At 64.0% G+C, this 57671-nt stretch carries 47 protein-coding genes and 1 tRNA gene (1 of these 48 running past the window's edge); 33 read left to right on the top strand and 15 right to left on the bottom strand.

The genetic code is table 11. The annotated features are described in order from the left end of the window. Positions 1-981: the 5' portion of a lysylphosphatidylglycerol synthase domain-containing protein gene (locus tag CFR71_RS09835; RefSeq protein ID WP_239019495.1), read on the bottom strand. The gene continues 90 nt to the left of window position 1, outside the view; the window shows 981 of its 1071 coding nt (coding positions 1-981); its start codon is at positions 979-981; its stop codon lies off the left edge, out of view. Positions 982-1169: 188 nt separating this feature from the next. Between CFR71_RS09835 and hpnA the strand changes: the two genes are divergently transcribed. The 9 genes from hpnA to CFR71_RS09785 all read left to right on the top strand — a co-directional run bounded on the left by hpnA (position 1170) and on the right by CFR71_RS09785 (position 13417). Beyond that, complete coding sequence (gene hpnA, locus CFR71_RS09830; protein WP_110530613.1) at positions 1170-2165, top strand: hopanoid-associated sugar epimerase; 996 nt, start codon at positions 1170-1172, stop codon at positions 2163-2165. A 9-nt stretch (positions 2166-2174) separates the two neighbouring features. Next, entirely contained in the window at positions 2175-3410 is a 1236-nt protein-coding gene (locus CFR71_RS09825; protein WP_110530610.1) for a glycosyltransferase, read from the top strand. Then, positions 3407-4273: a squalene synthase HpnC gene (gene hpnC, locus CFR71_RS09820; RefSeq protein ID WP_110530608.1), complete on the top strand. Its 867-nt coding sequence runs from the start codon at positions 3407-3409 to the stop codon at positions 4271-4273. The genes CFR71_RS09825 and hpnC overlap by 4 nt, the downstream gene beginning before the upstream one ends. Positions 4274-4369: 96 nt before the next feature. After that, positions 4370-5251, top strand: coding sequence for a presqualene diphosphate synthase HpnD (gene hpnD, locus CFR71_RS09815; RefSeq protein ID WP_110530606.1), 882 nt, complete (start codon positions 4370-4372; stop codon positions 5249-5251). Between the two features lie 20 nt (positions 5252-5271). Then, positions 5272-6573 carry a hydroxysqualene dehydroxylase HpnE gene (hpnE, locus tag CFR71_RS09810; protein ID WP_110530668.1) on the top strand — a complete coding sequence of 434 codons (1302 nt, stop codon included), beginning with the start codon at positions 5272-5274 and terminating at the stop codon, positions 6571-6573. A 75-nt stretch (positions 6574-6648) separates the two neighbouring features. Further along, positions 6649-8676: a squalene--hopene cyclase gene (gene shc, locus CFR71_RS09805; protein ID WP_110530603.1), complete on the top strand. Its 2028-nt coding sequence runs from the start codon at positions 6649-6651 to the stop codon at positions 8674-8676. 20 nt (positions 8677-8696) lie between these two features. After that, positions 8697-9377, top strand: coding sequence for a phosphorylase family protein (locus CFR71_RS09800; protein WP_110530666.1), 681 nt, complete (start codon positions 8697-8699; stop codon positions 9375-9377). Between the two features lie 430 nt (positions 9378-9807). Further along, positions 9808-11013: an acetate/propionate family kinase gene (locus CFR71_RS09790; RefSeq protein ID WP_110530599.1), complete on the top strand. Its 1206-nt coding sequence runs from the start codon at positions 9808-9810 to the stop codon at positions 11011-11013. A 34-nt stretch (positions 11014-11047) separates the two neighbouring features. Next, positions 11048-13417: a phosphoketolase family protein gene (locus tag CFR71_RS09785; RefSeq protein ID WP_110530597.1), complete on the top strand. Its 2370-nt coding sequence runs from the start codon at positions 11048-11050 to the stop codon at positions 13415-13417. A 351-nt stretch (positions 13418-13768) separates the two neighbouring features. On the opposite strand, the gene CFR71_RS09780 is transcribed toward CFR71_RS09785, so the two are convergent. From CFR71_RS09780 to CFR71_RS09750, 7 genes are all read right to left on the bottom strand, one after another. Beyond that, positions 13769-15286 carry an efflux transporter outer membrane subunit gene (locus tag CFR71_RS09780; RefSeq protein ID WP_110530595.1) on the bottom strand — a complete coding sequence of 506 codons (1518 nt, stop codon included), beginning with the start codon at positions 15284-15286 and terminating at the stop codon, positions 13769-13771. A gap of 16 nt (positions 15287-15302) precedes the next feature. Then, positions 15303-16214, bottom strand: a complete 912-nt coding sequence (locus tag CFR71_RS09775; RefSeq protein ID WP_110530592.1) for a biotin/lipoyl-binding protein — start codon at positions 16212-16214, stop codon at positions 15303-15305. A gap of 29 nt (positions 16215-16243) precedes the next feature. After that, positions 16244-16438 (bottom strand): DUF1656 domain-containing protein, encoded by a 195-nt coding sequence (locus tag CFR71_RS09770; protein ID WP_075624918.1) that lies wholly within the window; start codon positions 16436-16438, stop codon positions 16244-16246. Then, on the bottom strand, positions 16438-18663 hold the full coding sequence (locus tag CFR71_RS09765) for an FUSC family protein (protein ID WP_110530589.1): 2226 nt from the start codon (positions 18661-18663) through the stop codon (positions 16438-16440). Before CFR71_RS09765 ends, CFR71_RS09770 begins: the two co-directional genes overlap by 1 nt. Then, positions 18660-19136, bottom strand: a complete 477-nt coding sequence (locus CFR71_RS09760; RefSeq protein WP_110530587.1) for a MarR family winged helix-turn-helix transcriptional regulator — start codon at positions 19134-19136, stop codon at positions 18660-18662. The genes CFR71_RS09765 and CFR71_RS09760 overlap by 4 nt, the downstream gene beginning before the upstream one ends. 198 nt (positions 19137-19334) lie before the next feature. After that, on the bottom strand, positions 19335-19775 hold the full coding sequence (locus CFR71_RS09755; protein ID WP_110530585.1) for a hypothetical protein: 441 nt from the start codon (positions 19773-19775) through the stop codon (positions 19335-19337). 40 nt (positions 19776-19815) lie between these two features. Further along, positions 19816-20064, bottom strand: a complete 249-nt coding sequence (locus tag CFR71_RS09750) for a hypothetical protein (RefSeq protein ID WP_110530583.1) — start codon at positions 20062-20064, stop codon at positions 19816-19818. 99 nt (positions 20065-20163) lie between these two features. On the opposite strand from CFR71_RS09750, the gene CFR71_RS09745 reads away from it, so the two are divergent. The 6 genes from CFR71_RS09745 to CFR71_RS09720 all read left to right on the top strand — a co-directional run bounded on the left by CFR71_RS09745 (position 20164) and on the right by CFR71_RS09720 (position 24391). After that, a complete protein-coding gene (locus tag CFR71_RS09745) occupies positions 20164-21285 on the top strand; it encodes an ABC transporter ATP-binding protein (RefSeq protein ID WP_110530581.1) in 1122 nt (373 codons plus the stop codon). 58 nt (positions 21286-21343) lie between these two features. Beyond that, the gene (locus CFR71_RS09740; protein WP_239020348.1) at positions 21344-22453 is read left to right on the top strand and encodes an extracellular solute-binding protein; all 1110 of its coding nucleotides are present in this window, start codon (positions 21344-21346) and stop codon (positions 22451-22453) included. Next, a complete protein-coding gene (locus CFR71_RS09735; protein WP_110530579.1) occupies positions 22450-22941 on the top strand; it encodes a hypothetical protein in 492 nt (163 codons plus the stop codon). Before CFR71_RS09740 ends, CFR71_RS09735 begins: the two co-directional genes overlap by 4 nt. A 29-nt stretch (positions 22942-22970) precedes the next feature. Further along, positions 22971-23492: a YcgN family cysteine cluster protein gene (locus CFR71_RS09730; RefSeq protein ID WP_408891825.1), complete on the top strand. Its 522-nt coding sequence runs from the start codon at positions 22971-22973 to the stop codon at positions 23490-23492. Beyond that, the gene (locus CFR71_RS09725) at positions 23489-24202 is read left to right on the top strand and encodes a M48 family metallopeptidase (RefSeq protein WP_110530578.1); all 714 of its coding nucleotides are present in this window, start codon (positions 23489-23491) and stop codon (positions 24200-24202) included. Before CFR71_RS09730 ends, CFR71_RS09725 begins: the two co-directional genes overlap by 4 nt. A gap of 100 nt (positions 24203-24302) precedes the next feature. Beyond that, a tRNA-Leu gene (locus tag CFR71_RS09720) sits at positions 24303-24391 on the top strand. Positions 24392-24720: 329 nt separating this feature from the next. Here the strand turns inward: CFR71_RS09720 and CFR71_RS09715 are convergent. After that, positions 24721-27024 (bottom strand): GH92 family glycosyl hydrolase, encoded by a 2304-nt coding sequence (locus CFR71_RS09715; RefSeq protein ID WP_165832086.1) that lies wholly within the window; start codon positions 27022-27024, stop codon positions 24721-24723. A gap of 264 nt (positions 27025-27288) precedes the next feature. Next, positions 27289-28647 (bottom strand): L-serine ammonia-lyase, encoded by a 1359-nt coding sequence (locus CFR71_RS09710; protein WP_110530576.1) that lies wholly within the window; start codon positions 28645-28647, stop codon positions 27289-27291. A 420-nt stretch (positions 28648-29067) separates the two neighbouring features. Between CFR71_RS09710 and CFR71_RS09700 the strand changes: the two genes are divergently transcribed. Together CFR71_RS09700 and CFR71_RS09695 are read left to right on the top strand one after the other, a co-directional pair. Continuing rightward, positions 29068-30306: a hypothetical protein gene (locus tag CFR71_RS09700; RefSeq protein ID WP_133251129.1), complete on the top strand. Its 1239-nt coding sequence runs from the start codon at positions 29068-29070 to the stop codon at positions 30304-30306. Further along, positions 30303-30947 carry an ABC transporter ATP-binding protein gene (locus CFR71_RS09695; protein WP_110530660.1) on the top strand — a complete coding sequence of 215 codons (645 nt, stop codon included), beginning with the start codon at positions 30303-30305 and terminating at the stop codon, positions 30945-30947. The genes CFR71_RS09700 and CFR71_RS09695 overlap by 4 nt, the downstream gene beginning before the upstream one ends. Positions 30948-31134: 187 nt before the next feature. Here CFR71_RS09695 and CFR71_RS16190 read toward each other — a convergent pair whose 3' ends face one another. Further along, positions 31135-31464 carry a hypothetical protein gene (locus tag CFR71_RS16190; protein ID WP_133251128.1) on the bottom strand — a complete coding sequence of 110 codons (330 nt, stop codon included), beginning with the start codon at positions 31462-31464 and terminating at the stop codon, positions 31135-31137. A 122-nt stretch (positions 31465-31586) separates the two neighbouring features. Between CFR71_RS16190 and CFR71_RS09685 the strand changes: the two genes are divergently transcribed. The 7 genes from CFR71_RS09685 (at position 31587) to CFR71_RS09650 (ending at position 42438) form a co-directional block, all read left to right on the top strand. After that, positions 31587-32999 carry an APC family permease gene (locus CFR71_RS09685; RefSeq protein WP_110530572.1) on the top strand — a complete coding sequence of 471 codons (1413 nt, stop codon included), beginning with the start codon at positions 31587-31589 and terminating at the stop codon, positions 32997-32999. A 230-nt stretch (positions 33000-33229) separates the two neighbouring features. After that, positions 33230-35659 (top strand): TonB-dependent receptor, encoded by a 2430-nt coding sequence (locus CFR71_RS09680; RefSeq protein WP_110530571.1) that lies wholly within the window; start codon positions 33230-33232, stop codon positions 35657-35659. A gap of 247 nt (positions 35660-35906) precedes the next feature. Further along, entirely contained in the window at positions 35907-37208 is a 1302-nt protein-coding gene (locus tag CFR71_RS09670) for an aspartate aminotransferase family protein (RefSeq protein ID WP_165832085.1), read from the top strand. A gap of 237 nt (positions 37209-37445) precedes the next feature. After that, positions 37446-38093: a hypothetical protein gene (locus tag CFR71_RS09665; protein ID WP_165832084.1), complete on the top strand. Its 648-nt coding sequence runs from the start codon at positions 37446-37448 to the stop codon at positions 38091-38093. 625 nt (positions 38094-38718) lie between these two features. Further along, entirely contained in the window at positions 38719-40098 is a 1380-nt protein-coding gene (locus CFR71_RS09660; protein ID WP_110530567.1) for a purine-cytosine permease family protein, read from the top strand. Positions 40099-40271: 173 nt separating this feature from the next. Next, a complete protein-coding gene (hisC, locus tag CFR71_RS09655) occupies positions 40272-41405 on the top strand; it encodes a histidinol-phosphate transaminase (RefSeq protein ID WP_110530565.1) in 1134 nt (377 codons plus the stop codon). A gap of 229 nt (positions 41406-41634) precedes the next feature. Further along, a complete protein-coding gene (locus CFR71_RS09650) occupies positions 41635-42438 on the top strand; it encodes an NAD kinase (RefSeq protein ID WP_110530563.1) in 804 nt (267 codons plus the stop codon). Positions 42439-42717: 279 nt separating this feature from the next. On the opposite strand, the gene CFR71_RS09645 is transcribed toward CFR71_RS09650, so the two are convergent. Beyond that, a complete protein-coding gene (locus tag CFR71_RS09645; RefSeq protein ID WP_165832083.1) occupies positions 42718-43629 on the bottom strand; it encodes a diacylglycerol/lipid kinase family protein in 912 nt (303 codons plus the stop codon). A 22-nt stretch (positions 43630-43651) separates the two neighbouring features. Further along, positions 43652-45118 (bottom strand): D-glycero-beta-D-manno-heptose 1-phosphate adenylyltransferase, encoded by a 1467-nt coding sequence (rfaE2, locus tag CFR71_RS09640; protein ID WP_110530559.1) that lies wholly within the window; start codon positions 45116-45118, stop codon positions 43652-43654. Between the two features lie 224 nt (positions 45119-45342). On the opposite strand from rfaE2, the gene CFR71_RS09635 reads away from it, so the two are divergent. Further along, the gene (locus tag CFR71_RS09635; RefSeq protein ID WP_110530557.1) at positions 45343-46287 is read left to right on the top strand and encodes a cation diffusion facilitator family transporter; all 945 of its coding nucleotides are present in this window, start codon (positions 45343-45345) and stop codon (positions 46285-46287) included. A 133-nt stretch (positions 46288-46420) separates the two neighbouring features. On the opposite strand, the gene serB is transcribed toward CFR71_RS09635, so the two are convergent. Further along, positions 46421-47335 carry a phosphoserine phosphatase SerB gene (serB, locus tag CFR71_RS09630; RefSeq protein ID WP_110530552.1) on the bottom strand — a complete coding sequence of 305 codons (915 nt, stop codon included), beginning with the start codon at positions 47333-47335 and terminating at the stop codon, positions 46421-46423. A gap of 30 nt (positions 47336-47365) precedes the next feature. Here serB and miaA point away from each other — a divergent pair, with 30 nt between their 5' ends. The 6 genes from miaA to CFR71_RS09600 all read left to right on the top strand — a co-directional run bounded on the left by miaA (position 47366) and on the right by CFR71_RS09600 (position 54102). Next, positions 47366-48397 (top strand): tRNA (adenosine(37)-N6)-dimethylallyltransferase MiaA, encoded by a 1032-nt coding sequence (gene miaA / locus CFR71_RS09625; protein WP_239020347.1) that lies wholly within the window; start codon positions 47366-47368, stop codon positions 48395-48397. Between the two features lie 70 nt (positions 48398-48467). Next, positions 48468-50300 carry a biosynthetic-type acetolactate synthase large subunit gene (gene ilvB, locus CFR71_RS09620; protein WP_110530550.1) on the top strand — a complete coding sequence of 611 codons (1833 nt, stop codon included), beginning with the start codon at positions 48468-48470 and terminating at the stop codon, positions 50298-50300. Positions 50301-50398: 98 nt separating this feature from the next. Then, the gene (ilvN, locus tag CFR71_RS09615) at positions 50399-50914 is read left to right on the top strand and encodes an acetolactate synthase small subunit (RefSeq protein WP_110530656.1); all 516 of its coding nucleotides are present in this window, start codon (positions 50399-50401) and stop codon (positions 50912-50914) included. A gap of 59 nt (positions 50915-50973) precedes the next feature. Beyond that, on the top strand, positions 50974-51993 hold the full coding sequence (ilvC, locus tag CFR71_RS09610; RefSeq protein WP_110530548.1) for a ketol-acid reductoisomerase: 1020 nt from the start codon (positions 50974-50976) through the stop codon (positions 51991-51993). A gap of 264 nt (positions 51994-52257) precedes the next feature. Beyond that, positions 52258-52950, top strand: a complete 693-nt coding sequence (locus CFR71_RS09605; protein ID WP_110530546.1) for a fumarylacetoacetate hydrolase family protein — start codon at positions 52258-52260, stop codon at positions 52948-52950. Between the two features lie 75 nt (positions 52951-53025). Next, complete coding sequence (locus tag CFR71_RS09600) at positions 53026-54102, top strand: aldo/keto reductase (RefSeq protein WP_110530544.1); 1077 nt, start codon at positions 53026-53028, stop codon at positions 54100-54102. A gap of 59 nt (positions 54103-54161) precedes the next feature. Here CFR71_RS09600 and CFR71_RS16185 read toward each other — a convergent pair whose 3' ends face one another. Further along, positions 54162-54446, bottom strand: a complete 285-nt coding sequence (locus tag CFR71_RS16185; protein WP_133251127.1) for a hypothetical protein — start codon at positions 54444-54446, stop codon at positions 54162-54164. A gap of 308 nt (positions 54447-54754) precedes the next feature. Between CFR71_RS16185 and clpB the strand changes: the two genes are divergently transcribed. Both clpB and CFR71_RS16180 read left to right on the top strand, forming a co-directional pair. Next, complete coding sequence (gene clpB / locus CFR71_RS09595) at positions 54755-57358, top strand: ATP-dependent chaperone ClpB (protein ID WP_110530542.1); 2604 nt, start codon at positions 54755-54757, stop codon at positions 57356-57358. Positions 57359-57365: 7 nt separating this feature from the next. Beyond that, on the top strand, positions 57366-57584 hold the full coding sequence (locus tag CFR71_RS16180) for a hypothetical protein (protein WP_133251126.1): 219 nt from the start codon (positions 57366-57368) through the stop codon (positions 57582-57584). The last annotated feature ends 87 nt before the right edge of the window (positions 57585-57671 follow it).

The following is a 57671-nucleotide window of genomic DNA, read 5'->3' as shown; positions in this document are numbered from 1 at the left end:
GCTGCGCATTTCCATCGCCTGCCAGCCCAGCAGCATCGGAATCCCGATGACCAGTTCGCGCCCACGCCGCAGCAGCGACAGCCCCAGCGACACCGAAGGCGCGATGCCGAAGGCGGAGCCCAGCGCGATATAGGCGGCTTCCTGCACGCCAAGGCCCGCAGGCACCAGGAACGAGACGGACATGATGCCGCAGGCCACCCCCTCGATCGCGATGGCGCCGCTGAAGCTGAGTTTCGCGCCAAGGAAATAATAGGCCACCCAGATCGTCCCCGCGCTGCCCAGCCAGCCGATATAATGCATGAACGCCGCCTCCGCGATGCGGCGCGGGTGCGACCAGATCGCGTCGAAACGTTCCTGCAGGCTGTCGGCGCTGCTCATCATCGCGTCCTGCCACTGGGTCGCCATGTTGTGACCCAGCATGCGCCCCGCGCGCTTGAGCAGCGAGCCGCCATGCTGCTGCGTCCAGATGAACCCCCCGATTCCCAGCGTCAGCAGCACAAGCCCGATGATGACCGGCTTGGCAAAGGGGCTGGACTGCTGGTGGGCGACCAGGCACAGCACGGCGGTCAGGATGAACAGGATCTGGCCCATCACCTCCGTCGTGATGTCGACCAGGTTCGCGCACGCCGCCTCCGGCCCGCTGATGGTGCGTCCGCGCCGCCCGGCGAAAAGGTGGCTTGAACAGGTCGCGCGGATGCCGATCACCATTCCCCCCAGCTGCGAGAAGGGCAGGCATGACGCAGCCGCATCGCGGATCATGCGCGAAACCAGCAGCTGCCAGAACGGAATGTCGCGACAAGCCGCGTGCCAGGCAAGACCCAGTATTGCATCGACTGCAAGCTGCGCCAGCACGGTCGCCATGAATCCGACGAAGCCGATCGACACGATCGCCTTCATGACCGAGCCCGCGCCAAGCCACGCCGTGCAACCGGTAAGAAGGGCCAGGCCCAGGAAGGCCAGCAGGATGGTAAGCTTTCTCAAGAAAGATCCGTAATGCGTCTGTTAAGCCGAAAAGCGGTCGCAATGCCGCCCGAAGTGACAGTGCGGGCCTGACTTACACCACGACAGGGTCTGGCGCCACTGCGAGGTGTCGGGATAAATGGTACTTCTTGCTGGTTGCGAGTCCGTATCGCAATCTTGAATTCTGTTACGGAGTGCTAGTTCAGGTCATGACTGCCCCAACGCTCGTTACCGGTGCAACCGGTTTTGTCGGCTCCGCTGTTGCCCGCAACCTGCTGGAGCGTGGCCATTCGCTCCGCCTGATGGTGCGTAAGGGCAGTGACCTTACCAACCTGCGGGATATTCCGTGCGAACTGGTGGAAGGGGACCTTTCCACCCCGTCCACCTTTGACGCGGCGGTGCGCGGATGTCGCTATGTCTTTCATGTCGCGGCGGATTACCGCCTGTGGGTGCCCGATCCGGTGCCGATGATGATCGCCAATGTCGAGGGCACGCGCGAACTCATGCTCGCGGCGCAGCGCGCCGGGGTGGAACGGATCGTCTACTGTTCCTCGGTCGCCGCGCTGGGCCTGATCGGTGACGGGACGATCTGTGACGAGGAAACGCCCGTTCATGAACATGGCGTGATCGGGATCTACAAGCGCTCCAAATACCGGGCGGAGCAGGAGGTCCTGCGCCTTGTCCATGAACGCGCGCTGCCTGCCGTCATCGTCAATCCGTCCACCCCCGTCGGCCCGCGCGACATCAAGCCCACGCCGACGGGGCAGATGATCCTCGACTGCGCGGCGGGGCGCATGCCCGCCTATGTCGATACGGGCGTGAACATCGTGCATGTCGATGACGTGGCCGAAGGGCACGCGCTGGCGCTGGAACGCGGGCGCCTGGGGGAAAAATATATCCTGGGCGGCCAGAATTACCTGCTGCGCGACCTGTTCGCCATGACGGCGGAACTGGCTGGCGTGGCGCCGCCGCGCATCCGCCTGCCGCAGGCGGTGATCTGGCCGATCGCGATCGTCAGCGAATGGCTGTCGCGCATGTTCGGCATCGCCCCGCGCGTCACGCGCGAAATGCTGGCGATGTCGCACAAGAAGATGTTCTTCTCCTCCGACAAGGCGATCCGCGAACTGGGGTATTCCCCCCGTCCCGCGCGTGAGGCCGTCAAGGACGCCATCGACTGGTTCCGCCAGCACGGCATGCTGGATTGAGGTCCGGTCATGTTCCTTATCGCCCTTTCATGTCTGGCGCTGGCCATATGGGGATGGCTGATCTTTTTTCACGGGCATTTCTGGCAGGCGGGCCCGATCCTGGGGCCCGTGGACGGCAGGAAGCTTGATCGCGCGCTATGCCCCGATGTCTGTGTGGTGGTGCCCGCGCGTGACGAGGCACCCTCGATCGGCAAATGCGTCGCCTCCCTCCTGGCGCAGGATTATCCGGGGCGGATGCATGTCATCGTGGTTGACGACGGCAGCACCGACGGGACCGGCCGTCTGGCGCGCAGGGTGCCGGACCCCCGCAAGCGCCTGACGGTCGTGACGGGCAAGCCCCGCCCCCCGGGATGGAGCGGCAAGCTGTGGGCCGTAAGCCAGGGCGAGGCCGAGGCCCGGCGCCTGTGCCCCGCCGATGACGGATTCATCCTTCTGACCGATGCCGACATCACCCACGATCCCCGCCATGTCTCCACCCTTGTGGCCAAGGCGCAGGCATCGCGGCTGGACCAGGTGTCGGAAATGGTGGAACTGAACTGCGTCAGCCCGGCCGAGCGCATGCTGGTCCCGGCCTTCGTCTTTTTCTTCGCCCTGCTGTATCCCTTCGCCAGCGTCAACAACCCGCGCAGCAGGACGGCCGGGGCGGCGGGGGGCACCATCCTGATCCGGCGCACGGCCCTGACGCGCATCGGCGGGATCGCCAGCCTGCGCGGCGCGCTGATCGACGACTGCACGCTGGCGGCGCTGGTCAAGCACAGCGGCGGCGGCATCTATCTGGGGCACAGCTGCCTTGCGCGTTCGATCCGTCCCTATCCCCATCCGCACGACATCTGGCGCATGGTGGCCCGCACGGCCTATGTGCAGCTGGGATATTCGCCGCTGATGCTGCTGGGGACGGTCGTGGGCATGGTCGTGGTGTGGATCGCGCCGATGGAACTGGCGCTGTTCACCCATGGCGCCGCGTGCCTGCTGGGGGCGGGGGCGTGGGTCATGTCCATGGCGTCCTACACCCCCACGCTGCGCCGCTTCAACCTGTCGCCCGCGTGGGCGCTGCTGCTGCCGGCCGTGGCCGGGTTCTATACGCTGGCGACCATCGGTTCGGCCATTAATCACCATCGCGGGCGCGGCGTGGTCTGGAAAAGCCGCGCCTATACCGATACCGATGGTGCGATTTCGACCTATATCCAGCAAAAGGGTAATGGTGCGGTCATGAACAGGACGATGACGGGGGATGACCTGGGGTGAATACAGCCGAACATGACGTCTGGGGCAGCGAGGACGTATCGTCGGGCAAGGGCGCGGGGGACGAGAATTTTCCCGTAGGGTCCCTGCTCATCAGCCGTCAGATGCGTCCTTACGTCCATGCCTATTACGATTTCGCGCGTGTCATCGACGATATCGTCGATACCGACAGGCTGGACCCACAGGCCAAGATCGCGCGCCTGAACGCGATGGAAGAGGTCGTGCGCGGCACAAGGACCGCGCCGCAGCGTCCCGATGCGCAGACGGCGGCAAGGGTGCGCGAGATGTTCGCGCGCACCGGCGTGCCGGTCGAAACCGCGACTGACCTGATCGTCGCGTTCCGTCAGGACGCGGTCAAGAACCGGTATGAAACCTGGGACGAACTGGTCGAATACTGCCGGTATTCCGCCAATCCCGTGGGGCGCTTCCTGCTGGACCTGCATGGGGAGGGGCCGCAGACGGCGGGGCCTTCGGATGCGCTGTGCACGGCGCTTCAGGTCATCAATCACCTGCAGGACTGCGCGGACGACCTGCGCAAGCTCGACCGCTGCTACCTCCCGCGGGAATGGATGGAGCGCGAGGGCGCGCGGCTGGAGGATCTGTATGGTCCGTTCGCCCTGCCGGCGCTGCGCCGCGTGTTCGACGCCATGCTGGACGAGGTCGATCGCCTCAATGACGAAGCCGCCCGCCTGCCCGGACTGGTGCGCGACCGGCGCATGCGCATGGAATGCGCGGTGATTGTCGGGCTGTCGAAGCGCCTTGCCGCGCGCCTGCGGCGCGAGGACCCGGTGGCGGGACGGGTCAGGCTGTCGCGTGGCGACGTGCTGGCGGCGATGGCGGGCGCGTTGCGCGTGATCGGCGGATGACCTGAACGGCGCGCGATTTTGCCGTTGCGGCGATTGCCGTTAAAGAACGTCCGGCAACAGACACTGTGAACCTTGGATTGAACGGAAAAGGCGGGGATGGTTTTTTTGCGTGCGCGGCATGATGGCGGGACGCCACTGGGATGCGATCCCGCGGACCTGGCCGAGGTCGAGGCCGTGGTCAGGGATTCGGGCACGTCCTTTGGCAAGGGCATGCAGATCCTGCCGCCCGATCGCCGTTACGGGATGTATGCCGTCTATGCCTTCTGCCGGCTGGTGGATGACGTGGCCGACGACGATGGCACGCCCCAGGACAAGTGCCAGCGGCTGGATGCGTGGCGCGAGCGTATCGGCCGCCTGTACGCGGGGGAAGCACGGGACGCGCTGGATCGCGTGCTGCTGGCGACCATCCGGACGTTCGGCCTGCGGCAGGAGGATTTCAATGCCGTGATCGACGGCATGGAAATGGATGCGCGTGGCCCCATCGTCGCCCCGGACGAAGCGACGTTCGACCTATACTGCGACCGTGTCGCCTCCGCCGTGGGGCGGCTGTCGGTGCGGGTGTTCGGCGATTCCTCCCCCGCTGCCGACACGGTGGCCTTCCACCTTGGCCGCGCGCTGCAGATCACGAACATCCTGCGTGACGTGGCGGAGGACGCGCAGCGCGGGCGGCTGTACCTCCCGGCGGAGCTTCTGGCGCGTTTCGACGTGCCGCTGACCCCGCAGGGCGCATGCCATGCGGAGGGACTGGAGTCGGTCGGGCGGATCCTGGCGGGGCGTGCGCATGACCATTTCCGCGCCGCCGCCGCCGCGATGCGCCAGTGCGACCGTCGCGCCATGCGTCCGGCCCGCGTGATGGGCGCGACCTATGCCGCGATCCTGGCGGCGCAGGAACGGCAGGGATGGCGCCATCCCGAATGCCGCGTGTCCCTGTCGCGGCCGCGCAAGCTGCTGATCGCCGCGCGCGTGCTGGTGTCGTGACGACCGTCATGGGCAATGGCATGAGCGGGCATATCCATATCGTCGGCGGTGGCCTGGCGGGCCTGTCGGCCGCGATCGAACTGGCGGGGGCGGGGGAACGTGTCTCGGTCCACGAGGCCGGGCCGGCCTGCGGCGGGCGTGCGCGTTCGTACGTGGACCGGCATCTGGGCTGCCGCATCGACAACGGCAATCACCTGCTGCTGTCGGGCAATCGCGCGGTCAACCGCTATCTCGGCCTGATCGGGGCGCAGCAGACGCTGACGGGGCCGATGCGTCCCGTTTTCCCCTTCATGGACCTTGGCGACGGCGCGCGCTGGACGCTGGACCTGTCGCGCGGGAAGCTGCCGCTGTGGGTGCTGTCGCGCCGCCGTCGCGTGCCGGGCATGCGGCTGGGCGAACTGCGCAGCCTGCTGCGCCTGATGGAGGCGGACCCTGATACCGTGGTGTCCGACTGCCTGCAGCCCGGCGCGCTGTCGTCGCGGCTGCTGGAGCCGTTCGCGATTTCCGTCCTCAACACCATGCCCGACGTGGGCAGCGCCGCGCTGCTGGGCGCGGTCGTGCGCGAAAGCCTGGCGCAGGGCGGACGCCACTGCCTGCCGCGCTTCCCCCGCGAAGGACTGTCGGAAAGTTTCGTCGACCCGGCGCTGGCCCACCTGTCGGTCATGAAGGCGCAGGTCCATACCGGCAGCCGCATCAGCGCGGTGGAGGTCGGGGACGGGCGCGTGACGATGCTGCGCGGCACCGGGCAGGACGCGATCACCATCGGGCCGGACGATGCCGTGATCATGGCGGTTCCCGCGCCCGTCGCGTCCTCCCTCCTGGCGGACCGCGTGCCCGGCTTCAACGCGCCGGATGCGTTCGAGGCCATCGTGAACGCGCATTTCGCGCTTCCCTACGCGCCCGTGGCGACGGGGGGACTGGCGCAGGCGCGCTTCATCGGGCTGGTGGGCGGCATCAGCGAATGGGTCTTCATCAAGGACCACATCCTGTCGGTCACCGTCAGCGCGGCCAACCGCTATGCCACGTATGATCCCGATGCGCTGGCCCGCCATATCTGGAACGAGGTGCGCGCCGCGCTGGACCCGGCCCTGACGGTCCCCCTGCCGGAGGAGATGCCACCCATGCGCATCGTGCGGGAGAAGCGCGCGACCTTTGCCGCGACCCCGGCGCAGGACCGCATGCGGCCGGGCACGCGCACGATGCTGCCCAACCTGATGCTGGCCGGGGACTGGACGGAAACGGGTTTGCCCGCCACAATCGAGGGCGCGATCAGGTCTGGCGCCGCCGCGGCGCGGGCCATCCGCGAACGTCGTGGCGCATAGGCCGGACATGTCGCGAACACACAACATGCATGGATTTGGAACAGGCCCCCGTCATGGGGCGGGGAACATGGAATAATGGCGAAAAAACCCGAAACGACAACCAGCACAGCCCGCAAGACCACGACGCGCAGGACCACCGCCGCCACGCGGACGGTAAAGCTGGACGCGCCCCTGCCGGCGGCGGAACTCGATACGGCCGTCACCCGCGCGCAGGCCGCGCTGGGACAGCGGCAGGACGAGGACGGGCACTGGGTTTTCGATCTGGAGGCCGATGCCACCATCCCCGCGGAATATGTCCTGCTGGAACACTTCCTCGACCGGATCAACCCGGAGCTGGAGGGGCGGATCGGCGTCTACCTGCGTCGCATCCAGGGCGCGCATGGCGGATGGCCCCTGTATGAAAACGGGAAATTCGACCTTTCGGCTTCCGTGAAGGCGTATTTCGCGCTCAAGGCCCTGGGCGATGACATCAACGCGCCGCACATGGTCCGCGCGCGCCAGGCGATCCTTGACCATGGCGGCGCGGAACGGACCAACGTCTTTACCCGCCTCCAGCTTGCGCTGTTTGGCGACGTTCCGTGGCATGCCGCGCCGGCCATGCCGGTCGAACTGATGCTGATGCCCAAAAAGGCGCTGTTTTCGGTGTGGAACATGTCGTACTGGTCGCGCACCGTCATCGCGCCGCTGCTGGTGCTGGGGGCATTGCGTCCGTGCGCGCTCAACCCGCGCGGCGTGCATGTGCCCGAACTGTTCGTCACGCCGCCGGACAAGGTGCGCGACTGGATCCGTGGCCCGTACCGTTCGCCGTGGGGCTATGTGTTCCAGTATCTCGACAAGATCCTGCATCCGGCGGAACGCTTTTTCCCGAAAAAGACGCGTCGTCGCGCGATTCGCGCGGCCGTGGACTTTGTCGAGGCGCGGCTCAACGGTGTGGACGGGCTGGGCGCGATCTATCCCGCGATGGCCAATACCGTCATGATGTTCCGTGCGCTGGGCGTGCCGGACACCGACCCGCGCGCCGTCGCCGCATGGGAAGCGGTGCAGCGCCTGCTGGTCAACCAGGGCAACGAAACCTATTGCCAGCCCTGTGTTTCGCCCATCTGGGACACCGGCCTTGCCGGACATGCCATGATCGAGGCGGCATCGGGCCCCGATGGCATCGCGACCGAGGAAACGAAGCAGAAGCTGGACAAGGCGGCCCGGTGGCTGCGTGAACGCCAGATCCTTAACGTCAAGGGCGACTGGGCGCTGAACTGCCCTGACGTGAAGCCGGGCGGATGGGCGTTCCAGTACAACAACGACTATTACCCCGACGTGGACGACACGGCGGTCGTGGGCATGCTGCTGCACCGGCAGAACGATCCCGCGAATGATGAGGCGCTGGAACGCGCGCGTCACTGGATCATCGGCATGCAGAGCAGCAATGGCGGCTGGGGCGCGTTCGATATCGACAACGACCTCGATGTCCTGAACCACATTCCCTTTGCCGACCATGGCGCGCTGCTTGACCCGCCGACCGCCGACGTGACGGCGCGCTGCATTTCCTTCCTGGCGCAGCTTGGCCATGGGGTGGACCGGCCGTGCATCGAACGCGGGATCGCCTATCTCCGCGCGGAGCAGGAGAAGGATGGATCGTGGTTCGGGCGCTGGGGTACGAACTACATCTATGGCACATGGTCGGTGCTGTGCGCGCTGAATGCCGCCGACGTGCCGCATGACGATCCGATGATCATCCGCGCCACCGACTGGCTGCGTCGCAAGCAGCGCGCCGATGGCGGCTGGGGCGAAGGGTGCGAATCCTATGAAGGCGGGCCGCATGGCGAATACCGCCAGAGCCTGCCGTCGCAGACCGCGTGGGCGGTGCTGGGGATGATGGCCGCGGGCCTGAAGAATGACGAGGCGGTGTCGCGTGGCGTGGCCTACCTTGCGCGCACGCAGGGCAAGGATGGCGAATGGGCGGAAGAGCCGTACAACGCCGTCGGCTTCCCGAAGGTCTTCTACCTGCGGTATCATGGGTACCGTCAGTTCTTCCCGCTGCTGGCGCTGTCGCGTTACCGTAACCTGCAGACCAGCAACAGCGGTCGCGTCGGATACGGGTTCTGATCGTGGGAAAGTTCCAGCCGATGCCCGCGGGCGCGCCGTTCACGCGTCTGGGCATTGTCGTGGGGATGGAGGCGGAAGCCGCGCTGATCCGCCCGTTTTTCCCCAACGCGCGTTTCGGGATCAGCGGCGCCACGCTGGACGGGGCGCGACGCGCGACCTCCACGCTGCTGGCCTGCGGGGTTGACGCGGTGCTGTCGTTCGGGCTTGCGGCGGGCCTCGACCCCGCGCTGTATGCAGGGATCATCCTGCTGCCGCGCCATGTCGTGGTCGATGGCGCGCGCATTCCCACCGATCCGGCCTTTTCCGACTGGCTGGGGCAGGGCCTGCGCAGCGTGCAGCGGGGCGACCTGCTGCAGAGCGACGTGATCGTGTCCGACGCCCCCCGGAAGGCCGAACTGTTCGCCCGGAGCGGATGCGAGGGGCTGGATATGGAAAGCGGCGTCGTGGCGCAGGTCTGTTCCGAACGCAAGGTTCCCTTTGCGGTCCTGCGGGTGGTGTGCGATCCCGCCGACCGGACATTGCCGCCCGCAGCGGTCGTGGCATTGCAGGCGGATGGGGAAATCGCGCTGGGGCCGATCCTGCGCAGCGTTCTGGCCCATCCGGGGCAGATCCCGGCCCTTATTCAGGTGGGGCGCGATGCCGGCAAGGCGCGCAAGGCGATGCGCGCCATGCTGCAACGGCGTTTCCGCGCTGATTCCTGACATCACATTGTATGTGATTGATAAGAAATAACAGAAGTTTTTGGGTGCCGCCCTTTTTCAAAAAGGCGGCGTTCTTTTGAAGCTTTTTGCAAAAAGCTTCACCAAAAACCTCTGTACGATACGAAAAATGTATCGTCGGCAGGGTTCCGAAAACAGCCTGAAACGGATTTCCCAAGGCCCATGTATCGTCCTCATGCCGCGACGCAGTGGGACGGCAGGCGCCACCTGAACATGCATGCAGCAGGTGGGTATCGGCCATGTATGGATTACCGCGCTGTTTTCCCCTTATATTTCAAAAGATGACGCTGATCCGGTGGCCGACGTCGCACGTTCGGGATGCGTAAGGACATGCGGAAATTGATTCGCGTCAATGTGTCATCGGTTCGATAGTCGATAGGATCGCATCGGTAATACGAAGGGATAGGCGGGCATGACAAAGGCTGTTCTGGCATTGAACGCGGGGTCGTCCAGTCTGAAATTCGCCCTGTTCAGGATCGACCCGACCGATACCCCCGCCAGTCCCAGCCACCGCATCGCGTCGGGCGAGGTGGAAGGCATCGACACCCACCCGCATTTCCGCGCGAAGGACGCCGGTGGCAGGGTCCTGGTTGATGAAAGCTGGGACGCCCATGCGGGTGCCGCCGATCCCCACCATGGGCCGATGGCGACCCTGATGGACTGGATTGGCGGCCATCTGGGCGGCCTCGAACTGATGGGGGTGGGGCATCGCGTGGTCCATGGCGGTCCCGATTTCATCCGGCCCGTGCGCATCACGCCCAAGGTGCTGGCGGATCTGGCGGCGCTGACCCCGTTCGCCCCCCTGCACCAGCCCGGCAGCCTGGCCCCGGCGCGCGCCCTGCTGGCGCAGCGGCCCGACCTGCCGCAGGTCGCCTGTTTCGACACGGCCTTTCACCATACGATGCCCGCCGTGGCGCAGGCGCAGGCCCTGCCCCGGTCGTACGCCGACAAGGGCGTGCGGCGCTATGGCTTTCATGGCCTGTCATACGAATATATCGCAAGCTGCCTGCGCGAACGCGCGCCCCATCTGGCGACGTCGCGCTGCATCGTGGCCCATATCGGCAGCGGCGCCAGCCTGTGCGCCATGCGCGAGGGACACAGCATCGACACCACGATGGGCTTTTCGGTGCTGGATGGCCTGATGATGGGCACGCGGTGCGGCCATCTCGACCCGGGCGTGATTCTGTACATGCTCAAGGAAGAGGGGCTGGGCGCGGCGGAGATCGAGACGATCCTGTACCACCGTTCCGGCCTGCTGGGTGTATCGGGCCTGTCCAATGACATGCGCGACCTGCATGCCCGCGCCGCCCATGACCCGGCTGTCACTGCGGCGCTGGATCTGTTTGTCTATCGCTTCGTGCAGGAGGCCGGCATGATGGCCGCCTCCCTCCAGGGGCTCGACGGACTCGTCTTTACGGCGGGCATCGGGGAAAATGACGCCATCATCCGCGCCGCGATCTGCGGGCGGCTGGCATGGCTGGGCGTCCGGCTGGATGAGGCCGCGAACGCCGCGAACAACGAAATCATCAGCACATCCGACAGCAGGGTCGAGGTGCGGGTCATTCCCACGGATGAGGAAACGACGATCCGCCGCCATGTGATGATGTGTCTGGCGTAACGGACACGAACAACTTGTTTCGAAAGGAACGCAGATGAGTGAAACAGCATCCGCCAAGCCGTTATCGGCACAGGATATCGCGCTGTTTGACAAGTGGTGGCATGCCGCCAACTACCTGTCGATCGCGCAGATTTACCTGCTGGCCAACCCGCTACTGCGCGAGCCGCTGAAGCTGGAAGATACCAAGCCACGCCTGCTGGGACATTGGGGCACGACACCGGGGCTGAATTTCCTGTATCTGCACCTCAACCGCATCATCCGCGAACAGGACCGCAGCATCCTGTTCGTCGCGGGGCCGGGACACGGGGCACCGGGCGTCGTCGCCAATACCTATCTGGAAGGGACCTATAGCGAGTATTTCCCCGAAGTGTCGCAGGACGCGGACGGGCTGGCGCGACTGGTCAAGCAGTTTTCCTTCCCCGGCGGCATTCCCAGCCACGCCGCCCCGACAACGCCGGGTTCCATCAACGAAGGCGGGGAACTGGGCTATTCCATTTCCCATGCCTATGGCGCGGTGTTCGACAATCCCGACCTGATCGCCGCATGCGTCGTCGGCGATGGCGAGGCCGAGACCGGGCCGCTGGCGACGTCGTGGCACAGCAACAAGTTCCTTGATCCCAAGACCGATGGCGCGGTCCTGCCGATCCTGCACCTCAACGGCTACAAGATCGCGAACCCCACCGTGCTGGCGCGCATCCCGACCGAGGAACTTCTGTCGCTGTTCAAGGGATATGGGTACGACCCGATCCTGGTCGAAGGCGACGTTCCCGACGTGATGCACCAGGCCATGGCAAGCGCGATGGACACGGCGTTCGCCCGCATCGACGCCATCCAGAAGGCCGCGCGGACCGAGGGCAAGACCGAACGGCCCGTATGGCCCATGATCATCATGCGCACGCCCAAGGGCTGGACCTGTCCCAAGACGGTGGACGGCCTGCGGGTCGAGGGGTACTGGCGCGCCCATCAGGTGCCCTTTACCGATCTGGCCAATCCCGCGCACCTGAAGCTGCTCGACGAATGGCTGCACAGCTACAAGCCGGAAGAGCTGTTTGACGAAAACGGCACCCTGATGCCCGAAATCGCGGCGCTGGCCCCCAAGGGCGACCGCCGGATGAGCGCCAACCCCCATGCGAATGGCGGCCTGTTGCGTCGCGACCTGCGTCTGCCGGATGTCGCGCCCTATGCCGTCACGGTGGAATCGCCGGGCCATGCGCTTGGCGAAGGCACCCGCGTGCTGGGCACCTGGCTGCGCGACGTGATGAAGGAAAACCTGCCGTCACGCAATTTCCGTGTGCTGGCGCCCGATGAAAACAATTCCAATCGCCTGAATGCGGTGCTGGATGCGAGCAATCGCGCCTGGAATGCCGAAACGTTCGATTACGATGACCATCTGGCGGTCGATGGCCATGTGATGGAAATCCTGAGCGAGCATACATGCCAGGGCTGGCTGGAAGGTTACCTGCTGACGGGTCGCCATGGCTTCATGTCATGCTACGAGGCGTTCATCCACATTGTCGATTCGATGGTCAACCAGCATGCCAAGTGGATCAAGCAGGCCGATGAGGTGGCGTGGCGCGCGCCGATCTCCTCGCTCAACTACCTGCTGACGTCGCATGTCTGGCGTCAGGACCATAACGGGTTCAGCCATCAGGATCCCGGTTTCATCGACCATGTCCTGAACAAGAAGGCCAAGACCGTCCGCGTGTATCTGCCGCCCGATGCGAATACGCTGCTGTGCACGGCGAAGACCTGTCTGGAAAGCCGGGACCGCGTGAACGTGATCGTGGCGGGCAAGCAGCCGGAGCCGCAGTGGCTGGACATGAATTCCGCCATCGAGCACTGCGCGCAGGGAATTGGCATCTGGGAATGGGCCAGCAACGACAAGGGCGGCGAGCCCGATGTCGTGATCGCCTGTGCCGGCGATGTCCCGACCATCGAGGCGCTGGCCGCCACGCAGATCCTGAACGAACACCTGCCGGACCTGAAGGTGCGTGTCATCAACGTGGTGAACCTGCTGACGCTGCAGACCCCGCAGGAACATCCCGACGGGCTGGATGACGCGTCGTTCGACAGCCTGTTCACGATGGACAAGCCTGTGATCTTCGCGTTCCATGGCTATCCCGCGCTGATCCACAAGCTGATTTACAAGCGGACCAACTGTCGCAATTTCCACGTCCACGGTTATCGTGAGGAAGGATCGACCACGACGCCGTTCGACATGACGGTGCGCAACAATCTGGACCGTTTCCATCTGGTGCAGAATGTCATCCGTCGCGTGCCGGCACTGGCGGTCAAGGCTGCCTATGCCAACCAGCTGATCAATGACAAGCTGAACGAGCACAAGCGGTATGTCGCGCAGTATGGGCAGGACCTGCCGGAAGTGCGCAACTGGCGCTGGTCATAAGACAGGGCGAACCGGACCCGGATTACCGGGTCCGGCGATCCGGGACCGGCGGTGGGCATGGCCTGCCGCCGGTTTTTTTTATGGGCAGGTTTCCCCGTGTCTGAAGAAAAAGAGTAAAAGTTTTTGGTGAAGCTTTTTTCAAAAAGCTTCGAAGAACGCCGCTTTTTTAGATGAAAGGCGGCACCCAAAAACTTCTTTATGATTTATGGACGGCCCCTGGGGCTTTTCCCGATGGGATTTACCATCCCCGTCCCGCGTGGGGCACAAACGGGAAAGTGCCCGTTCCCGGTTATTTTCAGCACCCGGGAACGGACAGCCCGCCTGTTCGTTGTTTATGCGTATCCGTGCGGATTACTGCTGGAACAGGTGCGCAAGGAAGTTCTGCTTCTCCAGCGAAATCGGCAGCGTCGTGTTGGTCAGCGCGACCCCCTGCCAGCCCGCACCGATGGAGGTGTACAGGTCGATGGCGTCCTGCAGACGTTCCAGCCGCGCCATGGCTTCGGCATTCTGCGCGTTCAGGGTCGTCCGCTCCGTAGTCAGGACTTCGAGGAAGCCGACCAGACCCGCGCTGTAGAGCTTGCGCGCGCGTTCGCTGGCAAGGCTGCTGTCCTCGGCCGCCTTGGCCAGCAGTTCGGTATGTTCTTCGTCATCATGCCACGCGGCCATCGCGTCCTCGACTTCCTTGAAGCCCTTGAGCACGGTCTGGCGGTAATTCAGGCGGCTGGCCTCGGCGGCGGCCTGCGTCGCGCGGACCTGCGACGTCATCTTGCCACCATGCATCAGCGGCAGCGACGCCATCATCAGGAACTGCCAGCTCATGGTGGCGGCTTCCGTCATCTGGGACATGACGGACGCGTTCGGGTTGAAGCTGATGGGGATGCTGAAATTGGGGTAAAGCTGCGACACCGCCATGCCGATGCGGGCCGTGGCTTCGGCATACTGGCGTTCGGCCGAACGGATGTCGGGACGGTTGGCAAGGACGATCGACGGCAGGGTGGCAGGGAATTCCGGCACCTTGGGCAGGGGCTTGGGCACCTTCAGCTCGATTTCGGAGGTGCCGGGCATCTGCCCCATCAGCACGTCAAGCGCATGCGTGATCTGTGAGATATGGGTCTTGAGCGGTTCGCGCGCGGCGGTCTGGGAATCCAGCTCCGCCTTGGCCTGCGCGATCTGCATGGTGTTGCCCACGCCTTCAAGGTACAGGCGGTTGGTCAGGTCATAGGCATCCTGCGCGACGCGGATGTTGTTGTTCGCGATTTCCAGGCGCAGCTGCTGGTCACGCAGCATCATGTAATCGCTGGCGACCTCCGACAGGATCATGACCATCAGGGCACGGCGGTCCTCGATCGTGGCCTCGACCGCGTATTTCTGCGCCTCGACGCTGCGGCGGATGCGACCGAAGACGTCAAGCTGCCAGCTGCCGGCCATGCCATAGGTCAGGTAGTTCGCATCCGGATGGTTGGCCGGGTTGCCGGGGCGCAGCGGCCAGTTCTCGATGTTGATCGAGTACCGCACGTTACCGCCACCCGCGTCGGCATCAAGCTGCGGATACCACTGCGACGCCTGCACGTCGCGGATCGCGCGTTCCGCCAGGATGTGCTGGCCCGCCGCCTGCAGGTCGTAATTCCCCGCGATCGCCTTGTCGATCAGCTTGTCGAGTTCAGGATCCTTGAACAGGTGCCACCACTGTTTCAGTTCCTTGTTGGTATCCTCGATCTCTTCCTTGGTGGCGGGATGATCGTCTTCGGTGAAGCGCGCGGGCAGCTTCATCCGGTCCGGCTGGTAACGCGGGCCGACCGTGCAACCGGCCAATACCAGGGCTGCACTCAGGAACAGGCCGGTTTTGCGGGTGATCGTACTGATATTCATTGTTGTGCCTGGCGCCTTACAGGTGGTCTTGCAACCACGTCGTCAGATGACCGCGTTGGGTACGGGACTGTGGGCCGACGCTGATGGTCGCCGTCATGCCCGCGGCAAGGGTGATGCTGTCGGGAACATGATCCAGATGGATGCGCACCGGAATACGCTGCGCCAGACGGACCCAGGTGAAGATCGGGCTGACGTCCTGCAGGCCCAGCCCGTCGGGCCTGCCGTTCTGGTCATTGATACCACGCGCGATACTGACGACATGGCCCGGCAGGATGTCCTTGTATCCCATCAGCTTGACGCGTGCCTCGTCACCGACATGCACGCCCCACATCTTGGTTTCCTCGAAATACCCGTTGACCCAGTAGGAGTCGGCGTCAATCACCGCAAGGCGCGCATGCCCCGCCGTGACGTAATCGCCCACCCGCAGGTTCAGGTTGGTGATGTTGCCGTTGACCGGCGAATACAGGATGGAACGCTGCAGGTTCAGCTTTGCCAGGTCCAGCGCGGCGCGGGCGCCATCGACGGCCGCGATCTGCGTCGCCACGTTGGAGTTGAAGACTTCCTGTTCTTCAACCGAGACGATGCCACCCAGTCCCATGCGGCGGCGGGCATCGTTCTGCCGGAGCTTCAGGTCCTCCAGCGCGCCGTCAAGGCGGGCCTGCGCCTCGCGGATGGCAAGGTGGAAGCGGACCGGGTCAAGAACGAAAAGGGGATCGCCCTTGTGGACATACTGGTTGTCCACGACAGGAAGCTGGACCACCGTGCCGGAAACTTCGGGGGCGACATCGACGACATAGACGCGCACACGTCCGTCACGTGTCCACGGGGCAATCATGTAGGTGTCCCATAAGGTGACGCCCATGACGATGGCCATCGCCACGACCGCCAGGGTCAGTACCACACGGATCAGGGTGCGCAAGAGAGGCATGGTGGATTCTCGAACCTTTTCGGCGACAGTCAGATGTACAGGATCATCAGGCAGAGGACGCAAGTGTAGAGCGCGACCTCGAACAGGGCGAGATGCCAGAACCATTTCATGACACCGCTCCACCATAAAAGGGAGCGCAGCAGCATGGTCACAGGCAGTGCCGCGATGGCATAGACGACAATCGGTGCCATGAAGACACCGAAGAGATTGAATTCGGTCAGCATCAGGCGGATCTCATTCCGAACGGGCCAGTCGTGGACGATACGGGCAGGGTCAGGCGGTTGTGGGCGCCGGGCATATCCGCCGCCATCTGTAGCGGACCATGGCGATGGAAGAAACCGGGGATTGCCCCGATCAGCAGGGATGCCTGCTCCAGGCAGGCGGCGATGCGGCGTGTCGGCGTGTGCGCCGGCAGGCCGCGCCGGTCCAGGTGCGACATCAGCGTCAGCGCCGTGGCGCGCAGGGTCTGGACCGTGACGGAGGGGTTGCTGCGCAGGTAACGGAATGCCGACAGGGCCTCCACCACGCGGGTCCTGTCTTCCTCATGGATGGCGGGGGACAGGGCGAGCACGCGCAGGCGCACCAGCACGCGACCCAGCGAAACCGCCATGAAGGCCGCATCCGTCAGCTCATAGACCCGTCCCGGCGACGAGACGAGGGAGAAGCGCTGTATGATGCGCAGGATCTTCTGCATCTGCAGGTTTTCCCAGACCGGCCATTCAACCTGCCGGTTCAGGGGGCGGAGCGCCAGGCGTTCGGTCGCCCGCGCGATGGAGGCGACCAGCCGCCCCGAGTCGAGCCGGTGATTGGCCGGCAGTATGACGCGGAACACCAGCGCGATCGACACCACGCCAAGCAGGAAGGCCAGCCATGTATTCATCAGCGACAGGTCGCTGTAGGTGATGGGGTTGCGGATCTGCACCATGGCGTTGAAGAACACGGCATAGCCGAACCCCCGCATCGCATGGCGCGGATGGAACTGGATCCATATCCCCGGCAGCAGGCAGATCGACAGCGACAGCCACAGCAGGGGATAGCCGTCGATGCGCGGCAGCATGAAGGTCTGGCAGATGAAGGCGGCGGGAATGGCCGCCAGCGTGCCGCTGGCGAACATGACGCTGGCGCGCGAGGCAAGCGGGCTGGTCGCCAGCAGGCACGATGCCGGGATCAGGTAGGTCAGCATGTTCGCCCCATGCGTCCAGCGGCATATGTACCAGAACAGGCATCCCAGCAGGGTGACGAACGCGCCGCGCGTGCCGTTGCGCAGGGCGGCGGGCCAGTCGAAATAAAGCTTCAGCGCGATGGGACGGACATGTTCCTGCGGTCCCATGAAATCATCCAGCGCGGCGCACAGCTGTGCCAGGACGTCGCGTTCATTGTCGATGAAGGCGATCGTCGGCAGGTCCTGCGTCTGTTCCCCCAGTTCGTCGAGTTCGGCCATCGCGCTGCGGATGCGCCTGCGGATGGGACGCATGTTGTCGCGTGCTTCCAGATGCAGGTCACCGGCCGGAAGGGTCGCGAAATGACGCATGATCTGCTGGCGGATCTGGCGTGCCTGACGCGCCTGCGCCGTCAGCGGCGGCTCGTCCTGCCAGATCGGGTGATGCGCGCTCAGCAGGCCCAGCAGGCGCGCGACCCCGCCCCGCAGGCCGTTGGCGCGCACGCTGACGCTGTAATTGTCGGCCGCGGCGTATTCGATCGCCTCCACCAAAGCATTGGCCTGCGACAGCAGGCGCGCGCGCTGGTCGTACGACGTGATGGACATCGCGCGAAACGACAGCGGCTGCCCCGCGTCGTCGGGCATGGAAGTCGGATTTTCCCATGACGGGTCGATGGACTGCGCGAAATGGGACGTGATGTTGCGCAGCACCTGGTCGATCTGGCGGATGACCTTGTCAGGGTGGCTGATGTTGGTCAGCAGGAAGACGAAGGCCGTGCTGAGGATCCCGACCGTCACCGCCGACAGGCGCGACATGGCCGCCATGAAGATGTGGTCGGGTTCGCTGAACGCCGAAACCGAAATCAGGATGATGGTATAGCCCGTCAGCACCGCGGCATACGCCTTGTAAAAGCGCAGGAGGGTGGAAACGCAGCATGCCAGCCCGATGATGAATGACAGCCCCATGAAATACAGCAGCGGGGACTGCGGAAACAGCGCCATCAGCAGGATGGCCGACGTGGCCCCGATGATCGTGCCAAAGATACGCCATACGCTTTTGGATACCATGGCGCCGACGACCGGGTTCGCCACGATCAGGACCGTGGTGACCGAGGACATCGGCGTCTGAAGCTGCAGGTCGAACGCCAAGAACAGCGCAAGCCCCACCGACAGCAGCGTGCGGATGCTGTAGGCAATGGTCGGGCGCACCGTTTTCCATTCGGGGAAAACGAACGTACCGAACCGCAGCAGGGGTTGCGATAACGCGCCGTGGGGTGGGATCAGCCTCATGAAGGGACGGCGGCCTCCGCCCCCATGCGGGTGGTGCACAGGTTTTCCTCGATCCGGTCGAACACGGAATAGCACGCGGTCAGTTCGGAATCGGAAATCCCCGACAGCAGGCGGTGCGATACGGCGTCCACCGCGTCGCGCACCTGGCGTTCGATCCGCTCGCCCTCTCTCGTCAGGCGCACCAGCTTGGAACGGCGGTCCTCGTGATCGCGGGACCGGAAGACAAGGCCCCTGCGTTCCAGCACGTCAAGCAGGCGGGCAACGGATGGCGCCTCGATTTCAAGGGCGCGCGCCAGATCGGTCTGGCGCACTGGCGGCAGGAGCAGCCCAAGATACAGAACCGGCCGCCACGTGGCCTCCGTCAGGCCGTAATCGCGCAGGTCATGGTCCACCTGCCGCCGCCATGCCGTGCCAAGGCGCGCCAGCCTGCGTCTGAAGGACCGTTCTCGTTCGAGGCGCTCGGTATCGGCCATTGCATCCTGCCAGCCGGGTTGGAAAAAATCGTAAGCATGCAAACTATTCGTCTGCTTACGATCACGTGCAGTCGCACGTTTCCAGAAAAAGCATCCGGGAGCCAATGCAATTTCGTCATGAATGCCATCTGACAATGATGTGCATCAATCCCGGATGGTATTTCAGGCTGGCGGAGGCGGCGGCCCCCGGTGGGGACGTCAGGCGCGGGGGCGACGTCCGAAGATGGTCTGGAACAGGTTCCAGATCGCGCGGCCGGTATGGCGCGTCACCGGGCCGGCCAGCGTGCCGACCACGGCGGACAGGGCCACCGTCTGGCGCAGTTCGTTAAGCGCGTGTTCGCGGGCGAAGCGGACACGGATTTCCTCGGGCGTCATATAGGACCGCCGCCCCATGAACGCGAACATGAACGCTGCAAGGATGTCCGCCGCGAACACCGCGACAGAAGCGCCAAGCACGCTGAAGCCGAGGGTCTGGTAACAGAACGCCCACAGCAGGGCGTGGCCGGTAATGGCCGCGAACCCACCGAAAACGGCCGCGACAACCAGAAAAGCAGCCTGACGGCCAAGGCGGATGGCCATCAATTTGCGTAGGGTAAGTTCCCCGTCGATGATGGTCTTGCCGATTTCGCCTATTCTCATTGCTGTCGCGTGTCCTCTGGTTTCGTCAGGCTACCAAGCCTTATTTCGTGGCGCGGCCAAGAAAGTAGCCGATTGCCGAAAAAATGGCGATAGCCAGAAATGAACGTCCGCGCGAGCGGGGTTTCGCGGGGGATTCGGCGATTTCACGGGCGTTGGAGGCAAGGTGCTCGGCCTTTTCGACGGCGCTGTGCAGCGCCTGCTTGCCATGCGAATGCAGCAGGTTCTCGACATGGGACTTCAGCGCCTGAAGGTCTTCATGCGTGACGTGCTTGATATCTGTCTTGGTCATTTTCTTGTCCTTGCAAAGGGGCGGGCCCGATGATCCTCTGGTAAGGAGGAAGGAAACACTTATAACCCATTCTCTGGATAGTCAGGTTTCTGTTATCGCATGCCTCCTTTCTCCTCACGACTGGTTGTTCGCAATCTTGTCACGGCAACGGACGCCGCCCCCATTTCCTTCGGCGTGGGGGCAGGGGAGTGCCTGGCCCTTCTTGGAAACCGGGGCGGTTGCCTGTCGGCGGTGGCGGATTCGCTTGCGGGACACCGGCCACTGCTGGACGGCAACGTCGAGGTGGGGGGGATCGATGTCTCCGGCCGTCCGCCCCTCACGCGGATGTGTGGGTTATGGAGCGCGCGCGACCCGCTGTTCGCGCACCTGACGGTTTTTGGCAACCTGCTGTTTCCCCTGCGCGTGCGCGGGGTTGGCCGTGCCGACGCGCATGCACGGGCGCGGCAGGCCATGGCGCTGCTGGGGCTCGATGGCATGGAGGAGATGTTCCCCGCCGCGCTGGATGCCCAGCAGACCCTGCGTGCCGGGCTGGCGCGGGTGCTGGTGTCGGCGCCGCCGGTCATCGTGCTGGATGATCCTTTCGCCGCCCTGTCGGTGGATGTCCGCCATGCCATGCGCGGTTTCCTTGGCCGGCTGGTCCGCGCGCGCGACCTGTGCGTGGTGATGACCACCTGCGATCGGGAGGACGCGCTGGCGATGGGCGAGCGCATCGGGCTTTTCGATGGTCCCGACCTGTTGCAGGTCGGCACGGCGGCGGACCTGTTCGACCGTCCCGCATGCGATCGCGTCGCCACCGGCTTTGCCGACGCCAATGCCCTGACCGGGCGGGTGGCGACCATAGACGAGGATGTCGCCATCGTGCGCCTGCCGGGGGAACTGACGGTGCAGGCGATGGCGGCGCCCGGGCTGGAGGAGGACGCGCTGTGCACGGTGTGCGTGCGCCCCGACCGCATCGCGACGCTGTTTCCCGCGCGGCCCGGGGCGATGGGGATGATGGCCGCCGACGATGGGGAGCCCGCGATGCTGCCAGCGGTGCTGGTGGACATGCGGCATATGGGCAGTTACATCCGCATGCGGCTGAGGCTGTCGAATGGCAAGGAGCTTCTGGTGCGTCGCGCGCCGCTGCAGATCGTGTGCGGGGTGGAACCGGGGCGTCCGGCCCTGCTGGCGTGGCAGGCGGCGCAGGCGATTGCCTTTCCGTTCAGGCATGAAATGCGCTAGCGTCCGGCATGCCGTCTTCTGAAGGTTCTTTCATCTGTCTTTCCTGCCCTCCTTTCCGATGAATCCCCTGCGTCACCTGTCCTGTGGATTTTCGTCCCGCCCCGCGCGCCTGTTTGTCATGGCGGCGCTGGGGGCGGCGGTCTGCATGTCGGTCCCGCTGGCCGGGCATGCCCGCGTAACGTCCGGCGCGCGCGTCCGCCACCTGGCCGCTTCCATCCCCACCCTGACGGTGGCAACGCAGGACGATGCGCTGGGAAAGGCGCAGGACCGCGCCTATTTCCAGCCTTTTGGCAGGAAGGAAGGGCTTCGCGTCATCCGGCGGGTCTGGGATGGGCAGGTCGCCACGCTGCAGGCCCATGCCGCGACGGAGGGTCGGCCCGCGACATGGGCGCTGGTCTTTGGCGAGGACAGCGCGATTCGTGCCGCGTGCATGCAGGGCAGCCTGGTCCGGCTGGCGGGAAGCGCGAATAATCCCGACGGGTGTGGCGTGCCGTCGATGCAGCCGGCCATCGTCCTGGCCTGGGATCGTGGATGGCGGCCATCGCCGCCGCGCTGGGCGGATTTCTGGAACGTGGTGCGCTATCCGGGCAAGCGCGGGCTGCGCCGGGACCCGCGTTCGACGCTGGAAATCGCGCTGATGGCCGATGGCGTTCCCCCGCAGGAGGTTTACGGCGTGCTGTCCACCCCCGACGGGGTCGATCGCGCCTTTCGCAAGCTGACGCAGCTGCGTCCCTATATCACGTGGTGGTCCACGCCTGAGGAATCCGCCCGGATCATTGAAAATGGGGGCGTGCTGATGGGCAGCGTCTTCAGCAACGAAATCGCCACCCTGCCGTCGCGCCGCCACGATATCGGGGTGCAGTGGGGGCAGAGCCTGGGGGACCGCCTGTCATGGGCGCTGGTGCACGGGACGGCCCCCGCCATGGCCGGGCACGCGCGCGACCTGCTGCATTATGTCGTCCAGCCCGCGCAGGTGAACCGCTTTGCCGCGCTGTATCCGCCAGGGCAGGTGACCGGACAGGCCGCAGGACAGGCCCCGGCAGGATCCGCGACGGCCAGCGCCGGGCGCGAGGCGGCCGTGGAACTGCCGATGAACCTGGAATTCTGGGGCGCGCACCTGCCGGACCTGTCGCAACGTTTTGCTGACTGGCTGCGTGGACCGGCATGATGCCGCATTCGCCTGTCCTTGTCGCCGGTCCGTTTGATACCCTTATCCTCGATACGGCGGTATGCGCCGTAACCGCGTTCATGCTGATGGTGCTGATCGTGGGAACGTGCATGATGGCGCGATCGCGCAGGGCGTGGATATCCGCGGGCATGCGGGGCGTGCTTCTGGCGCTGCTGCTGCCGGGGGTGGCGGGGGCGGCGTATCTGCCCCTTTTCATGCCCCGTGCCGAAGGGCTGGTCCTGTCCGTGCTGCAGGGGGTTCTGTTATGTCCGCTTGTGACGCTGTTTCCCCTGTGGGCGCTGGAACGGCTGCCCGCCAACGTATCGCGCACGGCATGGGGGCTGGGGGCGGGGCCATGGATGCAGGTGCGCATGCTGTGGCTGCCGCTGCTGGGGCCGGCGCTGATGCTGTCGGCCTGCGCGGGCGTGGTGACGTCCCTTATGGCCGCCATGGCGGATCTGGGGCGCGGCATGGGCGTGGGGGGATGAAAACATGACGGGACATGGGGGCGATGGCCATGGATGACGGCACGAGGGAAGGCGCGGGCGCGCGTCCCTTCTGGATGACGGTTCCCCTGTCGCAGATGACCCGCGAACAGTGGGAATCCCTGTGTGACGGGTGCGGACGGTGCTGCCTGCACAAACTGCGCGATGACGAAACGGACGAAGTCGTCTTTACCGATGTCGCCTGCCGGCTGCTGGATACGACAACGTGCCTGTGCACGGATTATCCCCATCGCCAGCGCAGGGTGCAGGACTGCATCAGCCTGACGCCGGCCATGCTGGACGATATCGACTGGCTGCCGCCCACATGCGGATACCGCCTGATTCACGAGGGAAAGCCCCTGCCATGGTGGCACCCGCTGGTTTCGGGCCGGGCCGAAACCGTGCATGAGGCAGGCGTTTCGGTCAGTGGGCGGGTCATCAGCGAACGCCGCGCCGGCGCGCTGGAGGATCATATCGTGCAGTGGCCCGGCGAATGCCCCCCTGGCGCCGAATGCGTCCGGAAACCGGGATGCCTGACCCGTTCTGACAGATGACGGCTGATGGCGGCGGGACCGAGACCGTGGCCATCGCCAGCGGGCAGGTCACGGTCTGCTGGCGCCGATCGACACGGGCGCGGCGTATTTCGATGCGTATCGACGCGCGGAGCGGACATGTCGTCCTGACCCTGCCCCCGCGTGGCCGGCGCGAAGATGCGCTGGCCTTGTTGCGGTCGCATTCGTCCTGGGTCGCGGCCAACCTTGCGCGCGTGCCGCAGGCGCCGCGCTGGCGCGACGGGGGGCATATCCTCCTTGACGGACGTCCGCATGCCATCCGGCATTGCCCGCAGGCCCGTCGCGGCGTGTGGATCGAAGGCGATGTCGTGCATGTCAGCGGGGAGGCGGAGTTTCTTGTGCGGCGGCTGACGACCTTCCTGCGTGAACAGGCGCGGACGCGGCTGGGGGCCTGCCTTGAGACGCTGGCGCAAGAGGCGGGGCTGCGTCCCGCCCGCCTGACCATCCGCGATACCCGCAGCCGCTGGGGAAGCTGCACCGCCGATGGCGCGATCATGCTGTGCTGGCGGCTGGTGATGGCCCCGCGGGAGGTGCAGCATTACGTGATTGCCCATGAGCTTGCGCATCTGCGCCATATGAACCACGGGCCGGATTTCTGGATGCTGGTGGATCGCCTGACCCCACATCGACGCCATGCCGAGACATGGCTGCGCCGGGACGGGGCCGTGCTGCTGCGTGACATGCAGGAATGAGGGCGGCGAGAATTCTGGCCCCGGTGATCGTGAAATATCACACGAACCCCGAGAGGCCGAGTTGTCCTGTCCGATGTGTGTGCTAGAAGATGCCTTATGGGCGAGCTTGGCGGAATGGTAGACGCACGAGACTTAAAATCTTGCGCCCGTTAACAGGGCGTGCGGGTTCGAGTCCCGCAGCTCGCACCATGAATGGGCCTGTTTCATCTGTTCCGGATCGGGACGATGATGCCGGTTGTCTTTACGATCCATGGGGCCTGTGAAAAGAACGCATCCGTAAAAATGATAAAAGTTTTTGGGTGCCGCCTTTTTTCAAAAAGGCGGCGTTCTTCGAAGCTTTTTGGAAAAAGCTTCACCAAAAACTTTTAAATGATGCAGGGGATATTTTGGGACGTCGTCCTTTCGGGACAGATATTCAAAATACCTGATTGAGACACATATTTTTCAATATATATCGCAAGCTTCCTGCCGGAAGAATCTGGCCGCCGCTGTCGACCAAATCCTTCCAGCGCAAATCATCATTTTTCAGGAACGGAGGGCTCGTGGCCCGGTTCGGCCTGCATGGTGAAATGCAGGGTGCCACCCTTGAGGATATCCTGCTGTCGCAGGTTCAGCAGATCCACCGGCCTGCCGTTGAGCGTCACGTGACCGACATAGGGATGCGCCGTATCCATGTTGTCCGCCACCATCGTAAAGGTCCGGCCATTGGGCAGGTGCAGCACGGCCTTTGGCACGAAGGGACGGCCAATGACATAGACATTGCTGGCGGGCGCCACGGGATAGAAGCCAAGCGCGGTAAAAAGATACCATGCCGATGTCTGCCCTAGGTCGTCATTCCCCGCCAGCCCGTCGGGGCGGGCGCTGTACTGGCTGTCCATGATCTGCTGCAGGCGCTGCTGTGTCTTCCACGGTGCCCCGGCGTAATCATAGAGATATGCGATATGGTGGCTGGGTTCGTTGCCGTGCGCGTACCAGCCGATCAGGCCGCTGATATCTTCGACGTCCTTGAAAATCGCCGGATCAACCTTCGTATCGAACAGTTCATCCAGCCTTGTGACGAATTTCGCGTTCCCGCCCAGTGTCGCGATCAGGCCCGGCACGTCCTGCGGCACGGACCACAGATACTGCCATGCGTTGCCTTCGGTATAATCGCTGCCATAGGCGGCGGCGGCGGGGTCAAAGGGTTCGTGGAATTCGCCGTTGCTGAGCCTGGCGCGCATGAAGCCTGTCTTGGGGTCCCATACATTGCGCCAGTTGCGCGCGCGTTTTTCGAATTCGGCCGCGATTTCGGTCTTGCCCATCGCCCGGGCCATCTGCGCCAGCGACCAGTCGTCATAGGCGTATTCCAGCGTCTTGGACGCTGCCTCCGCCTCCTTGTCGATCGGGACGTAACCCAGCTTCATGTAATCCGCCAGATCCCCGTACGGGCCGTATGTCGCGCTGGCGACCATGGCCTTGAGCGCCGCCTCCGCGTCAAAGCCCCGCACCCCCGCCAGATAGGCATTGGCGATGATCGGCACCGCGTGATAGCCGGTCATGCACCATGTCTCCAGCCCCTGGTACGACCAGATCGGCAGGACGCCGACCGGGCTGGCCTGCTGCGCCGCGACGAGGGAGCGCACGAACTGCGCGCTCAGATCCGGGCGCAGCAGCGCCATCAGCGGCTGTTGCGCGCGATAGACATCCCATGTTGACCATGTCGAATAGAAGTCGAAGCCGTTCGCCCGGTGGATTTCCTGATCCGGTCCGCGATATTCACCATTCGCATCCATGCTCAGCGTGGGGGCCAACATCGTATGGTACAGCGCGGTATAGAACTGCGTTCGCTGGTCCTGCGTGCCGGAGACATCGATTATCGACAGCGTTTTGTTCCATGCCGCAAGTGCCGCGGCCCGGCGGGCATCGAAATCCCACCCCGTGCCTTCCTGGTCGAGGTTGGAAATGGCGTTGGTCTCGCTCACGGGGGAGATCGCGACCTTGACCTCCAGTGGTCTGTCCAGCGTGCCGAAGTCGAATACGCCTTCCACCGCGCGTCCGCTCTGGGCGTCATGGTCCTCGGGGCGGTATCCCGGCCCCCTGAACCCGCGATAGGTCACGTTCGTTTCGCGATTGTATAATGCGCGCGACACCATCGGCTGTGAAAAGCGCATCGCAAAGCACATCGTCCGGTCCGGCGCCCAGCCGCGCGTCGTGCGGCAGCCTGACACCGTGCCGTCGGAACGCACGCGCAGGCGCGACCACAGCACCTTGCCGGGATAGTCATAGATGCTGGGCCGCAGATCCAGCAGGACATGCGCCGGCCGCCCCGTGGGGAAGGCATAGCGGTGCCAGCCCACGCGGCGTCCCGACGTCAGTTCGGCATGGATATCGTAATCCGCCAGCGTCACGGCGTAATATCCGGGCTGCTCGACCTCCGTATCGTGACTGAAGCGCGAGCGGTAGCCGCTGCCCGGTTTTGCGGGATCGCCCGGCTCCATCCTGACATCGCCGGAAATCGGCATCATCAGCACGTCGCCAAGGTCGGAATGTCCCGCGCCGGTGAAATGGGTATGCGAAAATCCCATGATGGTGGGATCACCATACTGGTAACCGCCCGCCCAGTTATAGGCATGTTTGAAGTCCGGCATGGCGGTATCGGGCGAGGGCTGGATCATGCCGAACGGCACTGTCGCGCCGGGAAATGTGTGCCCCGCGCCCCCCGTGCCGATACGCGGATCGACATCGGCGGCGGGACCGCTGATGGTGGCCGCCATCCCGGATGAAAGCGACGGCATGACCGCCAGCGCGGTGGAAAGGCAGGAAAGCACCAGGCGACGCTTCATGTGGAACCTCGGTTCGGCGGATGGATCGTTTCGGGCAAGAGGGTCTGGGGGATATCGCCCGCTTCTGGATTGTTACGGTATCTTATCGCCAATTCTGCCCGGATAAACCCCATGAAAAGAGAGCGGTCCGAAAGGCCGCCCCCGATAATCCCCTGAAATAAGTCATAAAAGTTTTTGGTGAAGCTTTTTTCAAAAAGCTTTGAAAAGACAGCATATTCCCGGGAAAGGGCGACACCCGGAAACTTTTGTTTTTCCGACGGTCGCTCAGCATTCCGGGAAATTGATCGCCAGTCCGCCCAGTGACGTTTCCTTGTAACGGTGGTTCATGTCGCGCCCGGTTTCCGCCATGGTGCGGATGACCTGATCCAGCGAAACGCGATGGTCGCCATCGCCTCGCATGGCCAGCGACGCGGCATTGATTGCTTTTATGGCACCAAATGCATTTCTTTCGATGCAGGGAATCTGCACCAGCCCGCCGACCGGGTCGCAGGTCATGCCCAGATGATGTTCCATTGCGATTTCGGCCGCGTTTTCCACCTGCGACGGGGTCGCCCCCAGCACTGCCGCCAGCCCTGCCGCCGCCATGGAGGAGGCGACGCCCACCTCCCCCTGGCATCCCACCTCGGCGCCGGAGATGGAGGCATTGAGCTTGAACAGTCCCCCCAGTGCGGCCGCCGTCAGCAGGAATTCCCGCATGCCTTCGCGCGTGGCGCCGGGACAGTAATCCCGGTAATAGCGCAGGACGGCGGGCACCACGCCCGCCGCGCCATTGGTGGGGGCGGTGACCACGCGCCCGCCCGCGGCATTTTCCTCGTTCACGGCAATGGCGAACAGGCTGACCCAGTCCATGATTTCATGCGGCAGGCTGCTGTTCAGCTTTTCCCGCTCCCGCAGGCGTTCATACAGCGCGCCCGCGCGGCGCCTGACCTCCAGCTTTCCGGGCAGGATGCCCCGGCTGGCAATCCCGCGTTCGATACAGTGCATCATGACGTCGATGATCCGGTCCAGATGGGCCACGACGACCTCTTTCGGGCGCAGGGCGGTCTCGTTGCGCAGCACGATGTCGGCTATGCCCAGCCCGTCGCGGCGCGCCAGGTCCAGAAGCTCCTTTCCAGAACTGAAATTATAAGGGACTTCCGGCATGGTGTACGAAGTGCTCTCGGCCGCGTCTTCCGAGACGATGAACCCACCGCCGACCGAACAGAAACGCGCATTTTCCAGCAGTCGCCCATCCCGGTCGAATGCCGTGAACTGCATGGTGTTCGTGTGGACGGGGGGTCTGGTTTCCTTGTCGAGCACGATGTCGTGCGCGGGCTGGAACCTGACCGTGGCGGGGCCGATGGAAATGACGCCTTTTCGCCATATCTCCGCGACCAGCGCGTCCGCCTTTTCCGGGTCGACCGTTTCGGGCCGTTCCCCGCACAGGCCAAGGATGACGGCCTTGTCCGTTGCATGGCCCGTCGCGGTCCATGCCAGCGAACCATAGAGCGTGACCTGAACATGGGCCAGACCATCACGTCCGCTGATGCTCTCCATGAACCGTCGCGCGGCACGCATCGGGCCGACCGTATGGGAGGAAGAGGGACCGATGCCTATTTTGAAAATATCGAAAAGACTGATCATGACCGTTCCGGTGGCGATATGGGGGCAGGGTGTGGGTTTACATGCGACAGGCCTGCATCACAGGGAATAGGCATGTGGCGATTCCTGAGTCCAGCCTGAGAGAGTGTCTGAAAACAATCTGCTGATAAATAAGGACAAAAGTTTTTGGGTGTTGCCTTTTTCCAAAAAGGCGACGTCCTTCGAAGCTTTTTGGAAAAAAGCTTCACCAAAAACCTTTATGATTTCAAGGTATTGCCGGGCCAGCCTTTTCAGACAGCCTCGGACACCCTGTGCCCGGGGAATTTTGTCCTGGGGAAACGGACCGGGATGCATCGGGGCCCGGTTTGTGGCTTTCGCGATATGGGAATTCACGCAAGTATGACGCGAACGGCCCGTCCACCGGCATGCAGTGCCGCGGGCGGGCGCACGAAAGGGGCCATCATGACGCAATGGCATGATCGCGCATGGGGGATGTGGCGCTATCTCGTGCTGCGTGGGCGCTTTTTCATTCAGGCCAGCGATGCCGTGGTGGCCCGTCACTGGCAATGGTTCCTGTTTGCGGGCCTGCTGACCCCGGGCCTTCCGGTCGTCTCGCTTTTCATGGTTCCGGCGGACCTGTTCGCGCAGGACCTTTCCGCCGCGCATGCGTTCGGGTGGCATTTCGGCGTCACGCTTCTTTTCGAGGCGGGGGCGCTGGCATGGGTCCTGCCGCAAAGGCGGTTTCTTCGCGGGGGTGCCTTTCGTGATTACATCAGGACGCTGCCGATTTCGGGCATCGCCAGATGCACGGTTTCGTCCGTCCTGCTGTGCGTGGTCGATATCCTGCTGTTCGCACCTGTGGCGATCGGGGTCGGCATGATGGAACATGCCACCATTTTCGACCTTGCATGCGATATTGAAAAAACGCTGGCATTCGTTGCAATCATTCTGATGGTCCAGCTTGGAATTGTTGAACGCCTGCCCTTTCTCCTGCTGGCGGGGCTGCCTGCGGATATTGTATTCGCGGCGGCGGCCAGCATCGCTGACAGCACGGCGGCCATGCTGGTGCTGTCCGGGGCTGTGGCATGCGCGTTGCCATGTGCGGTTCTTGACATGCGGGCCGAACGGTTTCGCGCCTGCCGCGCGGGAAAGGTCGGTCGGCCGGTCGGTCGCCTGCGGCCCAAGGCACGCCTGCCGGCGGTGTGGCGCGTGCAGTTCGGGATACTGGCGCGCAATCCCGTAATATCGGCGGGGTGCGCCGTGCTGTCGGTTGCGGTCCCGGTCGGGGCGGGCGCGCTGATCAGGGCGTTTGATTATGACGGGCGCGCGCCTGTTGCCATCGTGGTCGGCATGGCGATTGTCGCATTTGTCCTGGCCAACCTGTACCGCCTGCTTGCCGACGCGCATGCCATGGCGCGGCCGCTGTTCATGACGCTGCCGCTGTCGCGACATTTCTGGCCGATACGTGACTGCTGTCTGGTGGTGGGATTGGGGATGGTGCCCCTGATCGTGTTCGGGGGGATCCTTCTGGCGCATCGGCTGGTATCCCTGTGGGCGCTCATGGGGCTGGCCGCGGGTTACGTGGTCCTGCTGGCCCTGTTGCGGGTCGTGGTGGGAACGGACACGCGATTCCGTTTCATGCTTGCCGCCGCATTCAGTATCGCGTGGGCGGGGGCGGCAATCGCGGGGGTGAGTGGATGACGCGCGAAGGGGTGTGCTGCAGGGCGCTTGGCGTTTCCTATGGCGGCAGGGTCGTATTCGACGGCCTCGATCTGGCGCTGGGGTGCGGGCTGTACGCGCTTCAGGGGGCGAATGGCGTCGGGAAATCGACACTCCTGCGCCTGCTGGCCGGTGCGCAGTCCCCGGATACGGGGGAGGTGTGGATCGCGGGGGAAAGCCTCATGCGCTCCCCGATGCAAGCAAGGCGTCACCTGTCCTATGTGCCAGATGAGGCGGCGGTCTATCCCTTCATGACCGGGCAGGACCTGCTGGATTTCTGCGCATGGGCCAAGAACTGCGCGATCGACGGGGATGTGGCGGGGATGATCGGGAATTTCGGCCTGCATCCGCATCTTGCGACCCGTTTTGACGCGATGTCGCTGGGCACGCGCAAGAAGATGATGATCTGCGCGGCCCTGATCGGCGCGCCCGGTGTCCTTTTGATGGATGAACCCGGTAACGGGCTTGATGCGCCGTCGCTGGAATGTCTGGTCACGTTGCTGCGGCGGCGGTCACGGAATGCGGCTGTCCTGATCGCAAGCCATGACCATGATTTCCTTCAGCGGCTTGACGCGACGCCGCTTCTGATGAGCGACCTTGTGCAATCGGGGGCGGCCTCATGACATGGACCATCGCGCATCCCGTTCATGCCTGCGTTCAGCCGTGTGGGATTACTTCTTACAATACAGAAGGGTCGTGGAAACCAGAACGACGGTAATCAGCAGGGACAGGCATGCGGAAACCATGGTGGTCATCCGATGGGGGATGTTGAAAATTCCCGGAACCACGCACGAAAACATAAGGACAGCGCTATATGCATAAGCGCAATACAGCCCGACGACTGCCGGGATGGAGCTTTTCATTGGCGAAATCTCCTTGAAAATCAGGGGTGCGTTCGTTACTGCATTGTAACTTAATACGGGAAGAAATATCAACAGGAAACGGCAGGCTGCGGCGGCGTATCCGGGATATGGGGCGGCTTTCGCGTGAAGTTGCCTGAAGTAAATCCTTGATAAATGTAATGAAAGTTTTTGGGTACCGCCTTTTTTCAAAAAGGCGGCGTTCTTCCGAAGCTTTTTGCAAAAAGCTTCGCCAAAAACTTTTCAATGATGCGTGGACCGTTCGGGGGACTGTTTCCAATACAGCTTCCAGCGGGGGAAAGGCACTGCGTAATTCTGTATCGCGCGGACCGTTGCGGATGTAACATGACCCGAGATGTAAGGGATGATGGAAATCCGCATGCGTGAGACAGAGGAAAGAACATGACGCACTCCCCTCCCGGTATTCAGGGACGCCTGATGCGGGGACGCCTTGGATTGCCCGATATCGTGGCGCAGGCGGTCTCCGGCGTGGGGCCGGTCTATTCCTCGCTCGTGTTCGTGCCCCTGATCGCCGGGGGGGATGGCGGCGTGGGGGCCGGGGCCGGGGTTACGGTCTGTATCGCGCTGGCGGCCGTGGTCATGGTGGCCATTGCATGGGTTTTCGCGACATTCGCGCGGCAGGTGGATACGCCGGGGTCGCTGTATGATTACCTGAACCTGTCGCTTGGCCCGCGCTGGGGACGGGCGTTCGGGCTGCTGTTCTACAGCTGCGCCATTGCGGCCTTCCTTAATGGCGTGCTTACGCTGGGGGGGCTGGGGTCCGATCTGGCGCGGGCGTGCGTGGGCGTGGATGTGCCGTGGTGGGCGTGCGCGCTTGTGGCGCTGGGGGTGATCGCATGGGCGGTGTCGCGCGGCATCAGCCTGTCCACCCGACTGCAACTGGGGATCAGCATCGCCTCCATGCTGGCGATTGGCATGTTCGCCCTGTGGGTTGTCGTGCATGCGCCGGTGGGGCCGGGGGGGGCCGCGCATGCGACGATGCACTCCCTGCGTCATGGCGGCGTGGCGGGCGTGATGATGGGGATGGTCTTTGCCCTGTTCATGTATGGCGGTTTCGAGGGGGCGGCCAACCTGGCGGAGGAAAGCGCGGATCCACGACGTGCCATCCCGCGCGCGATGATGCTGACGATCGGGATCAATGCCGGATTTTACGTGATTGTGTCCTATGCCTCCCTGGCGGGAAACATGTTCGATCCGGCACGGCTGGAGGAACAGGCGATGCCGCTGCTGTCGCTGTCCGCCTCGCGCCAGTGGGGGGCGCCCGCGCTGCATGCCGCGCTGCTGGCGCTGACGCTGGCTGACGTGCTGGCGATGATCATGGCGGGCAGCATCGCCATCGCGCGCGGGCTGCTGTCCCTTGCGCGCAATGGGGTCCTGCCGCCCGTCCTTGCCCGCACCAGCGCGGTGCGGCGGGTGCCTGTCACGGCGAACTGCATGCTGCTTGGCGGCTGTGCCGTGGTGGTGTGCCTGATCCATGCCCTTCACGCGGGCCATGGGACGGAAGGGGCGGAATACATGGCGGTGTTCGTCTGGCTGGGTACCTATGCCGGGTTGTGCCTCATGATCGCATGGGGGGCGACCTGTCTGGGGGCATTGCGGTATTTCAGCCAGCCGGGGCATGCGCGCGCGCCCTGTCTGCGTCCGGCCGCGCTGGTGGGGTTCGTGGCCTGCGCGGGGGTAGGAGGCGTCACGCTCATGCAGTGCGGGGGAAGCACCCTGTGGGTGCCGGTAATGATCGGTCTCGTGCTGTGTGTCGCGGTGCTGGGGATGCGTCGGCACCCTGGCGCGGCATGAGGCGGCGCCGGGGTGTGGGTGCATCGGTGCGGTCGGGGGCGGGAAATGGAAAAGGTAGTCAGGCACGGGCCTTTTCCGGATATGGCGGTTGTGCGGGCATTGGGGGGAAACCCGTCCTTTATGTTTCGGTTTCGTTCCTATTTTCTTGACGATGCCGGATGAAGCGCATAACAGCAGTAAAATCTGGACCAGTTTCCGACAAACATGTTCGCAAAGAGGAAGCCCGCCTGATGACGAACGGTCCGCGCATGATGCTGCATGGCTGTCTTTCCGGTTTCCGCATCCGCCTTGCCTTTTCGACATCCGTGGCGGTCACGCTGGCAACATGTGCGATCCCCTTCGTGTCATGCGCGGCCCCGGCCAAGGGCAAAGGAACAGGCACCTCCATTCCCGCGCGCGCCAACACCCCCGATGCGGCCGCCCCCCGGCGCCCGGCCGGTTCCCCCGCCCCCCGTCCCGAGACGATCACGGTGGTGGGCAACGGGCGCGGTTCGTTGCGGCAGATGCAGTCGGCGTCGCGTACCATGCTGGACAATTCGGCCCCCGGGACCAGCGCGCTGAAGGTGCTGGGACAGCTGCCGGGGGTGGTCTTTACCTCCGCCGATCCATTCGGGGCCTATGAATGGTCGGCGCGGATCTATTCCCGCGGGTTCAGCGAAAACCAGCTGGGCTTCACGCTCGATGGCATCCCGCTGGGGGAACAGGGATACAATATCTATAACGGGCTGAGCACGACGCGCGCCGTCATTACGGAAAACCTGCATGACACCAGCATCTCGCAGGGGGCGGCCGCGGTGGATGTCGCCTCCACCAGTGCGCTTGGCGGCGCGGTCAGCCTCCATACGCTGATGCCCTCCGACAGGGCGGGGGGACTGGTGGAACAGACATTCGGCAGCAATTCGGGATTCCGTACCTTCGCGCGTGTCGATAGCGGCCGCCTCAACAGCAGCGGGACGAAATTTTCGGCCTCGTTCACGGATTCCACGATCGACAAGTGGAAAGGATACGGCACCAACGCGACGCAGCAGGTCAATTTCAAGTTTTACCAGCCGTTGGGCGAACGGAGCTCCCTGACCGGGTATTTCGACTGGAGCAGCCATCAGGAAGTGGACAATCAGGACCTGTCGCTCAATTACATCCATACGCTCGGCACGCGGGTGGACAATTATTACCCCAACTATGCCGCCGCCTATGACGCGGCGCTGGGCATATACACGCATGGCGAAAACCTGACGGACGATCCGATGGACGTCAGCTATTATGAATCCTCCGGCCTCAGGAAAGACTATTTCGGATACCTGACGTTCAAGTCGGACATTACGGACAGGCTGGATGTCAATGCCTCGTTCTATTACAGCAACAGCGCGGGGCTGAGTACCTTTACCTCGCCCTATGGTTCGTCGCCGAACGGGGCGCCGCTGCAGCTTCAGGGCTATACGCTTGACGTCTCGCGCATCGGGTTCCTTGTCGCCGCGGGATACCGTATCGCGCGCAATCACCTGCGCGCGGGCATATGGTATGAAAACAACCAGTTCAATAACGGGCTTTACCTGTATCAGGATCCGATCCTGGGACAGGGTATCCCGCCCAGCCCGACGACATGGCTGAACCCGAAAAACGCGTTCGACCATGCCTATGGCTATGTGTTCAACACGAATACGTTCCAGACATTTTTCGAAGATACCTACCAGATCACGCGCAATTTCCGGATCAACGCCGGGTTCAAGTCGATGCTGGTCACGACGCATGACGGCATTACCGCCAACGATCCGTCCTATACCGGGTACGGCAGCCTGCCATCGGGCACGATGACGGCGTTTGACCCTTTCCTGCCGCAGGTCAGCGCCAATTACCGTTTCACCCATGATGACGAGGTCTTTTTCGACATGGCCGAAACCATGCGCGCCTTCAGCCAGTTCGGCCTGTCGGGCGGCGCGTCGGCGTCGGCATGGTCGGTGGGCGATCCCGCGCAGTTTCATCAGGCCATGCGCCTGAAGCCGGAAAAGGCATGGGTGTTCGAGATGGGATACCGTCATGACGACAGGTGGCTGTCGGCGCTTGTGACGGCCTATCGGGTGAATTTCGAAAACCGCCAGCAGGTCGTAAGTTCAGGCCCCATCATCCAGCTGGTGGGGGTCCTGAACAATGTGGGCGGCGTGACGACCGATGGCGCGGAAGGGAGCCTGACGCTGCATCCTTTCCCCGACAGCAGGCTTTTCAAGGGACTGTCATGGTACAACAGCATCAGTTTCAACCGTTCCACCTTTGACAACAACTTCACGGACTCCACCGGGGTCCATCACATCGCGGGCAAGCTGATCCCGAATTATCCCGAACTGACCTACAAGACATCGCTGATGTACCGCTATGGCCCGGCCAGCGTGAATGTCGATGCGCAGTATATGAGCCGACGTTACATCAGTTACATGAATGATGCGTGGGCGCCCCATAACTGGGTCATGAACCTGGGCGCGCGGTACCAGTTCCCGGGATATGGAATATTGCAACATATCAGTCTGGAACTTAATGTATATAACCTTCTGAATGCGGATTATATCGGGACGGTGGGGGAACAGGGCAACCCGATCAGCGGCGATTACCAGACGATGCTGATTGGCGCGCCCCGGCAGTATTTCGGGACCGTCCGCGCGGAATTCTGATGGGCGTTGCAGACGTTTCCCGCGAAACGTTGCGCATGTCGCAAGGAAGGCCATCTTTTCCAGAAGGCGGCCTGAAAAACAGCCTGCTGGTAAAAGTAACAAAAGTTTCTGGGTGTTGCCTTTTTTTAAAAAGGCGACGTCTTTCAAAGCTTTTTGGAAAAAGCTTCACCAAAAACTTTTATTATTTTTATCAATGGGTTACCTTTGGGGACTTATTCAGGAAACATCCAGGGCAGGATTACGGGACATGCAGGGTTGCGCCGATACGCGAAAGGTTTTCACGAAATCCCGCGAATATCGCACAGATGCGCTGCGTCACCTGTCAAATGGCGTGTCCTCCACCCCGCGTGCGTCGCAGCGGCCCGTGCCGGTCGTCATCGACAGCGCGGCGGGGGTGACGCTGACGGATGTCGATGGCAACCGTTATCTGGATTATGCCCTTGGATATGGCCCGCTGATACTGGGGCATTCGCCCGAACCGGTCATGCATGCGCTGCGTGACGCGCTGGACCGGGGATTGCGCACCGCATCCGTCAACAGCGACGAGGCCGCGCTGGCGGACCTGATTGCCGTGAACGTGCCCTGCGCGGACAGGGTCGCCTTCGTCAATACCGGCACGGAGGCGGTGCAGCTTGCCATTCGCATCGCGCGCGCCACCACCGGCAGGTGCCGGGTCGCCAAATTCCGCTGCAACTATCACGGCTGGGTGGATGACCTGCATGTCGGCTGTTCCCCCGGACAGGACGGGCCCGCGACGCTGGGGCAGGACCCGCGTGCCTCCGAAATGGTGACGCTGCTGGACTGGGGGGAAAGTGACGCGGCCCGGCAGGTGCTGGACGACAGCTTCGCGGCCGTGATCGTCGAACCCGCAGCGATCAACGCGGGGTGCTTCGCGCCGCCGGCGGGGTTCCTCGAAACATTGCGCGATGTCACGCGGCGGCACGGGATTGTCCTGGTTTTTGATGAAGTCATCACCGGGTTCCGCATGTCGCCGGGCGGTGCGCAGGCCTGTTACAACGTGGTGCCGGACATGTGCGTGCTGGGCAAGGCGCTGGGCGCGGGGCTGCCGATTGGGGCGGTCGCGGGGACCGATGGCGTGATGGACGTGGTGTCGTCGGGCCGGATGCTGCACCGGGGCACCTTTAACGGCAACCCGCTGTCGATGGCGGCGGGGGTGGCCTGTGTTTCCCATCTTCAGGAACATGCGGCGCGGATATACCCCCGCATGGAGCGTTTCGCGCAACGCATCCGTGCCCATATCGAGCACGAGGCCGCCCGCAACGCGGTGGCCATTCATGCCCGGAGCGTGGGTTCGGCCCTGCAGGTCTTTGCCGGGGTGCGGCGGGTTGACGGGATTGGCGACCTGGCCGGGATCGACCGGGACGCCACGCTGCTGCTGACCGAAGAACTGCTGCGCGAGGGGGTTTTCACCCTTCCGCGCGGGCTGATGTATCTTTCCGCGATCCACACGGACGAAGACATCTCAACGACCCTTGCGGCCATTACCCGGGCGGTCCGTTCCCATGCAGACAGGCCGGGTGGCGCATAGGGCGTATCGGCAGGAAGGGGGCGAAGCCCGGACGCTGATCTGCGGATGGGGCATTTCGCGTATGTTGATGGCGGCGGTTGTCGCGCCCGATACGGGCCGCCATGAAGTTCCCTGTCCGGATTACATGGACGCGTGAAGGATATATGCAATTCTGCCTAACAGTCTTGCAGTCTCCTGCTTTGTCTTTTCCTGCGATAGCCCCGATAACAGGCGGGCGAGAGTGGAAAGGGATGCCGCGTGAGTCAGACATGGGGTGATTTTCAGGCCGTCGTGCAGCTGTCGGCGGGGCTGAATGTGGCGATTCTCAGCTTTGTCGATATCAGCCTGCCCGCCATAAAGGAGCGTCGGCGCGTTTTCGCCAAGGCCCAGCAGGAACTGGCCATGCACCGTTCCGCCCCGGGCAAGGTCACCAGCGCGGCGCAGCTGGAACATGACTGCCAGGTCGATGAAATGAACGGCAAGCTGTACCTGCTGTGGCAGGAATCCTCGTCCTTCAGCAATGAGGAGGATTCCCTGATCCATTATACCGGCATCCTCGGCTTTCTGGGCGCGGTGCTCAGCCTGGTGCTGCTGTGGTATTCGGCGGAATATTATGACGCGGTCATCAGCGTAACGGGCAAGGCGGTGATTTCGCTGTCCTTCTGCTCGCTGATCGGGGCGTTCATCATCAATTTCATGACGGCCTCGCAGGCCAGTGTCTTTACAAAGAAATGCAACCAGATCCGCGAGGAAATGCACCAGAAGTTTGACAATACCCAGCTGGTGCCGCCCACTGGCACGACTGGCACGACTGGCACGACTGGCACGACTGGCACGACTGGCACGACTGGCACGACTGGCACGACTGGCACGACTGGCACGACTGGCCCAAAGATGACTCCGTGACCTGCGCATGCGTGCTGACGGGTCGCAGGGCATGTCCCCTCACTGCGATGACATGCATGCCCCTGTTCCTGTCCGGGCTGGCCTATGTTTCATCGGGCATATGTTTGGTTTTTTTAAAAGCTTGATTTTGTAATCACCGCATCCGTCATGGCGTCGCGATGGCGGCTTGCCGCGTGTATTGCGCGGCGATAGCGGACGTTGCGTCTGGAAAATGACGCGGCATGCTCATATCCCGTCAGTCACGTCCTTCGGGCCGCGGCAGGGCAGGCCGTGCCCGTCCGGGTCCCGATTTCATAACGGGTCATGGGCGCGTGGCGGTCGCGCCTTGCCGGGTGCTGCGTGGTGGGGTTACGTGGGCTGCGTTCCCCCCTGGGGATCCCATGGCCCCGCATTCGTGAAGAAAATCCGTGATTTTCACAAAACCGTACTTTTCGCGCGTCGCTGGCCCCCGTTTCGCCGGAATCGTAACGACATGGTGGAAAGCCCGCTTACGCCACGGCCCATGCCGTATTGCTTTCGGGCGCGATGTCTTCATAACAGGCAGGGAAGCAGGAGAAAGCCGTTGAAGCAATTACTGAAACACCAGTGTATTGTTCCGTAAAGAAAATGAAGGGAAAAAGCGGCCATGGCCACGACGTTTGAGACGCATACGATCTATCAGATACCCGAAGACCAGCGTTATGGCCGTGTAAGTGACCTTTTCACCGTCTGGTTCAGCACCAACATGACGCTGCTGACGGTCGTGACGGGGGCGCTGGGGCCGACGGTCTTCGGGCTTTCATTCGGGTGGTCGATGCTGGCGGCGGTCGCGGGCAATATGGCCGGGGCGGTGTTCATGGCCCTGCACGCGGCGCAGGGGCCGATGCTGGGCGTGCCCCAGATGGTGCAGAGCAGGGGGCAGTTCGGCTCTTACGGCGCGGTGCCCATCGTCCTTCTGGTGATCGTGATGTATGTCGGTTTTGCCGCGTCCAACTATGTCGTGGGGGGACAGGCCCTGGTGCAGGCGCTTCCGGGCCTCAATGGCACGGTCAGCACGCTGACCATCGCGATCGTCAGCCTTGTGCCCTGCTGCATGGGATACAGGGCGATCCATGTGATTTCCAAGATCGTAAGCTGGCTTGCCGGGGCGGTGGTGCTGGGGTGCATCGGTCTGGGGCTGTGGCGGTTTTCGGGCGCCATGCTGATGGACACGCACGGCTCCGTCGCCGGGATCATGGGTGCGTTTTCCGTTTCCGCCCTGTGGCAGGTGGCCTATGCGCCGTATGTTTCGGATTCCTCGCGCTATCTTCCCAACAGCGCCGTTTCGGTCCGCAATACCTTCATCGCGACCTATACCGGCACGGTGCTGGGCACCATCCTGCCGATGATGCTGGGGATCGTGCTGGCGTGCCAGTGGGCGAACCTGACAACGGTGGAGGCGCTGGCGCAGCTGTGTGGCGGGGCCGCGCCCATCGTGCTGGTGGTGCTGTCGCTGGCGATCACGCTGGGCAATGCCATGGGGGTGTATTGCGGGGCGCTGTCGACCATCACGGTGGTGCAGACGTTCCTGCCCGACTGGCGCCCCGAGATGATGAGCCGCGTGGTGGTCACGCTGTGCCTCGTGGCGCTGGCGCTTATCATGGCCTTTGGCATGAGCAGCGATTTCATGAAATCCTATGCAGCCTTCCTTGACATCCTCATGGCGGTCATCGTGCCGTGGACGGCCATCAACCTGACGGATTACTACCTGCTGCGGCATGGCGATTATGACGTTGCGTCGTTCTTTCGCGCCGACGGGGGGCGTTACGGCTATTTCAACGTGGCCGCCGTCCTGTCCTATCTCGTCGGGGTGGTGGTGGAACTGCCGTTCCTCAGGAACGACCTCTATACCGGCTTTCTCGTCCCGGCGCTGCACGGGGTCGATATTTCGTGGCTCGTCAGCCTTGTCGTGACCACCGTGCTGTATGTGGTGCTGTCGCGCGGCGACAGGGCGCGGACGACGGAAGAAGAGGGACAGGCCGCCTGACGCGGCACGCGCCAGAGGGGGCGTATGCGCGCGGGGGCAATGTTCGCGCGGGCGCGAATTCCCTGATAAAAGGCGGGCATGTAAAAAGGCGGGGCATGGATCGGGACAGCGCCACATGGCTGCTTTCGGCCCGGTCGGGGTGCTACGCGGACATCGCAGGAACAGGATGAAAAATGGCGGAGACGATCGCACATCAGGCCAAGGCCCATCCGGCCTTCTGCCGCCCCGAAGTCAGGACGCTGCCGCGTTATAACGCCGGCCTGTCCGAAGAGGCCGTGCGGCGGCAGTTCGGCGTGGAAGAGATCAGCAAGCTGGGCAGCAATGAAAACCCGTACGGCCCCTCGCCACGGGTGCTGCGGGAATGGCCCCTGCTGGCCGGTCGCCTTTTCCTTTACCCCGACGCCAATGCAACGCGCCTGCGCGAGGGGATCGCGCGGTTCAACGGCGTCGCGATGGACAGGGTGGTCATCGGCAACGGGTCGGAACAGATCATCCGCATGATTGCCGAAGCCTGCCTGTCGCCCGGCGAACGCGTGGTGACGGTCCGTCCGGCCTTTGGCCTGCATGAAATCCATCCGCTGCTGATGGGGGGCGTGGTCGATGCCGTGCCCGTCACGGCGGGGGGACAGTTCGATATCGACGGTCTGTGCCGCGCCCTGTCGCGTCCCACGAAGATCCTGATCTTCTCCAACCCGTCAAACCCGGTCGGGTGCATGATGAAGGAAGACGCCCTGCGCGCGGTCATCGACGCCTGCCCGCCGGACGCGCTGGTCGTCGTGGACGAGGCGTATCGGGAATATGCCGAAACCGATGCCGATTATCCCGACGCCTGTGCCATCCTGCGCGAACAGGGACGGCCATGGATCTGCCTGCGGACCTTTTCAAAGGCCTATGGCCTGGCGGCGCTGCGGATCGGGTACGCCCTGACCTCCTCGGCGGAGGTGGCGTCCGTGCTGGAGACGGTGCGCGACACGTTCAACACCACCATGCCCGCGCAGGAAATGGCCGCCGTCGCGCTGGCGGACCAGTCGCACATGCGCAACAGCGTCGCCCGCACCGTGGCGCAGCGCGACCGTGTCGCCGCCGCGTTGCGGGCGATGGGCCTGTTTGTCGCGCCCACCCATACCAATTTCGTCTTTTTCCGCACGGCGCGGGATGCGATGTCGGTGGCGCATGACCTGCTGGAACATGGCGTGATCGTCAAGCCGTGGAAGGAAAAGGGATTTGAAAACTGGATCAGGGTCAGCATCGGCCTGCCGCATGACAATGACCGGTTCCTGACGCATCTGGCGGCGGTGCTGGGCTGAGGGCGGGGCACGCGCGGACGGTTGCGGAACGGGGGCCGCGCATCCTAGTATCGGCGGCCCGGCGGGTGGCCCGGCGCCGCCACCCGCGATGTCCCGCACCGAGATGCGGTTTTACGGAGTTCCTGATGCGCACGACAGTCATTCCGAGGCGTCCCGCCGCGTTGGGGGATGACACCGTGACGGCGACGCGCGCGAATGCATGTCGTGTGCCGTCGTGACGTCATATTGCATGAATGAAAATCCGGTTACCCGGTGGCAGGACGGCAACCTGCCCACGCGCCTGTGCTTTGTCGCCGCCCCCAATGACAGCGCGCAGGCATGGCTGGAACGCCTGACCGGGCGTTATGGCCAGACCCCCGCGGCGGAGGCGGACGCCATGATCTGCCTGGGCGGGGACGGTTTCATGCTGGAGGTGCTGCATACGACGCTGGACCGCGACATTCCGGTCTATGGCGTCAACTGTGGCACGGTGGGCTTCCTGATGAACCCGACGGTGCCCGATGACCTGCCCGCGCATCTGGCCAGCACGCAGGAAGCGATCCTCCACCCCCTGCGCATGCGCGCCACCAGCGTGGATGGCGAGGTGACGGAGGCGCTGGCCCTGAACGACGTGTTCCTGTTCCGCCAGACGCGGCAGGCGGCCAAGATCCGCATCGATGTTGACGGGCGGCAGCGTCTGGCGGAACTGATCTGCGACGGGGTGCTGATCGCCACGCCCGCCGGCTCCACCGCCTATAACCTGTCGGCGCATGGGCCGATTGTGCCGCTGTCGGCGAACCTGCTGCCGCTTACGCCCATCAGCGCCTTTCGTCCCCGGCGCTGGCGCGGGGCGCTGCTGCCTTCCACCGCGCAGGTCAGGTTCACCATACTGGAAACCGACAAGCGTCCCGTCGCGGCCGTGGCGGATTTTACCGAGGTCCGCGACGTCATTTCTGTGGAAATCCGCGAGGACCGCACCCGTTATACGACCTTGCTGTTTGATCCGGGGCAGAGCCTGTCCGAACGCATCATCGCCGAGCAGTTCACGGTTTAGGGCCGATCCAGTTCGAATGGACACATTCGAACTGGTGAATATGCGCGATAAACAATGAGTTGGAGTAATTCTACTGCGGCAGAGTCCAGTGGAATTGCTTCAGGCGCGGGCCGGGCGAACCGGCAGTCTGCGCATTCTGGAAAAGCCCATAACCAGAAAGAAGTTTTTGGTGAAGCTTTTTGCAAAAAGCTTCGAAGGACGTCACCTTTTTGAAAAAAGGCGACACCCGAAAACTTCTGTTATTTCCAGACAGTTCTCTGAACCCGGCCACGTGGTCCATCAGGACGGACGGGCCGTCGTGTCGATGGCAAGGCGCAGGGGGCGTCCGGCGTCGCGGATGCGGACCGGCGTGGTGCCCGAAATATCGCCATCCGTCTGGACCGGGATGGGGATGGCGGCGTGGATGTCGATGTCGCGTCCGCAGACGATCCGGACATCGGGCATCTGTTCCATCCGGCCGCGCAGCAGCGCCCATCCCATGCGCAGGGTGGGGATGATCCCGCCCTTTTCCTGCATGATCGCGCAGAATCCCGCCTGATGGTGCATGCCCTGCGGACAGATGACATACGCCCCGCCATACAGCCGTCCCTTGGACACCACGATGGCGCGGGCCTGGTACGCGGTTCCGTCGATGCGGACATCAATGACGGGAAAGCGGTAGGTCATTGCCGCGCCCAGCATGGTCAGGACATAGCCCGCCCGCCCGACCAGCCGTTTCAGCCGTAACGGCAGGCGGTGCACCACGCAGGCGTCGAACCCGATTCCCGCCATCTGCACGAACAGGTGGGGCGGGGCGGGGCGGCCGTCGCGCGTGCTTTCGATCACCCCGGGCCAGATGGTGGCGCAGGCCCCCGACAGGATCAGCCGCGCCGCCGCCGCCGGGGCGAAGGGAATGCCGAGTTCAAGGGCAAGGACATTCGCGCTGCCGGCGGGAAAGATGCCCATGCGCTGCGACGTGCCCGCCACGGCCTGCGCGATTTCGGCAATCGTGCCATCGCCCCCCGCCGCGATGATGCAGTCGGTCGCGCCCTCGTGCACGATCTGGCGTGCCAGTTCCCCGCCATGCCCGGCGTGGCGCGTCACCAGCACGCGCACCTGCGCGCCGCCGGCCTGCAGTGCTTCGATGAACTGGCGCAGCGGCTCGCGCCGCCTGCGTCCCGCCGTGGGGTTGAGGATGATGCAGGTTCGCATTTGCCCGATGCCGCGCGTCGGCCTATGCCCCGCCCGCGTCGCCGGGCGTCCTGTCGCCATGGCCCGCCGCCCTGGTGACGAGGGAGGAGGTCGAGCGTCCCGCCACGATGTCCACCAGCGCCACGCGCCCCCCATATCCCTTGACGAATGCCCCGCCGACCACCTGATCCTCGGTATAGTCGCTGCCCTTGACGATGACATCGGGACGCAGCCGGCGGATGGCTTCCATGGGGGTATCCTCGTCAAACAGGATCACCAGATCGACATCGCGCAATGCCCCGATGACCGTGGCGCGCGCGATTTCGTCCTGGATCGGGCGGCTGTCACCCTTGAGCCGCCGGACGGAACGGTCGGTGTTCAGCGCGACGATCAGCTTGTTCCCCTCCCGCGCGGCGGCGCGGATCAGGGCAACATGGCCGGGATGGACAAGGTCGAAACAGCCATTGGTGAAAACGACCGTCGCCCCGTGATGCTTCCAGTTTTCCACGATGCCGGCGGCCTGTTCCAGCGACACCAGCGCGCCCGCGTCGTGCATTTCCTCGCTCAGCTGGCGGCTGAGTTCCGCGCGCGAGACGGTGGCCGTTCCCAGCTTGCTGACCGAAATCGCGGCGGCGGTGGTGGCGATGACGATGGCGGTTTCCATCGACTGTCCCGCCGACAGGACGCTGGCGACGGTGGCAAGGACGGTATCCCCCGCCCCTGATACGTCAAAGACCTCCGCCTTGCGGGTGGCGGCATGGGTCATCGTCCCGTCGCGCCGCCACAGGGTCATGCCCTCTTCGGAACGGGTCAGCAGCACGTCGCCGCCAAACTGTGCGGAGGCCACCTGCGCCGCGCGGCGGATTTCGGCATCGGTATCGACCGCAAGGCCGGTCGCGCGCGTCATTTCGATCAGGTTGGGCGTCACCAGCGTCGCCCCGCGATAGGCGTCGAAGGTCGGGCGCTTGGGATCGACGATGACGGGAACGCCCCTGGCCCGGCCCGCCGCGATGACGGCCGACAGCACCTCGTCCGACAGCACCCCCTTGGCGTAATCGGAACAGACCAGCACGTCGCATGTCGCGATTGCCGCCACCGCCGCGTCGATCAGCCGTCGCGTCGTCGCGGCGGACAGGGGGACTACACGCTCCTCATCGATGCGCACGATCTGCTGGCGGCCGCTCAGCACCCGGGTCTTGGTGATGGTGGTCCAGCCGGGATCGGTGATGACGCCGCCGGTGTCGATGTCCGGCCATTGCGCCAGCGCCCCCAGCAGGGAGGTCGCCGCCGCGTCCTCTCCCACCAGGCCGATCAGGCGCACCCGCGCGCCCAGCGCGCTGGCGTTGGCGGCCACGTTGGCCGCCCCGCCCGCGACGCACGACAGTTGCGAATGCAGCAGCACCGGCACCGGGGCCTCGGGCGATATCCTGTTGACCATCCCGGAAACATACCGGTCCAGCATGAGGTCGCCGATCACGGCCACGGTGCCGAAATGTAGGTTGTCAAGCATTGGTAAGGACATGGACCCGGCCGGTTGGAGGGCGCAACGGTAATATGGAACGCCGCGCCATGTCGATATGCACCCCGGCTGTCCCCCTGCCATGCCCCCGTCCTGTCTGTTTCCCCGGCCATTTCCCCATGGCCATTGTCCGCGACCCGCCCCCGTCGCGCGGGTCCCCTGTCAAAATGCGAAGGCAGGCGGTAGGATGAGGCGGCTTTTCATATGGGACCGTCATGGCGCATTCTTCTTCCTCCCGCTTCGTGATTCTGGCGGCGCTCGGGGGTAATCTCCTTGTCGCGGCGACCAAGTGCGTCGCGGCCTTCATCTCCGGCAGTTCTTCCATGCTGAGCGAGGCGATCCATTCCCTGATCGACACGGGCAACCAGGGGCTGCTGCTGGTGGGGATGCGGCGCGCGGCGCGTCCGGCCACGCTGGCCCATCCCTTTGGCTATGGGCTGGAGCTGTATTTCTGGACGTTTGTCGTCGCGCTGCTGATTTTCGGGCTAGGGGCGGGCATCTCGTTTTTCGAGGGGGTGACCCACATCCTCCATCCGCAGCCGGTGGAGCATGTCCTTGTCAATTACATCGTGCTGGGTCTGAGCATCCTGTTCGAGGGATCGGTCTGGGTGCTGGCGCTGCGCGCGTTCCGCCGCCATGGCAAGGGCCGCCATGGCTGGGTGGAGGCGGTGCAGCGCAGCAAGGATCCGACCGTCTTTACCGTCCTGTTCGAGGACACGGCGGCGCTGGCGGGCCTGATGGTCGCCCTGCTGGGCAATATCCTGTCGGAAACGCTGGACATGCCCGTCATTGACGGCGTGTCCTCCATCATCATTGCGATGATCCTTGCGGTGACGGCCACTTTCCTTGCCCGGGAATCGCAGTCGCTGCTGACGGGCGAGGGCGTCGCGCCGGAAGTGCTGGCCGCCCTGCGCCGCATGGCGCTGTCGGCGCGGGGCGTGGATCGCCTGAACGAAATCCGTTCCATGCATTTCGGGCCGCGTGACGTGCTGGTGGTCATCAGCATCGATTTCCACAACAACCTTTCCGCGGGCGATGTGGAGGCGACGGTCTCCGACCTGGAACGCCAGATCAAGCAGGCCTACCCCGAAGTCACCCGCGTCTTCATCGAAGCGCAGGACAATCGCAGCCAGCCCCCTGCCGTCGCGCCTGCGTCCTGACACAGCCTGATGATGGAAAGTAATGAAGGTTTTTGGGTGTCGCCCTTTTTCACAAAGGCGACCTCTTCCTGAAGCTTTTTGCAAAAAGCTTCACCAAAAACCTTTAAAAATTTCAGGATTTTAAGGGTATTTTTCAGGTAATCGCGGGGACGAAGTCACGCGCAGCGTACCCCTGGGCGAACAGCAGCGTGCGCAGCGTGGTATGGTTGACCTGACAGGCGACGGCCCTGCGCACGGCGGGCTTGGCGTGGAAGGCAACGCCCAGCCCCGCCTCGCGCAGCATGGCGAGGTCGTTCGCGCCGTCGCCCACCGCCATGGCCTGCGCCATCCCGATCCCCTGACGCGCCGCCAGCCGCCGCAGATGCGCAAGCTTGGCGTCCGGGCCAAGTATGGGCTGCCCCACGTCGCCCGTCAGGCGTCCGTCCTCGATCAGCAGGGAATTGGCATGCTGTTCATCGAATCCGCACAGTTTCGCCACGCGGGAGGTAAAGAACGTGAATCCGCCGGAAACCAGCGCCGTGCATGCGCCATGGCGTTTCATGGTGCGGACCAGTTCCTGCGCGCCGGGATTGAGCCGCACGTCCTTCCACGCCGCCTCCAGCAGGGTGGCGGGCATGCCGCGCAGCAGGCCGACGCGTTCGCGCAGCGCGGCCTCGAAATCCATTTCGCCATTCATCGACCGGCGCGTGATTTCGGCGATGCGTTCGCCGATGCCCGCATGCCGGGCCAGATCGTCAAGGGTTTCGCAATTGACGATGGTGCTGTCCATGTCCGCGACCAGCAGCTTCCTGCGACGCTCCTGTGCCGCGACGACCAGGATGTCGAGGTCGCGGCCGGAAAATTCCTCGCGCAGGGGGGCGATATGCGGCATGTCGCCTGTGCCGGGGGCGGGGCAGGGGATTTCGGCGGCCTCGCCTTCCGACAGGATGGTCGCGGGGCCGCCCCCGGCCATGTCGCGCGCCGCAGCGATGTCGGCGGGGGCAAGGGACGTGGCCGCGCGGTTGGCGACGAGGACAAGGACGTGGGACAGGGAGGAGGATTCAGGCATGGTGTCCGGGCATGTGGCAGGGATGACGCGATGACGCAAGGCACCGGGACGCGACAGGGCGTCGGCGCACCCATGCGTCCCGCCGTGATCGTGGCAGGCCCCACCTGTTCGGGCAAGTCCGCGCTGGCACTGGCACTGGCGCGCACGATTGGCGGCACGGTCATCAATGCCGATTCGATGCAGGTCTATCGCGAACTGCGCATCCTTACGGCCCGTCCCGGCGCGGCGGAGGAAGCCCTGCTGCCGCACCGGCTGTATGGCGTGGTGCCGGCGGCACGGGCCGGGTCGGTCGCATGGTGGCGCAAGGCGGCCCTGTCCGCCGCGCACGAAGCGTGGGAGGCCGGGCGCATCCCGGTTTTCTGCGGGGGGACGGGGATGTATTTCCGCGCCCTGACCGAAGGCCTGGCCGATATTCCCGACCCGCCCCCCGAAATCCGGGCGCAGGCCCGCGCCGCCGTGCTGGCCGAAGGGGGGCCGGCAATCCATGCCCGCCTGATGCAGGTGGATCCCGAAACCGCGTCCGCCCTGCGTCCGGGCGATACGCAGCGCATCGCCCGCGCGTGGGAGGTCTGGCGCGCGACGGGGCGGGGCCTGTCATGGTGGCGCGCGGAATCGGTGCTGCCGCCGCTGGCCGCGCGGTTCGTCGCGGTGCGCCTGTCGCCCCCGCGCGACGTGCTGCGGCGCGCGATCGCGGCGCGTTTCGACGCCATGATGGAAAGCGGCGCGGTGGAGGAGGTGCGTGCCCTGCTGTCGCGCGACCTTTCCCCCGCTTTGCCCGCCATGCGCGCCCATGGGGTGCCGGAAATCGCGGCCATGCTGCGTGGCGGGATGTCGCGCGAACAGGCGGTCGCGCGCGCCGTGCAGGTCACCGCGCAATATACCAAGCGCCAGTCCACATGGTTCGCCCACCATGCGCTGGCGCCCGCCGCGCGCACCCTGGTTCACGAAGGCAGAATCGAAGGCGAAAAAATCGCACCAGATGCGCAACAAATGGAAAGGGAAGAGCGGAAAATCATTTCTTTTGTTATTAATTGCATTGACGCCGGGGACTGCTTTGCTTAAACCCGGCCCACATTTCGCCTGATGGGGCGCCGTCCTTCCTGACGGTGCCGGGGCGAAAGGAGTAAGGGATATGAACGCAGCACCGCAGCACACCGCCATCCGGCCCGACGCCCGCGTCATGGGCGTTGACCCCACGGTCATGTCCGGGGCGGAAGTACTGCTGCGCGTTCTTCAGGATGCCGGGGTGGAGGTCGTATTCGGCTATCCCGGCGGCGCGGTCCTGCCGATCTATGACGCCCTGTTCCGGCAGGATGCGATCCGCCACGTGCTGGTCCGGCATGAACAGGCGGCCGTGCACGCGGCCGAAGCCTATGCCCGTTCCACCGGCAAGGTGGGGGTGGTGCTGGTCACCAGCGGGCCGGGCGGCACCAATACCGTCACCGGCCTGATGGACGCGCTGCTGGATTCCGTCCCGGTCGTGTGTTTTTCGGGGCAGGTGGGCGTGCCGCTGATCGGGACCGACGCCTTTCAGGAGGCGGACATCACCGGCATCACGCGTCCCGCGACCAAGTTCAATTACCTCGTGCGGCAGCCGGGTGACATCGCCCCCGTGGTGCGCGAGGCATTCCATATCGCGCGCACCGGCCGTCCCGGCCCCGTTCTGGTGGACCTGCCCAAGAACCTGATGGTGGGGCCGGCGCCGTATGCTGAAACGTCGGCGCCGCTGCATCCGTCCTATCGTCCCCGGTTCGAACCCGACCGCGCCGCCGTGGCAAAGGCCGTCGCCGTGATGAAGAAGGCGCACCGTCCGCTGTTCTATACCGGCGGCGGGGTCATCAATTCCGGCCCGCAGGCGGCGCAGGCGCTGGGGCGGCTGGTGCGCATGACGGGATTTCCCTGCACCTCCACGCTGATGGGGCTGGGCGGTTTTCCCACCACGGACCGGCAGTTCCTGGGCATGCTGGGGATGCACGGATCGTATGAAGCGAACATGGCCACCCATGACTGCGACGTGCTGATCGCGCTGGGATCGCGTTTCGACGACCGCGTCACGGGCCGCCTTGATGCGTTTTCCCCCGGTTCGTTCAGGATCCATGCCGATATCGACCCGGCGCAGATCGGCAAGATCGTGCCCGTCGACCTTGGCATCGTGGGGGATGCGGGGCGGGTCATCGAAATGATGATCGAGGAATGGGAACGCACCCCCACGCCCGTCACGCATGCCGACAGCCTTGATCCATGGTGGGCGCAGATCGGGACGTGGCGCGAACGCGACAGCTTCGGATTCCGCCAGGACATGGCGCCCTCGGCCATCATCCGTCCCCAGTACGCCATCAGCCGCCTGTATGAAATGACGCGCCAGCTGGGCCGCGACACCTATGTCACCACCGAGGTGGGGCAGCACCAGATGTGGGCGGCGCAGCATTTCCAGTTCGACCGTCCCAATCACTGGATGACGTCGGGCGGTCTGGGCACGATGGGGTACGGGCTGCCTGCGGCCGTGGGCGCGCAGATCGCCCATCCCGACGCGCTGGTGATCGACATCGCGGGCGAGGCCTCGACCCTGATGAACATTCAGGAACTGGGCACGATCGCGCAGTACCGCCTGCCGGTGAAGCTGTTCATCCTGAACAATGAATACATGGGCATGGTGCGCCAGTGGCAGCAGCTTCTGCATGACTCGCGCTATTCCGAAAGCTATAGCGCGGCCCTGCCGGATTTCGTGCGCCTTGCCGAAAGTTTCCATGGCCGCGGCCTGCGGGCGACCTGCGTCGGGGAACTTGACGGGGTCATCGCGGAAATGCTGGCCCATCCCGGCGCGGTGGTTGCGGACATCCACGTCGCGCAGGAAGAAAACTGCTATCCCATGATCCCCTCGGGGGCGGCGCACAACCAGATGCTGCTGGGTCCCGGCCAGGATGACGGGGTGGAAGTCAGCGCCGAGGGACGGATGCTCGTCTGACCCATCATCCGCGGGGCGGTTTCGCCGTCCCGCCTTGTCATGCCATGGCCGCCCTGCAGGCGGCAGCCGGCGTCAATCAGAGTGCAGGAAACAAGATCATGACCACCCAGCAGGAGGTTCCGTCCTCCGCGGTCATTTCCATACTGGTCGAGAATGAGAGCGGGGCGCTTGCCCGCGTGCTCGGCCTGTTTTCGGGGCGTGGCTACAACATCGAAAGCCTGACCGTCGCCCCGGTGGACGAGGCGGGGCGCCTTTCGCGCATCAACGTGGTGACGACGGGCACGCCGCACGCCATCGCGCAGGTGCAGGCGCAGCTTGAACGGCTGGTCCCCGTCTATCGTGTCGTGAACCTGAGCGCGACCGGCCCGCATGTCGCGCGTGAACTGGCGCTGGCCAAGGTGGTCGCAACGGGCGAGGCGCGCGCCGAATCCCTGCGCATCGCACAGGCGTTCCGCGCGCGCGTCGTCGATACGACCGCCACGTCATTCGTGTTCGAGCTGACCGGTTCGCCGGAAAAGCTGAATTCGTTTATTGACCTCATGCGTCCGCTGGGACTGGCTGAAATATCGCGCACCGGCGTCGTCGCGATCAGCCGGGGCCCGGACACGCTGTAACGCAGGTCCCGGTTTTTTCTTTCATTCCAAACTGCCCACACACTTACAGGAGTATCCCCATGCGCGTGTATTATGATCGCGATGCCGACGTGAACCTGATCAAGAGCAAGAAGGTCGCCATTATCGGCTATGGCAGCCAGGGCCATGCCCATGCCAACAACCTCAAGGATTCGGGCGTCACGGACATCGTGGTCGGCCTGCGTCCCGAATCAGGCGCCCGCGCCAAGGCGGAAGCCGCCGGGTTCAAGGTGATGGCCCCGGCCGAGGCGGCGGCCTGGGCCGATGTCGTCATGGTGCTGACGCCCGACGAAGGGCAGGGCGCCCTGTACAAGGAATCGCTGGAAAAGAACATGAAGCAGGGTGCCGCGCTGGCATTCGCGCATGGGCTGGCGATTCATTTCCGCATCATCGAGGCGCGTCCCGACCTCGACGTGTTCCTGATCGCCCCCAAGGGCCCGGGCCACACCGTGCGTTCCGAATACCAGAAGGGCGGCGGCGTGCCGTGCCTGGTGGCCGTGGCGCAGGATGCGTCGGGCAACGCGCTGGAAATCGCCCTGTCCTATGCCTCCGCCAATGGCGGTGGGCGCGCGGGCATCATCGAGACGACCTTCAAGGAAGAGGTCGAAACCGACCTGTTCGGCGAACAGGCCGTGCTGTGCGGTGGGCTGGTCGAACTGATCCGCGCCGGTTTCGAAACGCTGGTGGAGGCGGGATACGCGCCGGAAATGGCGTATTTCGAATGCCTGCATGAAACGAAGCTGATTGTCGACCTGATCTATGAGGGTGGCATCGCGAACATGAACTACTCCATCTCCAACACGGCCGAATATGGCGAATACGTCTCCGGCCCGCGCGTGATCACGCCTGACACCAAGGCGGAGATGAAGAAGATCCTGACCGACATCCAGGACGGCACGTTCGTGCGCAACTTCATCCTGGAAAACCAGTCCGGCAATATCGGTTTCAAGGCGACGCGCGCGCGCAACAACGCCATGCAGATCGAAAAGGTGGGTGAAAAGCTGCGCGGCATGATGCCGTGGATCGGCAAGAACAAGCTGGTTGACAAGACCCGCAACTGATCGCCTGTCGCGCTCAGGCCATCGGGGACGCATGTGCCCCGGCGAACGCCGCCCGGATCCGTCCGGGCGGCGTTTTTCATTATGGGCCCTCCATGGGCAGTGGTGGCCATAGTGGGGAACCCGAATCGGGGCGATGAATTTATTGTATTGTCCCCGTCCCGCATGGGCGCGTGACAGGCGGGGGTGCGTAATGCAACCATGCCCCTCCCCAAGGTCTGCGCCCCGTGATGGGCCGGTTGCAACTGTGACGGAGTTATCGTGCCAATGGTGGATTTTGTCATTCCCCCGCCTGTCCAGCCGACGGTCAACGTCAAGGATACGGAGGCACTGTTCCCCGTGCGCCGCATCTGGTGCGTCGGCCAGAACTATGCCGATCATGCGCGCGAAATGGGGGGCAATCCCGAACGGAACGAACCCTTTTTCTTTGCCAAGCCATCCGATGCGGTGGTGCCTGGCGGGGGGCTGCTCGATTTTCCCGTCGCGACATCCGACCTGCATCACGAGGTCGAACTGGTGGCCTGCATCGGGCGCGGTGGGGAAAACATTCCCGTCGAAAAGGCGCTGTCCTATGTCTATGGCTATGCCGTGGGGCTGGACATGACGCGTCGCGACCTGCAGGCCGCGGCCAAGAAGGCGGGGCGTCCGTGGGCGCTGGCCAAGGGGTTTGACCAGTCCTGTCCCATCGGGACCATCCGCCCGGTGTCCGAAATCGGCCACCCGGCAAAGGGGCGCATCAGCCTGAGCGTCAATGGCGAGGAACGGCAGGTGGGCGACCTGTCGGACATGATCTGGTCGGTGGGGGAAATCATTTCCGTCCTCAGCCGTTTCGTGGCTCTTGCGCCGGGCGACCTCATCATGACCGGCACCCCGGCGGGGGTCGGCCCGGTGCGGCGTGGCAATGTGCTGCATGCCGTGTGCGAAGGGGTCGGTGAACTCAGCGTCACATACGGCCGGTAAGGCGCGCCCCTTTGGGGCGTTGTTCCCGTCCAATCATCCTATCATTCCATATCATCCGCACAGGAGAGACAGATCATGCAATATCGTCAGCTTGGGCGCTCCGGCCTGCGTATTTCCGCCTTTACGCTGGGGACGATGACCTTTGGCGGCAAGGGCGACTTTGCCAAGACGGGCAATACCGACCTTGCCGGGGCAAAGCGCCAGATCGACATGTGCGTGGATGCCGGGATCAACATCTTTGACACGGCCGATATCTATTCCTCCGGCGTGTCGGAGGAAATCCTTGGCGCGGCGCTGAAGGGGCGTTCGCCCGACCTGCTGGTCAGTTCAAAGGCGCGTTTCACCATGGGGCCGGGGGCGAATGACGCCGGGTCCTCGCGCTATCACCTGATCAATGCGTGCGAAGCCAGCCTGAAGCGGCTGGGCCGTGACCATATCGACCTGTATTACCTGCATGAATGGGACGGGCAGACGCCGCTCGATGAAACGCTGGAAGCGCTCGATACCCTGACGCGCAGTGGCAAGATCCGGTATGCGGGGGTTTCCAACTTTTCCGGCTGGCACCTGATGAAGGCGCTGGGCACGGCGGAACGCAACCGCCTGATCGCGCCGGTGGCGCAGCAGATCTATTACTCCCTCCAGGCGCGCGAGGCGGAATACGAACTGCTGCCGCTGGCGGTGGACCAGGGCATCGGCGTGCAGGTCTGGAGCCCGATGGCAGGTGGCCTGCTGTCGGGGAAATACCGGCGTGGCAAGCCGCAGCCGACAGGAACGCGCCAGATCGAGAAATGGGGCGAACCCCCCGTCTATGACATCGAAAAGCTGTATGACGTTGTCGAGGTCCTGGTCGCCATCGCGGCCGAGCGCGGGGTTTCGGCGGCACAGGTCGCGCTGGCATGGGTGGCGCATCGCCCGGCGATTACCTCCATCCTGATCGGCGCGCGCAACGATGCGCAGCTGGCCGATAACCTGAAGGCCGCGGAGCTGAGCCTGAGCGCCGAGGAAATGGCGCGTCTGGACAAGGCCAGCGCGCCGCCGGTGCTGTATCCGTACTGGCATCAGGCCAGCACCGCGTCCGATCGCCTGTCGCCTGCCGACCTGCTGCTGCTTGCCCCCACCATCGCGGAACGGGCGAAGGACGGAAAGGCCTGAGGACAGGTTTTCCATTTGCCGTCGATAAGATAACAGACGTTTCCGGGTGCCGCCTTTTTCTAAAAAGGCGGCGTTCTTTCGAAGCTTTTTGAAAAAAGCTTCACCAGAAACTTCCTGACGGTTTTTGTGGTTTCTGCGCTGTATTCGGGAGCGATCCTGTCGTCTGGAGATGTGATGGCGACGGGGAAAACAGATGGTTCGCGATGGGATTCCTGAATGCCGGAAGCTGACAGGTAATATCGCACCGCAGACAGGAAACGCCTGTCAGTAACCGGGTTCAGGGCCGGGATGTCTGCTGATCCGCGTTCGCACAATACATTCCTGCGTTCATGATGGGGCGACATTCGCCATCCCCCCGGAATGCCTCATCCCCCATCAGGATACGCGTTGCGCGAATGGCCGCCCGGAGAAGAAGTCACGCCAGCCTTGATCCAGATTAAGTAGCATTTCACCAACCGGTGATCATCTGGGACGACGGATGTGTCCGATGCTGCTGGAGACTGGAAAGGGGTGTGGAAACATGGGATTGCCATCTTGTAATAACATGCGTCCCTACCCACCTTTGAAACCAGCCGCTGTGCCGTTGCCTCTCTATCTGGGACGGCAGAAGCGGACCTGTTTTGTCGCCTGAGAATAAGGGACGGGGGAATTTATGAATATCGAGAAATTTACGGAACGTTCGCGCGGGTTCCTGCAGGCCGCGCAGACGATCGCGATGCGCGAATACAACCAGCAGCTGACGCCGGAGCACCTGCTCAAGGCGCTGCTGGATGATGACCAGGGGGCCGCGTCCTCGCTGATCCGCGCGGCGGGAGGGCAGCCGCCCGCCATTGCCGCCGCCGTTGACGCGGCACTTGCCAAGCTGCCGAAGGTGCAGGGCGGTGGCGCGGGACAGCCCAATGCGACGCCGGATCTCGTGCGCCTGCTGGATGCCGCCGAACAGGCGGCGCAGAAGGCCGGGGACGAATATGTGGCGCAGGACCGCCTGCTTGCCGCCATCGCGGCGTCCGAAACGCCGGCCGGTCAGGCGCTGCGTGCCAATGGCGCCACGCCGCAGGCCCTCGACAAGGCCATTGCAACCATCCGCAAGGGACGCACCGTGACCAGTGAAAACGCCGAAGCCAGTTTCGACGCGTTGAAGAAATATGCCCGCGACGTGACCGAGATCGCCCAGCAGGGCAAGCTTGATCCCGTCATCGGCCGTGATGAGGAAATCCGCCGCGCCATTCAGGTGCTGGCGCGCCGCAGCAAGAACAACCCGGTCCTGATCGGTGAGCCCGGCGTGGGCAAGACCGCGATCGTCGAAGGGCTGGCGCTGCGTATCGTCAATGGCGACGTGCCGGAGGCGCTGAAGAACAAGAAGCTGCTGTCGCTCGACATGGGCGCGCTGGTGGCCGGCGCGAAATATCGCGGCGAGTTCGAAGAACGTCTCAAGGCTGTCCTGAAGGAAATCGAAGCCGCCGAGGGGCAGGTCATCCTGTTCATCGACGAAATGCACACCCTTGTCGGCGCGGGGCGTTCGGATGGGGCGATGGACGCCTCCAACCTCATCAAGCCGGAACTGGCGCGCGGCGTGCTGCATTGCATCGGCGCGACGACGCTGGACGAATACCGCAAGTATATTGAAAAGGACGCGGCCCTCGCCCGTCGGTTCCAGCCTGTCTATGTGGGTGAGCCGACGGTGGCGGATACGATCTCGATCCTGCGTGGCATCAAGGAAAAATACGAACTGCATCACGGCATCCGTATTTCCGATGGCGCGCTGGTCGCGGCGGCGACATTGTCGAACCGCTACATCACCGACCGCTTCCTGCCGGACAAGGCGATCGACCTGGTGGACGAGGCCGCAAGCCGCCTGCGCATGCAGATCGACAGCAAGCCGGAGGAGCTCGACGAACTCGACCGTCGCCTGATCCAGCTCAAGATCGAGCGTGAGGCCATCCGCAAGGAAGACGACGCCGCCAGCAAGGAACGCCTGGTCAAGCTGGAGCTTGAACTGTCGGACCTGCAGGAAAAGTCGGATTCCCTGACCGCGGCGTGGCATGCGGAAAAGGATCGCGTCAACGCGGTGCAGAAGCTGCAGGAAGAACTCGACCAGGTGCGCTCGGATGTCGAGGTCGCGCAGCGTCGTGGCGACCTCGGGCGTGCGTCCGAACTGATGTATGGCCGCCTGCCCGCCCTGCAGGCCCAGATCGCGCAGGCACAGGAAGAAGCGGACCAGGCCAGCAAGGGCGAGGGCATGGTCAGCGATACCGTGACCGATCAGGGAATCGCCGCCGTGGTGTCGCGCTGGACCGGCGTGCCGGTGGAACGCATGCTCGAAGGTGAGCGCGCCAAGCTGCTGCGGATGGAAGACGAACTGCGCAAGAGCGTGGTCGGTCAGGAACCCGCGCTCAAGGCCGTGTCCGACGCGGTACGTCGCGCGCGCGCCGGGTTGCAGGATCCCAACCGCCCGATCGGTTCGTTCCTGTTCCTCGGCCCGACGGGCGTGGGCAAGACCGAGCTGTGCAAGGCGCTGGCCCGCTTCCTGTTCGATGACGAGAAGGCGCTGCTGCGCATCGACATGAGCGAGTTCATGGAAAAACATGCGGTGTCGCGTCTGGTTGGCGCCCCTCCCGGCTATGTCGGGTATGAGGAAGGCGGCGTCCTGACGGAGGCCGTGCGTCGCAGGCCGTATCAGGTCATCCTGTTTGATGAGGTTGAAAAGGCGCATGAAGACGTCTTCAACATCCTGCTGCAGGTGCTTGACGATGGTCGCCTGACGGACGGGCAGGGGCGGACGGTCGATTTCCGCAACACCTTGATCGTGCTGACCAGCAACCTTGGCTCCGACGTGCTGGCGCACCTGCCTGATGGGCAGTCGGTGGAAAGCGTGCGTCCAGAGGTGATGAAGGTGGTCCGCGATCACTTCCGGCCGGAATTCCTGAACCGCCTGGATGAAATCATCCTGTTCTCCCGCCTGCAGAAGGCGGACATGGGCAAGATCGTGGAAATCCAGATCGGACGGCTGCGCAAGCTGCTGGCGGATCGCAGCATCACGCTGGATCTCGACAAGGCGGGCGAGACGTGGCTGGCGGATGCCGGGTACGATCCTGTCTATGGCGCGCGTCCGCTCAAGCGGGTGATCCAGCGCAGCCTGCAGAACCCGCTGGCGGGCCTGCTGCTGGCTGGTGACATTCATGATGGCGAGACGGTGAAGGTTTCGGCGTCGGATGACCACCTGACGATTGACGGGCATGTTGTTGACGGGGACTGATCCCTGAATGTTCGATGCCGGACGTGAAGGAGGGGAGGCGGAAGCCTCCCCTTCTTTTTTTGATTTTTTTTCGGGCGTGCGTGTCGGGAATGGGAGTTTTCGGGTCGGGTTTGCCGGTTTTCCGCCGTTTTTCATGGTGTTGGATAAGGCGTTGACAATGGGGGGCGATCTCCTTAAAACCCGCTTCACCGCACGGCACACCAGCCGCCGCGGACCGGTTCATTGACAATTGAATAGAGACTGGAAGGGATATGTTGGCGGCGTTTTGCTGTGTCATTTGATGGCATGGTGGGGCTGGTTGGATTGGGTGACT

The sequence above is a fragment of the Novacetimonas pomaceti genome (genome assembly GCF_003207955.1).
Lineage (GTDB): Bacteria > Pseudomonadota > Alphaproteobacteria > Acetobacterales > Acetobacteraceae > Novacetimonas > Novacetimonas pomaceti.
Note: the sequence above shows the minus strand (reverse complement) of the source record. Positions and strands in the feature narration are given on the sequence as shown.

What these genes read in the sequence shown, in the direction of transcription:
- CFR71_RS09775 (WP_110530592.1), bottom strand. Translation starts at nt 16,214, where the DNA reads ATGCCTCTCTTGCGCACCCTGATCCGTGTGGTACTGACCCTGGCGGTC.
- CFR71_RS09670 (WP_165832085.1), top strand. Translation starts at nt 35,907, where the DNA reads ATGCAGGGTTGCGCCGATACGCGAAAGGTTTTCACGAAATCCCGCGAA.
- CFR71_RS09710 (WP_110530576.1), bottom strand. Translation starts at nt 28,647, where the DNA reads ATGATCAGTCTTTTCGATATTTTCAAAATAGGCATCGGTCCCTCTTCC.
- CFR71_RS09735 (WP_110530579.1), top strand. Translation starts at nt 22,450, where the DNA reads ATGATGCCGCATTCGCCTGTCCTTGTCGCCGGTCCGTTTGATACCCTT.
- CFR71_RS09755 (WP_110530585.1), bottom strand. Translation starts at nt 19,775, where the DNA reads ATGAGAATAGGCGAAATCGGCAAGACCATCATCGACGGGGAACTTACC.
- CFR71_RS09600 (WP_110530544.1), top strand. Translation starts at nt 53,026, where the DNA reads ATGCAATATCGTCAGCTTGGGCGCTCCGGCCTGCGTATTTCCGCCTTT.
- ilvN (WP_110530656.1), top strand. Translation starts at nt 50,399, where the DNA reads ATGACCACCCAGCAGGAGGTTCCGTCCTCCGCGGTCATTTCCATACTG.
- CFR71_RS16185 (WP_133251127.1), bottom strand. Translation starts at nt 54,446, where the DNA reads ATGTCGCCCCATCATGAACGCAGGAATGTATTGTGCGAACGCGGATCA.
- CFR71_RS09730 (WP_408891825.1), top strand. Translation starts at nt 22,971, where the DNA reads ATGGATGACGGCACGAGGGAAGGCGCGGGCGCGCGTCCCTTCTGGATG.
- CFR71_RS09750 (WP_110530583.1), bottom strand. Translation starts at nt 20,064, where the DNA reads ATGACCAAGACAGATATCAAGCACGTCACGCATGAAGACCTTCAGGCG.
- CFR71_RS09790 (WP_110530599.1), top strand. Translation starts at nt 9,808, where the DNA reads ATGACAAAGGCTGTTCTGGCATTGAACGCGGGGTCGTCCAGTCTGAAA.
- CFR71_RS09825 (WP_110530610.1), top strand. Translation starts at nt 2,175, where the DNA reads ATGTTCCTTATCGCCCTTTCATGTCTGGCGCTGGCCATATGGGGATGG.
- CFR71_RS09680 (WP_110530571.1), top strand. Translation starts at nt 33,230, where the DNA reads ATGACGAACGGTCCGCGCATGATGCTGCATGGCTGTCTTTCCGGTTTC.
- hpnE (WP_110530668.1), top strand. Translation starts at nt 5,272, where the DNA reads ATGAGCGGGCATATCCATATCGTCGGCGGTGGCCTGGCGGGCCTGTCG.
- hisC (WP_110530565.1), top strand. Translation starts at nt 40,272, where the DNA reads ATGGCGGAGACGATCGCACATCAGGCCAAGGCCCATCCGGCCTTCTGC.
- CFR71_RS09715 (WP_165832086.1), bottom strand. Translation starts at nt 27,024, where the DNA reads ATGAAGCGTCGCCTGGTGCTTTCCTGCCTTTCCACCGCGCTGGCGGTC.
- CFR71_RS09785 (WP_110530597.1), top strand. Translation starts at nt 11,048, where the DNA reads ATGAGTGAAACAGCATCCGCCAAGCCGTTATCGGCACAGGATATCGCG.
- CFR71_RS09800 (WP_110530666.1), top strand. Translation starts at nt 8,697, where the DNA reads ATGCCCGCGGGCGCGCCGTTCACGCGTCTGGGCATTGTCGTGGGGATG.
- CFR71_RS09760 (WP_110530587.1), bottom strand. Translation starts at nt 19,136, where the DNA reads ATGGCCGATACCGAGCGCCTCGAACGAGAACGGTCCTTCAGACGCAGG.
- CFR71_RS09765 (WP_110530589.1), bottom strand. Translation starts at nt 18,663, where the DNA reads ATGAGGCTGATCCCACCCCACGGCGCGTTATCGCAACCCCTGCTGCGG.
- rfaE2 (WP_110530559.1), bottom strand. Translation starts at nt 45,118, where the DNA reads ATGCTTGACAACCTACATTTCGGCACCGTGGCCGTGATCGGCGACCTC.
- clpB (WP_110530542.1), top strand. Translation starts at nt 54,755, where the DNA reads ATGAATATCGAGAAATTTACGGAACGTTCGCGCGGGTTCCTGCAGGCC.
- CFR71_RS09645 (WP_165832083.1), bottom strand. Translation starts at nt 43,629, where the DNA reads ATGCGAACCTGCATCATCCTCAACCCCACGGCGGGACGCAGGCGGCGC.
- CFR71_RS09635 (WP_110530557.1), top strand. Translation starts at nt 45,343, where the DNA reads ATGGCGCATTCTTCTTCCTCCCGCTTCGTGATTCTGGCGGCGCTCGGG.
- serB (WP_110530552.1), bottom strand. Translation starts at nt 47,335, where the DNA reads ATGCCTGAATCCTCCTCCCTGTCCCACGTCCTTGTCCTCGTCGCCAAC.
- CFR71_RS09725 (WP_110530578.1), top strand. Translation starts at nt 23,489, where the DNA reads ATGACGGCTGATGGCGGCGGGACCGAGACCGTGGCCATCGCCAGCGGG.
- hpnA (WP_110530613.1), top strand. Translation starts at nt 1,170, where the DNA reads ATGACTGCCCCAACGCTCGTTACCGGTGCAACCGGTTTTGTCGGCTCC.
- CFR71_RS09650 (WP_110530563.1), top strand. Translation starts at nt 41,635, where the DNA reads ATGAATGAAAATCCGGTTACCCGGTGGCAGGACGGCAACCTGCCCACG.
- ilvC (WP_110530548.1), top strand. Translation starts at nt 50,974, where the DNA reads ATGCGCGTGTATTATGATCGCGATGCCGACGTGAACCTGATCAAGAGC.
- ilvB (WP_110530550.1), top strand. Translation starts at nt 48,468, where the DNA reads ATGAACGCAGCACCGCAGCACACCGCCATCCGGCCCGACGCCCGCGTC.
- shc (WP_110530603.1), top strand. Translation starts at nt 6,649, where the DNA reads ATGGCGAAAAAACCCGAAACGACAACCAGCACAGCCCGCAAGACCACG.
- CFR71_RS09695 (WP_110530660.1), top strand. Translation starts at nt 30,303, where the DNA reads ATGACGCGCGAAGGGGTGTGCTGCAGGGCGCTTGGCGTTTCCTATGGC.
- miaA (WP_239020347.1), top strand. Translation starts at nt 47,366, where the DNA reads ATGACGCAAGGCACCGGGACGCGACAGGGCGTCGGCGCACCCATGCGT.
- CFR71_RS09740 (WP_239020348.1), top strand. Translation starts at nt 21,344, where the DNA reads ATGAATCCCCTGCGTCACCTGTCCTGTGGATTTTCGTCCCGCCCCGCG.
- CFR71_RS09685 (WP_110530572.1), top strand. Translation starts at nt 31,587, where the DNA reads ATGACGCACTCCCCTCCCGGTATTCAGGGACGCCTGATGCGGGGACGC.
- CFR71_RS09780 (WP_110530595.1), bottom strand. Translation starts at nt 15,286, where the DNA reads ATGAATATCAGTACGATCACCCGCAAAACCGGCCTGTTCCTGAGTGCA.
- CFR71_RS09700 (WP_133251129.1), top strand. Translation starts at nt 29,068, where the DNA reads ATGACGCAATGGCATGATCGCGCATGGGGGATGTGGCGCTATCTCGTG.
- hpnD (WP_110530606.1), top strand. Translation starts at nt 4,370, where the DNA reads ATGGTTTTTTTGCGTGCGCGGCATGATGGCGGGACGCCACTGGGATGC.
- CFR71_RS09605 (WP_110530546.1), top strand. Translation starts at nt 52,258, where the DNA reads ATGGTGGATTTTGTCATTCCCCCGCCTGTCCAGCCGACGGTCAACGTC.
- CFR71_RS09745 (WP_110530581.1), top strand. Translation starts at nt 20,164, where the DNA reads ATGCCTCCTTTCTCCTCACGACTGGTTGTTCGCAATCTTGTCACGGCA.
- CFR71_RS16180 (WP_133251126.1), top strand. Translation starts at nt 57,366, where the DNA reads ATGTTCGATGCCGGACGTGAAGGAGGGGAGGCGGAAGCCTCCCCTTCT.
- CFR71_RS09770 (WP_075624918.1), bottom strand. Translation starts at nt 16,438, where the DNA reads ATGCTGACCGAATTCAATCTCTTCGGTGTCTTCATGGCACCGATTGTC.
- CFR71_RS09660 (WP_110530567.1), top strand. Translation starts at nt 38,719, where the DNA reads ATGGCCACGACGTTTGAGACGCATACGATCTATCAGATACCCGAAGAC.